General features: G+C 55.8%; 43 protein-coding genes and 2 pseudogenes (1 of these 45 running past the window's edge). 40 read left to right on the top strand and 5 right to left on the bottom strand.

Features of this window, described 5'->3' with window-relative positions:
- A pseudogene (locus tag B4113_RS00245) lies at nt 1-217 on the top strand (acetoacetate--CoA ligase) (it extends 1784 nt beyond the left edge of the window).
- 132 nt (nt 218-349) lie between these two features.
- Here the strand turns inward: B4113_RS00245 and B4113_RS00250 are convergent.
- The gene (locus B4113_RS00250; RefSeq protein ID WP_033022840.1) at nt 350-736 is read right to left on the bottom strand and encodes a DUF5798 family protein; all 387 of its coding nucleotides are present in this window, start codon (nt 734-736) and stop codon (nt 350-352) included.
- Between the two features lie 162 nt (nt 737-898).
- Here B4113_RS00250 and B4113_RS00255 point away from each other — a divergent pair, with 162 nt between their 5' ends.
- The 24 genes and pseudogenes from B4113_RS00255 (at nt 899) to thiE (ending at nt 25206) form a co-directional block, all read left to right on the top strand.
- On the top strand, nt 899-1870 hold the full coding sequence (locus B4113_RS00255; protein ID WP_033022866.1) for an ATP-binding cassette domain-containing protein: 972 nt from the start codon (nt 899-901) through the stop codon (nt 1868-1870).
- Nucleotides 1867-2640: an ABC-2 family transporter protein gene (locus B4113_RS00260; RefSeq protein WP_033022842.1), complete on the top strand. Its 774-nt coding sequence runs from the start codon at nt 1867-1869 to the stop codon at nt 2638-2640. Before B4113_RS00255 ends, B4113_RS00260 begins: the two co-directional genes overlap by 4 nt.
- A 2-nt stretch (nt 2641-2642) precedes the next feature.
- Nucleotides 2643-3431 (top strand): ABC transporter permease, encoded by a 789-nt coding sequence (locus tag B4113_RS00265; RefSeq protein WP_033022868.1) that lies wholly within the window; start codon nt 2643-2645, stop codon nt 3429-3431.
- A 145-nt stretch (nt 3432-3576) separates the two neighbouring features.
- On the top strand, nt 3577-3966 hold the full coding sequence (locus tag B4113_RS00270) for a MerR family DNA-binding transcriptional regulator (RefSeq protein WP_033022843.1): 390 nt from the start codon (nt 3577-3579) through the stop codon (nt 3964-3966).
- A pseudogene (locus B4113_RS18330) lies at nt 3963-4528 on the top strand (AMP-binding protein). Before B4113_RS00270 ends, B4113_RS18330 begins: the two are co-directional and overlap by 4 nt.
- Nucleotides 4529-4555: 27 nt before the next feature.
- Nucleotides 4556-6238, top strand: coding sequence for an acyl-CoA dehydrogenase family protein (locus B4113_RS00285; RefSeq protein WP_033022849.1), 1683 nt, complete (start codon nt 4556-4558; stop codon nt 6236-6238).
- Nucleotides 6239-6348: 110 nt separating this feature from the next.
- Nucleotides 6349-7407 (top strand): alpha/beta hydrolase, encoded by a 1059-nt coding sequence (locus B4113_RS00290; RefSeq protein WP_235207654.1) that lies wholly within the window; start codon nt 6349-6351, stop codon nt 7405-7407.
- Nucleotides 7379-8047 (top strand): SOS response-associated peptidase, encoded by a 669-nt coding sequence (locus B4113_RS00295; protein ID WP_033022851.1) that lies wholly within the window; start codon nt 7379-7381, stop codon nt 8045-8047. Before B4113_RS00290 ends, B4113_RS00295 begins: the two co-directional genes overlap by 29 nt.
- A 15-nt stretch (nt 8048-8062) precedes the next feature.
- Entirely contained in the window at nt 8063-8467 is a 405-nt protein-coding gene (locus B4113_RS00300) for a thiol-disulfide oxidoreductase DCC family protein (RefSeq protein WP_033022853.1), read from the top strand.
- Between the two features lie 59 nt (nt 8468-8526).
- A complete protein-coding gene (locus B4113_RS00305; protein WP_033022855.1) occupies nt 8527-8922 on the top strand; it encodes a ClpX C4-type zinc finger protein in 396 nt (131 codons plus the stop codon).
- A gap of 603 nt (nt 8923-9525) precedes the next feature.
- The gene (locus B4113_RS00310; protein WP_051962706.1) at nt 9526-11082 is read left to right on the top strand and encodes a bifunctional ADP-dependent NAD(P)H-hydrate dehydratase/NAD(P)H-hydrate epimerase; all 1557 of its coding nucleotides are present in this window, start codon (nt 9526-9528) and stop codon (nt 11080-11082) included.
- 102 nt (nt 11083-11184) lie between these two features.
- Nucleotides 11185-11622, top strand: a complete 438-nt coding sequence (locus tag B4113_RS00315; RefSeq protein WP_033022856.1) for a GNAT family N-acetyltransferase — start codon at nt 11185-11187, stop codon at nt 11620-11622.
- A gap of 759 nt (nt 11623-12381) precedes the next feature.
- The gene (locus tag B4113_RS00325) at nt 12382-13131 is read left to right on the top strand and encodes an IclR family transcriptional regulator (RefSeq protein ID WP_033843992.1); all 750 of its coding nucleotides are present in this window, start codon (nt 12382-12384) and stop codon (nt 13129-13131) included.
- A complete protein-coding gene (pxpB, locus tag B4113_RS00330) occupies nt 13128-13820 on the top strand; it encodes a 5-oxoprolinase subunit PxpB (protein ID WP_172418534.1) in 693 nt (230 codons plus the stop codon). The genes B4113_RS00325 and pxpB overlap by 4 nt, the downstream gene beginning before the upstream one ends.
- A complete protein-coding gene (locus B4113_RS00335) occupies nt 13817-14788 on the top strand; it encodes a biotin-dependent carboxyltransferase family protein (protein ID WP_061912051.1) in 972 nt (323 codons plus the stop codon). Before pxpB ends, B4113_RS00335 begins: the two co-directional genes overlap by 4 nt.
- Entirely contained in the window at nt 14785-15567 is a 783-nt protein-coding gene (locus B4113_RS00340; protein WP_061912052.1) for a LamB/YcsF family protein, read from the top strand. The genes B4113_RS00335 and B4113_RS00340 overlap by 4 nt, the downstream gene beginning before the upstream one ends.
- 103 nt (nt 15568-15670) lie before the next feature.
- Nucleotides 15671-16639, top strand: coding sequence for a DUF523 and DUF1722 domain-containing protein (locus B4113_RS00345; RefSeq protein ID WP_061912053.1), 969 nt, complete (start codon nt 15671-15673; stop codon nt 16637-16639).
- A 456-nt stretch (nt 16640-17095) separates the two neighbouring features.
- Nucleotides 17096-18778 carry a long-chain fatty acid--CoA ligase gene (locus B4113_RS00355; RefSeq protein ID WP_061912055.1) on the top strand — a complete coding sequence of 561 codons (1683 nt, stop codon included), beginning with the start codon at nt 17096-17098 and terminating at the stop codon, nt 18776-18778.
- Complete coding sequence (locus tag B4113_RS00360; RefSeq protein WP_061912056.1) at nt 18778-19758, top strand: phosphotriesterase; 981 nt, start codon at nt 18778-18780, stop codon at nt 19756-19758. Before B4113_RS00355 ends, B4113_RS00360 begins: the two co-directional genes overlap by 1 nt.
- Nucleotides 19759-20009: 251 nt before the next feature.
- Nucleotides 20010-21689 (top strand): DUF6044 family protein, encoded by a 1680-nt coding sequence (locus B4113_RS00365; RefSeq protein ID WP_197055026.1) that lies wholly within the window; start codon nt 20010-20012, stop codon nt 21687-21689.
- 1 nt (nt 21690) lies between these two features.
- Nucleotides 21691-22719, top strand: coding sequence for a glycosyltransferase family 2 protein (locus B4113_RS00370; RefSeq protein ID WP_033017726.1), 1029 nt, complete (start codon nt 21691-21693; stop codon nt 22717-22719).
- 181 nt (nt 22720-22900) lie between these two features.
- Complete coding sequence (gene thiM, locus B4113_RS00375) at nt 22901-23710, top strand: hydroxyethylthiazole kinase (RefSeq protein WP_033017728.1); 810 nt, start codon at nt 22901-22903, stop codon at nt 23708-23710.
- Between the two features lie 21 nt (nt 23711-23731).
- On the top strand, nt 23732-24535 hold the full coding sequence (thiD, locus tag B4113_RS00380) for a bifunctional hydroxymethylpyrimidine kinase/phosphomethylpyrimidine kinase (protein WP_033017729.1): 804 nt from the start codon (nt 23732-23734) through the stop codon (nt 24533-24535).
- 5 nt (nt 24536-24540) lie between these two features.
- A complete protein-coding gene (thiE, locus tag B4113_RS00385; protein ID WP_033017730.1) occupies nt 24541-25206 on the top strand; it encodes a thiamine phosphate synthase in 666 nt (221 codons plus the stop codon).
- Between the two features lie 210 nt (nt 25207-25416).
- On the opposite strand, the gene B4113_RS00390 is transcribed toward thiE, so the two are convergent.
- Nucleotides 25417-26412 (bottom strand): acyltransferase family protein, encoded by a 996-nt coding sequence (locus B4113_RS00390; protein WP_033017732.1) that lies wholly within the window; start codon nt 26410-26412, stop codon nt 25417-25419.
- A 69-nt stretch (nt 26413-26481) separates the two neighbouring features.
- Here B4113_RS00390 and B4113_RS19790 point away from each other — a divergent pair, with 69 nt between their 5' ends.
- The 3 genes from B4113_RS19790 (at nt 26482) to B4113_RS00400 (ending at nt 27603) form a co-directional block, all read left to right on the top strand.
- Nucleotides 26482-26631 (top strand): hypothetical protein, encoded by a 150-nt coding sequence (locus tag B4113_RS19790; RefSeq protein ID WP_156102726.1) that lies wholly within the window; start codon nt 26482-26484, stop codon nt 26629-26631.
- Between the two features lie 38 nt (nt 26632-26669).
- Nucleotides 26670-26840: a twin-arginine translocase TatA/TatE family subunit gene (locus B4113_RS00395; protein WP_033017733.1), complete on the top strand. Its 171-nt coding sequence runs from the start codon at nt 26670-26672 to the stop codon at nt 26838-26840.
- A gap of 184 nt (nt 26841-27024) precedes the next feature.
- Complete coding sequence (locus B4113_RS00400) at nt 27025-27603, top strand: YitT family protein (RefSeq protein ID WP_369802205.1); 579 nt, start codon at nt 27025-27027, stop codon at nt 27601-27603.
- A gap of 192 nt (nt 27604-27795) precedes the next feature.
- Here B4113_RS00400 and B4113_RS00405 read toward each other — a convergent pair whose 3' ends face one another.
- A complete protein-coding gene (locus B4113_RS00405; protein ID WP_033017749.1) occupies nt 27796-29169 on the bottom strand; it encodes a S8 family peptidase in 1374 nt (457 codons plus the stop codon).
- Nucleotides 29170-29375: 206 nt separating this feature from the next.
- A complete protein-coding gene (locus B4113_RS00410; RefSeq protein WP_051985032.1) occupies nt 29376-30524 on the bottom strand; it encodes a histidine kinase N-terminal domain-containing protein in 1149 nt (382 codons plus the stop codon).
- A gap of 363 nt (nt 30525-30887) precedes the next feature.
- Here B4113_RS00410 and cysK point away from each other — a divergent pair, with 363 nt between their 5' ends.
- The 3 genes from cysK to B4113_RS00425 all read left to right on the top strand — a co-directional run bounded on the left by cysK (nt 30888) and on the right by B4113_RS00425 (nt 33868).
- On the top strand, nt 30888-31811 hold the full coding sequence (gene cysK, locus B4113_RS00415) for a cysteine synthase A (RefSeq protein WP_033017751.1): 924 nt from the start codon (nt 30888-30890) through the stop codon (nt 31809-31811).
- 245 nt (nt 31812-32056) lie between these two features.
- Nucleotides 32057-33181, top strand: a complete 1125-nt coding sequence (locus tag B4113_RS00420; RefSeq protein WP_051985030.1) for an AbrB family transcriptional regulator — start codon at nt 32057-32059, stop codon at nt 33179-33181.
- Nucleotides 33182-33229: 48 nt separating this feature from the next.
- Nucleotides 33230-33868, top strand: coding sequence for a Bax inhibitor-1/YccA family protein (locus tag B4113_RS00425; protein ID WP_031409863.1), 639 nt, complete (start codon nt 33230-33232; stop codon nt 33866-33868).
- Nucleotides 33869-33923: 55 nt separating this feature from the next.
- On the opposite strand, the gene B4113_RS00430 is transcribed toward B4113_RS00425, so the two are convergent.
- Complete coding sequence (locus B4113_RS00430; RefSeq protein WP_033843985.1) at nt 33924-34118, bottom strand: hypothetical protein; 195 nt, start codon at nt 34116-34118, stop codon at nt 33924-33926.
- Between the two features lie 16 nt (nt 34119-34134).
- Between B4113_RS00430 and B4113_RS18335 the strand changes: the two genes are divergently transcribed.
- From B4113_RS18335 to B4113_RS00470, 9 genes are all read left to right on the top strand, one after another.
- On the top strand, nt 34135-34308 hold the full coding sequence (locus tag B4113_RS18335) for a hypothetical protein (protein ID WP_197055025.1): 174 nt from the start codon (nt 34135-34137) through the stop codon (nt 34306-34308).
- A gap of 66 nt (nt 34309-34374) precedes the next feature.
- The gene (locus B4113_RS00435) at nt 34375-35169 is read left to right on the top strand and encodes a hydroxypyruvate isomerase family protein (protein ID WP_033843984.1); all 795 of its coding nucleotides are present in this window, start codon (nt 34375-34377) and stop codon (nt 35167-35169) included.
- Complete coding sequence (locus B4113_RS00440; RefSeq protein WP_033843983.1) at nt 35166-36062, top strand: NAD(P)-dependent oxidoreductase; 897 nt, start codon at nt 35166-35168, stop codon at nt 36060-36062. Before B4113_RS00435 ends, B4113_RS00440 begins: the two co-directional genes overlap by 4 nt.
- A gap of 249 nt (nt 36063-36311) precedes the next feature.
- Nucleotides 36312-37634, top strand: coding sequence for an FAD-binding oxidoreductase (locus B4113_RS00445; protein ID WP_033843982.1), 1323 nt, complete (start codon nt 36312-36314; stop codon nt 37632-37634).
- Complete coding sequence (locus B4113_RS00450; RefSeq protein ID WP_153017103.1) at nt 37634-38995, top strand: (Fe-S)-binding protein; 1362 nt, start codon at nt 37634-37636, stop codon at nt 38993-38995. The genes B4113_RS00445 and B4113_RS00450 overlap by 1 nt, the downstream gene beginning before the upstream one ends.
- Complete coding sequence (locus B4113_RS00455; protein WP_061912057.1) at nt 38992-40440, top strand: FAD-binding oxidoreductase; 1449 nt, start codon at nt 38992-38994, stop codon at nt 40438-40440. Before B4113_RS00450 ends, B4113_RS00455 begins: the two co-directional genes overlap by 4 nt.
- Nucleotides 40441-40547: 107 nt before the next feature.
- Nucleotides 40548-42731, top strand: a complete 2184-nt coding sequence (locus B4113_RS00460; RefSeq protein WP_061912058.1) for a malate synthase G — start codon at nt 40548-40550, stop codon at nt 42729-42731.
- 172 nt (nt 42732-42903) lie between these two features.
- Nucleotides 42904-44121, top strand: coding sequence for an NADP-dependent malic enzyme (locus B4113_RS00465; protein WP_033017744.1), 1218 nt, complete (start codon nt 42904-42906; stop codon nt 44119-44121).
- Nucleotides 44122-44238: 117 nt separating this feature from the next.
- Complete coding sequence (locus B4113_RS00470) at nt 44239-45036, top strand: IclR family transcriptional regulator (protein WP_061912059.1); 798 nt, start codon at nt 44239-44241, stop codon at nt 45034-45036.
- Nucleotides 45037-45088: the final 52 nt, after the last annotated feature.

Genomic DNA, 45088 nt, shown 5'->3' on the forward strand with positions numbered 1-45088 from the left:
GCGCTTTGTTCCAGACGAAATTTACGAAGTGAAGCAAATTCCAAAAACGCTAAATGGAAAGAAAATGGAAATCCCAATCCGCAAGCTGCTCTTAGGCTTCCCGCTTGAAAAAGCGGTCAACTCGGGCTCGATGGCCAATCCAGAGGCGCTCGACGTTTTCCTCGAGCTGGCGAAACAATTGGCGGCGAAATGGAACATGAGTGGGCATTTTTCGTAAAGCGCGAGAAAGGTTGTTATTGAGCAGGGACGCTTAATAACAACCTTTATGCTTATAAAGAAAAGGGGAGTTGGTAGAGAAACAAATCGAGAGGAAAGCAGCGAAATGGTAAAACGGGCGAAAGGATCAGCCTTAATACAGGTTGAGCGCCGTTTTGATACGCTTGATCTCCTTTTTGTTTTCGAACAGCTCTTCCACTAAAATTTTTTGGCCGTTGGCGACGTCGGTGAGCCGCCGATCCATGTCGGACACTTGTTCGCTTAACCGGTGCACTTGCTCGTTCGTTTGTTGCACTTGTTCGGCGAGCCGTTCGACTTGTTCGTTCGTTTGTTGCACTTGTTTGGTGAGCTGTTCGACTTGTTCGTTCGTTTGTTGCACTTGTTTGGTGAGCTGTTCGACTTGCTCGTTCGTTTGTTGCACTTGTTTGGCGAGTCGCTCGACTTGTCCGTTTGTTTGTTGAAGCTGATCGGCGAGTTCTTTGATGGCTTGCCAAATCATTTCATTAGTGATCTCTCCCATTCGACAATCCCCTTTCTCGTTCGATTCTTTTCTCTATTATACATGACGAAAGAAGGGAACGATAGGGAAAAGATAACGAAATGTTTTCTTTGCTGTGCTCCCTCTGAATGTGATATAACAAAAGAATGTCAACAGCATTGCGTCTATTGGGGGATGAATGTCGTGATCCGTGTCAGCCATTTGCATAAATCGTTCCGCGTCCATCGCCGCGAAGCCGGATGGTTTGAGGCGGTGCGCCATTTATGGCGCCGTGACTACCGGATCGTCGAGGCGGTGAAAGACGTTTCGTTCACGATCGAAAAAGGGGAGATTGTCGGTTTTTTAGGCCCGAACGGGGCGGGGAAGACGACGACGATGAAAATGCTGGCCGGCCTGTTGCACCCGACGTCGGGGGAAATCACGGTCGGCGGTGTTGTGCCGTTTGAACAAAAGCCGGAGTTTAAAAAGATGATGAGCTTAGTGATGGGGCAAAAAAGCCAGCTTATTTGGGATATTCCGCCGATGGAGACGTTTTTGGTCAATAAAGCCATTTATGACATTGACGATCGGGCGTTCCGCCAGACGCTCGAGGAGCTGACCGAGCTGCTTGATTTGGCGCCCCTGTTGGACAAACCGACGCGCAGCTTGTCGCTCGGCCAGCGGATGCGCTGCGAGCTGGCGGCGGCGCTGTTGCATCGGCCGCGCGTGTTGTTTTTGGATGAGCCGACGATCGGACTGGACGTTCATACGCAAGAAAACGTGCGCCGCTTTATCGTCGATTACAATCGGGAGCACGAGACGACCATTTTGTTGACGTCGCATTACATGGGTGATGTCGCCGCGCTTTGCGACCGGGTGATGATCATTAACTACGGGAGGCTCATTTACGACGGCGAGCTTTCGGTGCTGACGGAGAAACTGGCGCCGTACAAGCGGCTTGAGGTTCGGTTTTCGCGGCTGCCGAAGATGAATTGGAGCGAGTATGGCGAAGTGGCGGAAGTCGAAGAGGGGGCGGTCGTGCTTAGAGTGGCGCGCGAGACGGCGGCGGAAACGGCGGCGCGGCTGCTTCAGCAGTTTGAAGTCCGTGATATCAATATCGAAGATCCGCCGCTGGAGGAAGTGATCGCGCGCGCGTTTCAGGAGGAGCACGTATGATTCGCAAATATATTGCCCTGCTGCGGATGAAATACATTGAAATGCTCGCGTATCGGCTCGCGACGTTCGTTTGGATGACGGGTGCCATCACCCAACCGCTCATTACGATGTTCGTTTGGATGAACATTCATCCGGAAGAGAGTGAGTCGTTTGTCTTTTATTTTATGGCGGTCATTTTTGTTGAGCGGATGACGAGCGCGTGGGATGTATGGGAGCTTGACCGTGAAATCCGCGAAGGGACGTTTTCGAACTTGTTGTTGCGGCCGCTTCATCCGATCCATTGGGCGATCGCCGAGAATATCGTCTATAAATGGTTGTTTCTCGTCATTTTAGTGCCCGTTTGGACAGTGGGAGCGGCGTTTTGGCCGGCGCTTCGCCCGCATATGACGGGAAGCCAAATCGGGTGGTTTTTGCTGGCGGTCGTGTTGGGGGCGGCGCTTCGTTTCTTGTTGAGTTACTCGTGCGGACTGCTGGCGTTTTGGGTGACCAAAGTGGCGGCTGTGTACGGCGTCATCGATGTCATTTCGCTGTTTTTGTCGGGAAGAATCGCGCCGCTTGAGCTGCTTCCGCCGCGGCTTCAGGAATGGAGCGAGTGGCTGCCGTTCCGCTATATGATCAGCTTTCCGATTGAAATCGCCACCGGAGCGGCGGATGGCGGGGAGTTGGTGCGCGGTTTTGCGATTGCTGGCGGGTGGATGGTGGTGTTGACGGCCGCTTTGCAATGGTTGTGGAGAGCGGGAATGCGAAAAAATCAGGCGGTAGGTGGATGAACGTGCGGCGGTATGGACGGGTGTTCCGCGAATTTTTCCGCGCTTGTTTGGTCGAGGAAATGGAATATCGGAGCGAGTTTTTCGGCAATGTCATCTCCAGCTTTTTCGGCATTGGCATGGCGCTGCTCACCATCCAGATCTTTTTTTACCAGACGGATCGCTTAGGCGGCTGGACGTATGGGGAAGTGCTTGTGTTGCTTGGTGTCTTCAATACGTTGCGTGGCTGTATCGATTTTGCGCTCCGCCCCAACATGCCGAGACTGCTTGAACACGTCCGACGCGGCACGCTCGATTACGTGTTGACGAAGCCGGTCGACAGCATGTTTTACGTCAGCTTCCGTCACCTTGTGTTTTGGCGGCTCATCGATGTCGTGCTCGGCTTTGGCGTCATTGGCTACGGCTTGTATGTCGAACGCTACGTGCCATCGGTGGCGGACGTATTGGTGTTTCTTGTCGTCATGGCCGCTTCGTTTTTGCTTATTTATTCCCTATGGATGATGCTCATGACGACGTCGTTTTGGGTGGTGCGCATCGACGACTTGTCGTTTATTTTCGACTCGTTTTTTGAAACGGCCCGCTTCCCCGGCAGCATGTACCGCGGCGCGGTTCGGATGGTGATCACCTACATATTGCCGGCCGTATTAATCACGAATACGCCCGCGCTGGCGCTGCTTGGCAAATGGAGCGCTCGGACAGCGTTTGCCGCTTTGGTTGTGGCTCTCCTCTTTTTATGGATTGCCCGTCGCTTTTGGCGCTTTGCCTTGCGCTTTTATACAGGAGCGGGCGGGTGAGGATTCATCCAGCTTCAAGGAAAGGGTGTCTCGTTTTTGCTGAGACATCCTTTTTTCTTTGTTCCTCAAGCAAGATGTTGATTGACTTTTACGTCAACGTAAACTAAAATAAAATTCAGAATATTAATGCTGAAAAGGGATGGCCATGCACTATTTCACCATTTCCGATTTGGCGCACGAGTTTGATGTGAGCACGCGGACGATCCGCTATTACGAAGAGCGCGGGCTGCTTGCCCCGATTCGCACGGAATCCGGGCAGCGGCTGTATACGAAAAAGGAGCGGGCGAAGCTCAAGCTCATTTTGCGCGGCAAACGGTTCGGCTTCTCGCTTGACGAAATTCATGAGATGATTGCGCTGTTTGATGAGGATCGCACGGGAAAGAAACAACTCGAAAAAACGGTCGAATACGGGCGGCGAAAACTGAAGGAGGTGAACGAGCGGATCGAGGATTTATTGCAACTGAAGGCGGAGATGGAATCCCTGCTTTCCGATTTTGAAAAGCGATTGCGAGAATGGGAGGAATCGGGCGGATGAACATTTCGGAGTTGCTTGCCCGCCAAGCGAGGAAATTTCCGGCGAAAACGGCGGTCATTGATGGGGAAACGGAGCTTTCGTATGCCGAAGTCGATCGCATGGTCAACCGCTTGGCTTCGTCATTGGCTCGACTTGGCGTCGGCCGCGGTGATAAAGTCGCGCTGTATATGCCGAATACGAAGGAGTTTGTCGTTTCGTACTTTGCTGTTTTGCGCCTTGGCGCGGTTGTCGTGCCGATCAACGCCCGTCTTACGGCGGCGTCAATATTTACCCAAAGGAAGTGGAAGATGTGCTGCGGACGCATCCAGCGATCGCCGATGTCGCCGTGATCGGCGTGCCGCATCCGGAGTGGGGGGAAACAGCGAAAGCGTTCGTTGTGCTGAGTGCGCCGCTTGCGTCGCTTGCTGACGAGTGTAAGCGTTTCCTATCCGGCAAGCTGGCTGACTATAAAATTCCCCGCTTGTATGAGGCAATCGCTGAACTGCCGCGCAATGCGACGGGAAAAGTGTTGAAACAAGCGCTGCGAGCGCGGGAGGCGGCAACACAGAAGACACAGGCATGAATAAGAAGGGAGGAAAGGGGAGGGACGATGAAACCGCTTCGTGAAGCCGATCCGAATTTGCTGGCGAATTTGAAACGGTATTTGGATGATGAGTTGTACCAATATGCAGAGGAAAAACTCTCATCGTTTTACGAGTTTTGTTTGACGGACGTCGACCGCCGCGCCGTGCATACCGATCGTGAAGGGCAGCCGCGCCTGATCAAATATGACCGCTTTGGCAACGACATTTCCGAAGTGTGGGTGAACGAAGGGTACGAGCAGACGGCGAAACAAACGTACGAAACGGGAATCGTCGGGTATGTGCACAAACCGATTCCCGAGCTTGGGAGAAAAGGAAACTACATGTATTCGTACGCCCAAGGGTACATTTTATCCCAAGCCGAGCCCGGGTTTTATTGTCCGGTGACGCTGACGATGGCAACCGCCTATGTGCTTGAACATTTCGCCGATGACGAGTTAAAAGCACGGTACTTGCCCCATGTCATTTCCACCGGCGAGGTCGAACTGTATGAAGGGGCGACGTTTTTAACGGAGCGGCAAGGCGGGTCGGACGTTGGCGCCAACGCCGTGCGCGCCGTGCCGTGCGGCGATTATTATAAACTGTACGGGGAAAAATATTTTGCCAGCAACGCCGGGCGCTGCGGCGTAGCGCTCGTGTTGGCGCGCATCGACGGGAGTGGCCCGGGGACGAAGGGGCTGAGCTTGTTTCTCGTCCCATGGCGCAACGAGGATGGAACAGTAAACGGCATCACCATCCGCCGCTTAAAGGATAAATTAGGGGTGCGCGCCGTGCCGTCGGCCGAAGTTGTGTTTGATGGCGCCAAGGCGTATGTCGTCGGCGATCCGCGCAAAGGCTTCTATTATATGATGGAAGCGCTTAATCTCTCGCGCGTCTGCAATGCGATCGCCTCGGTTGGCATCATGAAGCGGACGCTCGAGGAAGCGAAACAATACGCTGAGCAGCGCACGGCGTTTGGCCATCAACTGACCGATTACCCGATGGTGCGCGCGACGCTCGCCGACTTGACGGCGCGGCAAGAGGTGGAAACGAGCGCCTGTTTTGACATGGTCGCCTTGTTTGACCGCGTCATGCCCGCGCCGCATGAGGCAGATGAGGGAGAGAAAGCCTGGCTCCGCCTTCTGATTGCTCTTCTTAAGATGCGTACGGCCGAAGAAGCGATCGCGTTTAGCCATGAGGCGATTGAACTGCACGGCGGCAACGGATACATTGAAGATTTTGTCACCCCGCGCCTGCTTCGTGACGCCCAAGTGCTGACCGTCTGGGAAGGGACGGCCAACATTTTGGTGCTTGAAGTGCTGCGGCTCATGCGCAAATACCGCATTCACGAACGGTTTGCCGCCGAGATGAAGGCGCGGCTTGAGGGGGTGGCGGACGAGATGAAGCCGCTTGCCCGCCCGGTTGAAGAAGGGTTGAAGGAATGGATGGCGGCGCTCGCGCATCTTGGCGGCCAAACGGACGAGGTGCAGACGTTTCATGCGAAAACGGTGGCCAATCGGATGTGCGATGTGTATTTGAGCGTCATCGCCCTCGAACGCGGGCAAGAAAACGAGCGGAACAAGCGGATCACCGAGCTGTTTTTGCGCCATGTGTGGGAGCGCGGGCTTGTCGACGAGCGGATGACATCGGTGCGTGAGTTTGACTTGATCGTCAGATGGAAAGGAGCGTCTGCGCCGCTTGCTCATTCGTAAGTTGGCGGCATGGATAACAGGATGTTCGTTTTTGGCGGACATCTCTTTTTTTGATTGCCAAATGAGCCATTCAACAAGTAGGATGAAAGAAAGGAAGGGGGAAAACCGATATGGAAGTGGTGCGCACCCCGCGCCGAGCGAAACGGCGCATTTGGATTTCGGCGGCCATTGGCGTTGTCATTTTCGGGTTGCTCGTTTGCGTCGGTTTATCTGTTTACGTCGGCTGGCAGCTGACGCATAAACCGCGCGCGCCGATTACCGTGACGCCGAAAGACTACGGCATGGCGTATGAAAACGCGACATTTACAAGCAAAGATGGGAAAACGGCGCTCAAAGGCTGGATCATTCCGCCTACCGGGGCGGCGAAGATGACGGTCATTTTTGCCCACGGATACGGCAACAACCGCGTCCAAGAAAATGTACCGTTTTTGCCGATCGCCAAGCGGCTCGTTGCCGAAGGGTACCGCGTCATCTTATTTGATTTCCGCGCCAGCGGTGAATCGGAAGGCGATATGATTACGATCGGCGTCAAAGAGAAGGATGATTTGCTTGGCGTGATCGATTACGCAAAGAAACACTTCCGTGAACCGATCGCGCTGTACGGAGTTTCGATGGGGGCGGCGACATCGATCTTGGCGGCGGCAGAAGACAGTGATGTTCGCGGGGTGATTGCGGACAGCCCGTTTAGCGACCTCGAATCGTATTTGCGCGCCAACATGCCGGTATGGACGCACTTGCCGAACGTGCCGTTTACGTACTTGATTTTAGCGATCGTCCCGGCGCTTGCGGATTTGGATTTGGGGGTGTCTTCGCCCATCCATGCGGTCGATCGTGTCGCGCCGAGACCGATTTTGTTCATCCACAGCAAGGACGACCGTTCGATTCCATACAAAGAAAGTGTGAAGTTGTACAACACCCATCCGGATGTGTTTCAGCTATGGCTGACGGAAAAAGCCGATCATGTGAAAAGTTTTTCTCTCTACGGCGATGAGTATATCGAACGCGTGTTGACATTTTTGCGCTCATTGGAAAAAACGTCGTTTTCAGGTGGCCGCCATTCGTATTCGGCCACTTTTTTGATTATAATGGAAAAAATGAAGATGGCGCTCGCGTCAATGAACGAATCAGGGAGTGAATGCCATGTGTGGTCGGTTTACGTTGACAGCTGAGTTGGAAACGCTGCAAGCGTTGTTTCGGTTTCGGTATGAAGGCCCGCTCGCCCCGCGGTTTAACATCGCTCCGAGCCAGGAAGTGCTAACGGTTGTGGCGGAAAAAGGAGAGCGAGTCGGGAAAATGATGCGCTGGGGGCTAGTGCCGTTTTGGGCGAAAGACGTTCGCATCGGCACCAAAATGATCAACGCTAGGGCGGAGACGGTTGATGAGAAGGCGAGCTTCCGCCAGGCGTTCAAGCGGCGGCGCTGTTTGATTTTAGCCGATGGATTTTACGAGTGGAAAAAAGAGGGGAAGACAAAAGTGCCGTACCGGTTTACGCTCGCAACGGGCGCGCCGTTTGCGTTCGCTGGCCTGTGGGAGCGCTGGGAGGGAGCGAGCGGGCCGCTGGAGACGTGCACGATCATGACGACGAGGGCGAACGAGCTGATCGCTCCCATTCACGACCGGATGCCGGTCATCCTGCCTTCTGAGCGGCACGATGACTGGCTCGATCCAAACTTCGATGACAGCGAGTATTTGAAAACGTTCCTGCGGCCGTATCCGAGCGAACAAATGCGAATGTACGAGGTGGCGCCGCTGGTCAATTCGCCAAAAAACGATGTCAGCGCCTGCATTGAGCCGGTTAACAGCCGATAGCGGGGGGAAAGTGGGATGCAACCGATCATTTTGTTTGATGGCGATTGCTTGTTTTGCCATGCGAGTGTCCAGTGGGTGGCCGCTCGCGACCGGAAGGCGGTGTTCCGCTTTGCCTCGCAGCAAAGCGCCGTCGGCCGGGCGTTGTTGGAACGGGGAAACGGGCTAGCCGGGGGCACGGTCGTGCTCATTGAAGACGGCTGCTATTATGTCAAGTCGGATGCCGTGTTGCGCATCGGTCGGCGTTTGGCCTGGCCGTGGAACATGCTAGCGGCGGCTGGGTTTCTCGTTCCGCGGCCGCTCCGCAACTTTGTCTATGACCAAATTGCTGTTCGCCGCCACCGCCTCATTCGCCAGCACGATCGCTGTCCGCTGCCGCCCCCTGAGCTACGCGCCCGTTTTCTAGACGAATTGCCGCGGTGAAGAAGGAAAATCGGTCCGTTTGTCGTATTGGAAAGGGAAAGAAACAAAGGGGGGAAACGATGACAAGCGGAACAACAAGGTGGCTTGATGAATGCACGGTCGCGGCGTTGGAACGGTTTGCGGATGAGGTGGGGGCGATGGCTGAGCAGAGCGGGGATGAAGCCCGCCGCCGGTTTTATGAAGGAATGGCGGTGGCGGCGAAACTCATCGCGCTGCGCTGGGAAGGAAAATGCGCTTATATTGACGACCATTTGCTTCATAACGTGTATGAAGCGCTCACCGCTTTCCCGCTTGACAAGCTGGAAGAGGCTTTGGCGCTCGAAGCGCAGGAAGCTCGCAACGGCCGTTGTTCGTTTTGCCTGAAAGAGAAGCCGCGGCTTGTCAACGGCCCGATGGTGGCGATTTGCGAAGATTGCCTGCAGTTTGGGCTCGAAATCATGGCGAAACAGCCGTAAGCGAAGCGGCGGTCATCCTCGGGGCGATGGCCGCCGTTTTTCTGCGGACCGGATAGCGGGCCATGCCAATACACGGGCGATGGCGCCGCTTTGTGGAAGGTGAGCCGAGCCGCGGTTGCGGCCGCTCCGGTGGAGGCTGGTGAAAATGAGAGTTTTGCTCGCACCGACTGGATGGGCAAGGAGAGCAGATTTGACAGGCTTCCCTCATTGAACGAGAGATACAACGAGCCGTTCCGTTCGTTCATTCACCATCTTTCGAAAAGGTTGGTGAAAAACCGCGGTTTCCCTTCATCAATCGGAGAATGAGTGAAAAACAGAACCGATGCAACAAGGGTTCTCTCATTGAGAAATGACATGGTAAAGCCGTATCCACGAGTCAATCACCAGCCTCCTAAACCATACAACCGAGCGGCCCCAGCGCTAATGGACGCGCGAACGTTCATCGATTCGGGCGCTCGTTATTGAATGTCGTCGATAAAGGGAAACGTTCTCTTCCTGTTTCGCTTACAAAATTCGGATGTAACTTGGTGAATAGAAAGGTCTACACCTTGAACGTTCGTACTTTTAGGAGGAGTTACAATCGGATGGAAAGGGGAATGGACAATGATTCCGATCGTGACGACTGGTGAAATGTACGCCATTGACCAAGAAGTAGAGGAGAAAATTGGCATTCGCAGCGATTCGTTGATGGAAAACGCTGGACAGGCGCTGTTTCGGGCGTTGAAAGAGCGGATCTCGCGCGCCGCTCGGGTCGCGGTGCTCGCCGGGACGGGCAATAACGGCGGCGATGGGTTTGTCATCGCGCGCATGTTGAAAAGTTATGGCTATGAAACCGATGTCTGGCTCATTCCGCCGCGGGAAAAGGTGAAAGGGGCGGCGCTCCTAGCGCTTGAGGTGTACGAGCGGTCCGGCTATTCGTGGCTGCCTTATGAGGGCAATGAACAGGCGTTTGCGGCGCGCCTGCCGCATTATGACGCCATCGTTGACGCGCTTCTTGGCATTGGCGTCAAAGGGAAGGTGCGCTCGCCGTACAAAGAAATCATTGAACAAGTGAATCGCGCACCGGCGACAATATATGCGATCGATGTGCCGAGCGGAGTGCCGGCGGACGGCGGCGACGTCAGCACCGCCGTTTGCGCCGATGTCACGCTCACGATCCAATGCCCGAAGCTTGGGGCGTATACGTTTCCAGCCGCGGATTATTACGGAGAGCTCGCTGTTGTCGATATCGGTATTCCGCCCGCAGCGGTGCAGGCGAAGGCGGCTGCCCGGTTTTTGTGGGAAGAGGGCGATGTCGCGCGGACGATGCCAAAGCGAACGCGGTCCGCACATAAAGGAACGCACGGCAAGCTGCTTATTGTCGGCGGATCCAAGGCGATGAGCGGGGCGGTGACGATGGCGGCGAGAGCAGCGCTTCGCGGCGGGGCTGGTCTTGTGACGATGGCGGTTCCGGAAACGGTGTACGAGGTGGTGGCGAGCCGTGTGCCGGAGGCGATGTGCCGGCTATGGCCGGCGGAAGATGGCGCATTTGCCGGCGCCGCCGATTGGGACGGGCTTGACATCGATGCGATGGCGATCGGTCCGGGAATGGGTCGGACAGACGGCGTGCGCCGCTTAGTAAGCGAACTAGTGCGCCAGCCAGTGCCGCTCGTTCTTGACGCAGACGCTCTGTTTTTTTGGGATGACTACGCCGAACAAGTGCGCGGACGGAGCGCGCCGACGGTCATTACTCCGCATCCCGGGGAGATGGCGCGCATCGTCCATCGTTCCGTTCGCGACGTGGAGCATGACCGCTTTGGCGTATCGAAGCGATTGGCGATCGAATACGGAGTCTATGTCGTCTTAAAAGGGCCGTATACGATTGTTGCGACGCCGGACGGGGCGCAGTATGTGAACGCGACCGGCAACCCGGCGTTGGCAAAGGGCGGCAGCGGCGATGTGCTGACGGGCATCATGGCGGCGTTTTTGCTGCAGCATAAGGAGGTGCAGCCGGCGGTGAGCAATGCGGTGTTCGTGCATGGAAAGGCCGCTGATTGGCTTGTCCAACACGGCCATTCTCCATGGGATGTACTGGCATCGGACGTGATTGATGCGTTGCCGGCTGTGCTGGCTTCGTTGACGTATAACGAGAAGTCAATCCCGAAAAGGTTCCCCCATTAGCGAAGCCAAACGGTAAAGCGCCATGTCCCTTGCATTTCGATTTTTCTCGACAAGTGGAAATGACATCGTCTACAATTCAGTAGCAAAAAGGAGAGGAAAACCATGCCATCGTTTGTTTGGCTTGAAACCGAAGAGGAAGTACGAAGCGCTTTTCCCATCATGCGCGAACTGCGCACGCACTTGGATGAAGAAACGTATGTTTCGCTTGTGCGCGAAGCTCAAGAAAAAGAAGGGTATAAGCTGGTGGCATTGAATGATGATCAAGGCAAAATGGTGGCCGTCATCGGGTTCATGCCGATGATTACGCTTTACAACGGCCGTTTTGTTTGGGTATGCGACTTGGTCACTGCTGCAAGCGAGCGGTCGAAAGGGTACGGAAAGGCGTTGCTGTCGTACGTGCATGAATGGGCGAAGGCGAACGGCTACGGAATTGTTTCGCTGTCATCGGGATTGCAGCGGGTTGATGCTCATCGGTTTTATGAGGAAAAAATGGAATACCAAAAGGTGAGTTATGTGTTTTTGAAACGCCTCTCGGTTTGAAGCCGGCCGGCGCTGATCGATAAGGTCGCCGCCCTTCAAGATGGGCCAAATAGATATAGATCGGCATAAGCGGTAAGCGCCTGCCGATAGCGGTGAAAGAGGATGTCCCGCTCGCTGTGGGACATCCTCTTTTCATTTTGTGCTAGGAGCCCGGTGATTGGCTAACACAACCGCTTCCTTAGGAGGCTGGTGATTGACTTGCGTAACCGCTTCTCCACATCGTTTCTCAAGTAGGAAAACCTTGTTGCATCCGCCCCTGTGTTCGATCGATCAAGGAAACCACGTTTTTTCATCCGCCTTCTAGGAGGCCGGTGATTTAAGGAAACAGGCCGCTTACCAGCCTCGTTTCTCAAATAGAAAAGCCCTGTCGCATCCGGATCGCCTTTCACACGCTCCCCCATGTTCAAGAGAAACAACCGTTTTTGGGGCTGACCCAAAAGGTCGCCTTCTTTCAAGATAGGCACAACATATAGTGCGACAGAAGCAGTCAGTACGTATATATAGAGACGAAAGAGGGCGTCCCGGTCCTTTTGGGACACCCTCATTTCGTGCAAAATACTGCTGAACTCCACCCATTTCTCAATGAGAGAAACCTCGCAGCATCAGCTTTCTTTTCTGAATGAAAATGCCTCCAATTGGTGTGTGACAGCGGTTTTTCACCGGCCTTCTAGAAAATTGTTTTATTTTTCATTATAATAAGAAATAGATAATTCTTATTTTGGAATTCATATTCTGAAATTCGGAACAAGAGGGGCGACGATGAATAAAACGGTCTTAAAAACGAAAGAACTGCTCGATTTGTTTCTTGAGAGTGAACGGTTGACGCTGCCAGAGATGGTCGCGCGGCTTCAAATGCCGAAAACTTCGGTGTATCGCATGGCGCAGTCGCTTGTCGCGCTTGGTTTTCTGCAAAAACAAGGCGATGACTATGAGCTTGGGTTGTCATTGCTAACGTTTGGAACGCTCGTCGCCGAGCGGCTTGATCTTCGCCGGGTGGCATTGCCGGTCATGGAGCGGCTGAAAGAAGAAACGAAAGAAGCGGTCAATCTCGTCATCCGGGATGGTGATGAGGCGCTGTATATCGAAAAAGTCGAGACGTCTGAACCGGTGCGCGTGTACACGAAGGTTGGGCGACGCGCGCCGCTGTACGCCGGGGCGTGCCCGCGCATCTTGCTGGCGTTTATGAATGAGGCCGATCGGGAACGATATGTCGAACAAGTTGAGTTAGTGAAAATGGCGAAATGTACAGTGACGGACAAGCAAGTGTTGCGCCGATTGCTGGAGGAAGGCCGAAACCGCGGCTATACGGTCAGCTATTCCGAGCTAGAAAACTATTCGGCCGCCGTTGCCGTGCCGATTTTCAACCATGAAGGAGCGGCGGTCGCCGGGCTGAGCGTTGCCGGCCCGGAACAGCGGTTTTCGCCGGACGATATAGCGCGCATCGTTCCGCGGTTGAAACAGGCGGCGATGGCCATTTCGCGCGAGCTTGGGTTTCGGGGGCAGGGATGACGATGGAGTATACGTTGGTTCCATTATGTGAATACGCGGTGACGATTCGGTTTGCCGACCGTATTGACGAACGGGTCAACGATGTCGTTCATGAGGTGGCGGCGCGGCTCGAAGGCGCGCGCAAAGAAGGGATTATAGAAATGGTCCCGGCGTTTTCGTCGCTCACCGTTTACTACGATCCGTTCGTCGTCGGCTCTGCTGCCGATGTATGCGCTTGGTTGCGCGAGCATCTCAAGTCATCGGAACCGGTCGTTCGCCCTCCGGCGCGGACGGTCGTCATCCCGGTTTGTTACGGCGGCGAGTTGGGTCCGGATTTGGCGGAGGTCGCCCGCTTTCATGGAATGACGGAGGACGAAGTGGTGGCGCTTCATGCTGGGGGACGTTACCGCGTCTATATGATCGGCTTTTCTCCAGGGTTCGCTTATTTGGGAGGATTATCGCCGCGCTTGGCGACGCCGAGGCGACGAGTGCCGCGCATCATGGTGCCCGCCGGTTCGGTCGGCATCGCCGGGGCGCAGACCGGCGTCTATCCGCTGGCAACGCCAGGGGGCTGGCAGTTGATCGGCCGGACACCGGTCAAACTGTTCGACCCGCACGGCGAAAAGCCAAGCTTGCTTTCAGCCGGTGACATCGTCCAGTTTCGGCCGATTGGCCGCGAGGAATTTGCACGTTGGGAGAGAGAACGATGATTGATGTGCTGGAAGGCGGATTTTTTACGACTGTTCAAGATCGGGGGCGCAGCGGCTACCGGCACGTCGGCGTGCCGCCCGGCGGGGTGATGGACGTCTGGGCGTACCGTCTCGCCAATGCGCTTGTCGGCAACGCCGGCGATGAGGCGGTGCTCGAAGCGACGATGGTCGGTCCCACGCTCCGCTTTCACGTTGAGACGGTCATCGCTGTATGTGGCGGTGATTTCCCGTGCATGCTCAATGGACGGCCGCTTCCGCTTTGGAAACCGGCGATCGTTCGGCCGGGGGACGTCCTAAAGATCGGCGTGTGCCGGGCGGGGTGGCGCGCATATATCGCGGTGTCAGGCGGCATCGCTGTGCCGCCTGTCATGGGCAGCCGCTCGACATACGTCCCCGCACGGCTCGGCGGCTTATCAGGCCGCCCGCTCCAGCCGGGGGATGTGCTGCCAGTTGGCTCCGGTCGGCGGAACGATGCTGTCGGCCGGCTGCGTTGGGGACTGGCTCAAGCGGCCAGCCGCTATATCGCGGGAAAAAGAAAAACGGTGCGCGCCGTCCCCGGCCCGGAGTATGGCGAGTTTACGCCGGAAAGCCGCCGCCAGTTCTTTGCCGCTTGCTACGAGGTGACGGCGCGGTCCGATCGGATTGGCTACCGGCTTGCCGGTCCAGCGTTGGCGCTTGAGCGGGAGCGGGAGATGGTGTCGGAAGCGGTTGTGTTCGGCACGGTGCAAGTTCCGTCCTCCGGTCAGCCGATCGTGTTGATGGCCGACAGCCAGACAACGGGCGGCTATCCGCGCATCGCCCAAGTGGTGGCAGCCGATTTGCCCGTATTGGCGCAGGCGCGCCCTGGTGATCATATTCAATTTGCGCTGATTGCGCGCGAAGAAGCGTTGCGACTTTATAGCGAACAACAGCGGCGGCTCAGCCGATGGATCGCCGCCATTCGCTGCCAATGGAGGAGAGAACAGTGAAAACGATTGATTTGAACTGCGATTTCGGTGAACGTTTTGGCGTGTATCGGCTTGGACAGGAGGAGATTTTGTCGTATGTCACGTCCGTCAACATTGCTTGCGGGTTTCACGCCGGTGATCCGCTCGTCATGAGGGAAACGGTGCAGCTCGCCATCCGGCACGGCGTCGCCATCGGCGCCCATCCGGGATTCCCCGATTTGCTCGGTTTCGGCCGGCGAATGATGGCCGTTTCGCCGGAGGAAGTGTATGCGTACGTCGTCTACCAAATTGGCGCGCTATCAGCGTTCGTCAAGGCGGAAGGCGGCGTGATGACGCACGTCAAGCCGCACGGGGCGCTGTACAATATGGCGGCAACCGATGCCGCCTTAGCCAAAGCGGTCGCCAAGGCCGTGCGGGATGTCGATCCGGGGCTTGTCTTGTACGGCCTGGCAGGCAGCGAGCTCATCCGCGCTGGTCAAGCGCATGGGCTGCGGACGGCAAGCGAGGCGTTCGCCGACCGCACGTATCAGGCCGATGGCGCGCTCACGCCGCGAAACTGCCGCGAAGCCGTCATTGTTGATGAAGAGGAGGCCATCAGGCAAGTGCTCATGATCGTTCGCGAGCGGCGCGTTCGTTCCGTGCAAGGAACAGAAGTGGCGATCGACGCTGACACCATTTGCGTGCACGGCGACAACGAACAGGCGGTCCGGTTTGCCCGACGGTTGCATGCGGCATTGCAAAACGAAGGGATTGCCGTTCGCCCCATATCACCGATAGACAAAGCAGCGGGAGGAACGTAAGCGGCTGAGAGCGGCGGCGCGGCGATTTTCCCTTCCTTCATGACAGTCGATCGCTTTTTCGGGTACAATAAAGGGAGAATGGCGGGAGAAAGGAGGGGTGCTGATGTATTATGCCACTCCTGTTGTGGTGGTGAGCGAGTGTCTAGGTTTTTCCGCTTGTCGCTATAACGGGGATATCATTCATCATTCGTTGGTCGCTCGTTTAGCCGATGTCGCCCGCTTCATTCCGGTATGTCCAGAGGTAGCCATCGGACTCGGTGTTCCGCGGGAGACGGTGCGGTTGGTCAAGCGCGGCGAGGAAAAACGGTTGGTGCAGCCCGCGTCCAATCGCGATTGGACGGAGGAAATGAAGACGTTTGCTCGCGAGTTTCTTGAGATGATCGGTGAAGTGGACGGATTCATTTTCAAAGGCCGCTCACCAACTTGCGGCATAAAAGAAGTGAAAATTTATCACGAAGGAGACCGGGCCATGCCGGTCGAAAAAGGGATGGGAATGTTCGCGGAACAGGCTGTTCGCCACTTTCCCTATGCGGTTATTGAAGAAGAAGGACGTTTGATGAATGCGGCGATTCGCGAACATTTTTTGACCAAATTGTTCTCGCTCGCCTTGTTTCGGGAAGTGAAAGCGGAACGATCAATGCGTGCGCTCGTGCGCTTTCATTCCGAACATAAATACTTGTTTATGGCGTACAGCCAGACCGGCTTAAAGCAGCTTGGTCGTTTGGTGGCCAACCGTGAACGTCTCCCGATTGAGGAGGTGCTAAACGCGTACGAGCAAGGATTGCACGCGCTGTTTGCCCGCGCGCCGCAGCGGCGCTCGCATGTGAACGTTTGTCAACATCTGATGGGATATTTCAAAAAAGAAATGTCGGCAAAGGAAAAGCAATACGTGCTTGAACTCCTCGCCCAGTATCGGGCGCACCAACTTCCGCTCAGCAGCGTGACGAGCGTGTTAAAGTCGTGGGCCATTCGTGAAGAGAACGAGTATTTGTTGCAGCAGCGCTATTTTGCTCCGTATCCGCCGGCGTTGATGGACGTTCGCGACTCGGGCAAAGGAAGAGATGCGGTGTAAGGGGGAAATGAATCGGTCAAAACGCCAAGGGGTGATCCCGCCCTTTGGCGTTAGGCAACAGGCGAGCAGCAAAAGGAAGGCCCGCCGGCGATTCATCTCCCTCTTTCCCCCCGTCGGCCGCGTCACAGTGAACGCCTCATCAACCAAGAGCATCTCGTTTGCTGTCGCCTGCGTCACCTATCCCCTGTCGGCATATAGGTTGGATCCATCAAGAGCATGTCGCTGGCCCGCCCTCGTTTGCGCGGGGGCTCCGCATGGACATGTAAGCGCAGAGAAGATCTTGTTATTTTATATTCTGAATATTATTGAAAATAAAAATGAAAGCGCGTACAATAAAAGCAGCCGCCCGCATACCAACTGGTCAGAATGGGTTTGGACCTCATCGTTGATCATCGCTGTCTTTGGCCTAAGAGCGGTTCTGGCGGTGATCGTGCCAAAAATAAGGAGGGATATGAGATGAATACCCGTCATTATCCGTACTGGCCAAAACGGTTGTCGAAAACGCTGGCTGTGCCCGAGACGACGCTTGTGGACCATCTGGAAACAACGGTGAAACGTTATCCAAACAGACCGGCCCTTTACTATTACGGCGCTGCGTATTCGTATAAACAGCTGCTTGATGACGTCAACGCGCTTGCCGGCTACTTGCAGCAAACGCTGTCCGTCAAACCGGGCGACCGCGTCCTGTTGTACATGCAAAATTCTCCGCAATTTATCATCTCCTACTACGCCATTTTGCGCGCCGAAGCCATTGTCGTGCCGATCAACCCGATGAACACCTCAGAAGAGCTTTCCTTTTACGTCAACGATTGTGACACGAAAGTCGCCTTGGTAGGACAGGAGCTGCTTGATAACGTCGTTCCGCTTTTCGGCCGGACGCCGCTTGAGCACGTTATCGCCGCGGCGTACTCCGATTATGCGTCCGCTGAATCACCGGTCGCCTTGCCGGCGGAAGTGGCGGCGCCGCGTCGAGGTTGGCGCGATGAGCGAATTCGTTTGTGGACAGACTGCCTTGCCGCCCAATTGCCGCCGCTTCCATACCGCGGCCATGTCGATGACATCGCCGTTTTGCCGTACACGTCCGGGACGACCGGGGTGCCAAAAGGATGCATCCACCCACACCGGACGGTGAACGCGAACATCGTCGGCGCTTACCATTGGGGCGATGTGACGAGCGACTCGGTCGCGTTGGCGACGCTGCCGTTTTTCCACGTTACCGGCATGGTTCACAGCATGCATACGCCGATTTTCGCCGGCGCAGCGATCGTTCTCATGACGCGCTGGGATCGGGATGCGGCCGCTCGGTTGATCGAGCTGTACCGTTGCACGCATTGGGTGAACATCAGCACGATGCTGATCGACTTTTTGGCCAATCCAGCGCTTGACCGGTATGACATTTCCTCGCTCTCCAGCATTTCCGGCGGCGGGGCGGCGCTTCCGGAAGCGGTCGGGGAAAAATTGTTCGAACAGACCGGCGTTCGCTATTTTGAAGGTTACGGGTTGACGGAAACCATTTCGCAGACGCATTTCAATCCGCCGGATCGCCCGAAATTGCAATGCCTTGGCGTGCCGGCTTTCGATGTCGACGCGCGCATCATCGACCCGGCGACCGGCCGAGAGCTCGGCGTTGGCGAGATCGGGGAAATCGTTGTCCATGGCCCGCAAGTGTTCCGCGGTTATTACCGGCGTGAGAAGGAAACGGAAGAGGCGTTCATCGAATTGGATGGCAAGCGGTTTTTCCGCACCGGCGACATCGGGCGGATGGATGAGGAAGGTTACTTTTTCATCGTTGACCGCGTCAAACGGATGATCAACGCTTCCGGGTATAAAGTGTGGCCGACTGAGGTTGAATCGCTCCTTTACAAACATCCGGCCGTCCAGCAGGCGTGCGTCGTCGGCGTGCCGGATCCACGCCGCGGCGAAACGGTCAAAGCGTTTATCGTCCTTCACGACGAGTATGTGGGCAACGTGACGGAAGAGGAGATCATCGAGTGGGCGAAAACGCAAATGGCGGCGTACAAATACCCGCGCCTCGTCGAGTTCCGTCGGTCGCTGCCGATGACGTCAAGCGGCAAGCTGCTTTGGCGAAAATTGCAGGAAGAGGAATATGAAAAAGCGGGGAAAGGGGCGAACGCCTGATGGCGAAGACGGTCGAGACGGTTCTTGGTCCGGTGCCGGCGGACCAGCTTGGCAAAACGCTCATCCACGAGCATTTTCTGTTCGGTTATCCGGGGTTTCAAGGCGATGTGACGCGCGGCCCATTCCGCGAAGACGAAGCGCTGCGCGTGGCGATCGAAGCGGCCGAGAAAATGAAACGGCACGGCGTCCAAACGGTCGTGGACCCGACGCCGAACGACTGCGGGCGCAATCCGGCGTTTTTGCGGCGCGTCGCTGAAGAAACCGGACTGAACATCATTTGCGCCACCGGCTATTACTATGAAGGGGAAGGGGCGCCGCCGTATTTCAAGTTCCGTCAGCTGCTCGGTACCGCTGAGGACGATATTTATGATATGTTTATGGCCGAATTGACCGAAGGCATCGCCGGCACGGGGATCAAAGCCGGCGTCATTAAGCTCGCCTCGAGCAAAGGGCGCATCACCGAGTATGAGAAGCTGTTTTTCCGCGCTGCCGCCCGCGCGCAAAAAGAAACGGGCGCGGTCATCATCACTCACACGCAAGAAGGAACGATGGGGCCGGAGCAAGCTGCCTATTTGCTTGAGCACGGCGCCGATCCGAAAAAAATCGTCATCGGCCATATGTGCGGCAACACCGACCCCGATTACCACCGCCGCACGCTCGCTTACGGCGTCTATATCGCTTTTGACCGTTTCGGCATTCAAGGGATGGTCGGCGCACCGACGGACAAGGAGCGGGTGCAGACGTTGCTCGCCCTTCTCCGCGACGGATATGCCGATCGGATCATGCTTTCCCATGATACGGTCAACCTTTGGCTCGGCCGCCCGTTCACGCTGCCGGAACCGTTTGCGGAAATGATGATCAACTGGCATGTCGAGCATTTGTTTGTAAACATCCTTCCAGTTTTGAAAAACGAAGGAATCAGCGACAAGGAGCTGGAGCAAATATTTATCCGCAATCCGGCCGCCTTGTTCTCCGCTTAACAAGGCCGAAAGAAAAACGAGTTGGCCGATCATACGGCGGCATCGTTCCGAGTGCCGGGTCGGCCAAACAGGTTGTCTGTCTTTAACGTCATTTCCTTGAAGAGATGAATGCGAAACCCGCTGTCGCTTGGCTTAGCCGAGCCGCCAGCGGGGTTTTATTTGACCCCCGTTTTTTTCCATCATCATGAATAATTTTCCTGATATGTTGAAAAATAAGGAAAGACATGAGCCGGGCGAAAGGAGGAGAAAAGGTGCCGGCGATTGAAAAGCGACTCCTGTTCTTCTCGCTGCTTGCCATCGCCTTGTACGTGTCGCCGTATTTTGTCCTCGGTGAAGATGCCCATCTGCGCGTTCACGACAATTTGGACTCGAACATCGCTTGGTATAAAGTGCTCGCCCGCAGCGGCGAATTGTTCGGGCCGGTCGATGGGATCATTCCGCAAATCATGAACGGGCTGCCGCGCAACGCGTTCGGCACGGAATTCAGCGGCATCGTTTGGCTCCATGCGTTGTTTCCGTCCGTGTATGCCTACGGAATGAGCCAAGCGATCACTCGCATTTTTGCGTTCATCGGCATGGATTTGTTGTTGAAAACGCATGTCTTGCCAGACCGGCGTTGGCTATGGATTCGCATCGGTGCTGCGTTGACGTTTGCCTTGACCCCGTTTTGGCCGTCGGGCATGTTAAGCACGCTCGGCATGCCGCTTGCGCTTTGGGCGTTTTTCAACATCCGCAACGGCGAGCGCTCATGGGTGAACTGGGCGGTGTTGACGTTCTTGCCGCTGTATTCCAGTTTTGTTCTCGGCTTTTTCTTTTTCTTAAGCGCGCTCGGTGTTTGGTGGCTTGTGGACGTCATCCGCGGCAAAGGCTGGAACTGGCGGTTTTTCGCCGCGATCGCCTATATGACAACGCTTTATTTGGCGGTCGATTACCGGCTCGTTCATTCGCTGTTGTTTTCTGATGAACCGACGAGCCGTGACGAGTATTTCCACGCCCGTTTGCCGCTTTGGCGCGTCATCCGCTTGACGTTCAAAAACTACGTGCTCGGGCACACGCATGTGATGACCGTGCATGGGCTCGTCATCTTGCCGGTGACGTTGATCGCCTTGTATTTCGTTTGGAAACGGAAGCGTTGGCGGCAGGAAACGCCGTTTGTCGTGCTGCACGTGCTGAACGTTGCCTTGTCTACGTGGTACGCGTTTTGGTTTTACAAAGGATGGCTGCCGCTCACCGAACGATTTGATTTGCTCGATAAGTTCAATTTTGCCCGCTATCATTTCTTGCGCCCGATGGTCATTTATGTCTTGTTTGCGATGGCGCTGAAAATCGTTTGGCAGGAAGGACGAAAGTGGCGGGCGGTCGCTGCGGCGGCCATCGGTTTGCAGCTGGTGGTGCTCATCTCGTACAACGAGCAAATCGTCTACCGAAATCAACCGTCGTTCCGCGAATTTTACGCCGAAAAGCAGTTTGCGGCCATCCGCGAGTATATCGGCCGCCCTGTGCATACATACCGCGTCGCCAGCATTGGCATCCATCCGGCGATCGCGCAATACAATGGCTTTTACACACTTGATACGTACAACAATTTCTATCCGTTGGAATATAAATACCGCTTCCGCCGCATCATTGCCAAAGAACTCGAAAAAAACAAAAAACTGCGCGAGTATTTCGATGAGTGGGGCGGGCGCTGCTACGTGTTCGTCGATGAGCTCGGCAAGCGCTATATGTTTATGAAAAACTCGAAACGGACGATCCGCCATCTTGAATTGAACACGGAGGCGTTTTACGAGATGGGCGGGCGCTACATTTTTTCGGCGCTGCCGATGGAAAACGCAGCGGAAAACGCCCTTCGGCTTGAACGGGTGTTCCGCTCTGATGAATCGGCTTGGACGATCTACTTATACAAAGTGGTGCGGGAAGGAGGAAGATGACATGTCTGACCCGATCTTGGCTATTGTCGTGCCGTGCTACAATGAGGAGGAAGTGCTGCCGGAGACGATCGGCCGCTTGCGGGCGTTGCGCGAAGAGCTGATCGAAGAGCGGCTCATTTCGCCAAAAAGTGCGCTCCTGTTCGTCGATGACGGCAGCCGCGACAGCACGTGGAAGCTCATTTACAAGGCGAGCTTGCGCTATCCGGAAGTGAAGGGACTGAAACTAGCGCGCAACGCCGGTCACCAAAACGCGCTGTTGGCCGGACTGTTTGCGGCGAAAGCGCACGCCGATTGCCTCGTTTCGATCGACGCTGACTTGCAAGACGATGTGTCGGCCATTCGCGAGTTTGTACAAAAGTTTCGCGAAGGCTATGATATCGTTTACGGCGTACGTCGGCGCCGCGACACGGACACGGGGTTTAAACGCCATACCGCCCAAGGATTTTATCGGTTAATGAAGATGTTTGGCGTCGACCTCGTTTACAATCATGCCGACTACCGCCTCATGAGCCGCCGGGCGGTTGACGCGCTGGAACAGTTTGGGGAAGTGAACTTGTTTTTGCGCGGCATCGTCCCGCTTCTTGGCTTCCGGTCAACGGCCGTTTATTACGATCGGAAGGAGCGGCTGGCTGGGCAAACGAAATATCCATTGAAAAAGATGATTTCGTTTGCTCTTGATGGAGTGACCTCGTTTAGCGTCACCCCGATTCGCTTTATTTCGCTCATCGGGTTGTTCTCTTTTGTCATCAGCCTCGCCTTTGGAGCCTACTTCCTTTTTCTTAAATGGGCCGGGCATACGGCGACAGGGTGGACATCGCTCATTACCTCCATTTGGCTGTTAGGCGGCTTGCAGCTGATGGCGCTCGGGTTGATCGGTGAATATATTGGGAAAATGTATAAAGAAACAAAACGGCGGCCGCGCTATATCGTTGATCTCGATCTGTGGAACTGGCCGCTGCCGCAGCGGCTATCATCGGCGGCCGATGAGCTCGAAGCGTTGAAACCGGCGGGAGGGCCGTTGAAGAAGTAGTAAATCAGGCGGTGTTGACAGCCACCTTTTTTTCTTTTCTTGCAATTGAAAAAAAGAAAGAGTAGACTGATGGATGGGACGAATGGCTGGCTTCGTTAGCAGGAAGATTGTTGTGATGTTGGCGCTGCTAAGCCGGAGACAGCGGTAAAGAGGTCGAGTGAAAAGGGGGATGGATTCGGGAATGAGCCATCGGTATGAAGGGGCGGAGCTGCTCGAGCGCGTGCGAAAAGCGAATCCGCTCGTCCACAATATCACGAATGTCGTCGTGACGAACTTTACGGCGAACGGACTCTTAGCGCTCGGCGCTTCGCCGGTGATGGCGTATGCGAAAGAGGAAGTGGCCGAGATGGCGAAGCTCGCCGGGGCGCTCGTGTTGAATATCGGAACGTTGAACGCGGCCGAAGTCGAGGCGATGCTTATGGCTGGCCGGGCGGCCAACGAGGCTGGTGTGCCCGTCATTTTCGATCCGGTCGGTGTCGGAGCGACCGGCTACCGAACGGAGACGGCGCGCTGTATCGCCGAACAGATCAAACTCGCGGTTGTACGCGGCAATGCGGCGGAGATCGCCAATATGATCGGTGAACGATGGATGATTAAAGGGGTTGATGCCGGCCAAGGAAACGGAGATGTGGTTGCTTTGGCCAAACGGGCGGCCGTCGAGCTTGGCACCGTCGTGGCGATTACGGGAAAAGAAGATGTCGTCACCGATGGGCAAGCCGTCTATGTGGTCGGCAATGGGCACCCGCTGCTGACGAAAGTGACAGGCACCGGCTGTTTGGCGACGTCGGTCATCGGAGCGTTTGCGGCCGTTGAGCGCGATGCGGTCAAGGCGGCGGTGGCGGCGCTTACGTATTATGGCGTTGCGGCGGAACGGGCGGCTGCGGAGGCGGGAGAGCGCGGCCCGGGCAGCTTCCAAGCAGCGTTTTTGGATGCGCTCGCGCATACGACAGCCGATGATGTGAAGCGTACCGGCCGGGTCGAACAACGGTAAGGGAAAAGGAGAGGAAGAACGATGACCGTCTATAAAGCGTTGACGATTGCTGGGTCGGACAGCGGTGGTGGCGCCGGCATTCAGGCCGACTTGAAAACGTTCCAAGAGCTCGGTGTCTTCGGCATGTCGGCGATTACGGCGGTGACCGCGCAAAATACGCTCGGCGTTCAAGGAGTTTATCCGCTCTCGGCGGAAGCCGTTGCCGCCCAAATCGAATCGGTGGCGACGGATTTAGGGGCAGATGCGGTCAAAACGGGTATGCTCTTTAGCGCTGAGATCATCCGCACCGTTGCCGAACAAGTGAAAAAGCATCAATGGGAGCGGGTGGTCGTCGACCCGGTGATGATCGCCAAAGGCGGTGCGCCGCTGTTGCAGGAAGAGGCGGTGGCGGCGCTGAAAGAGGCGCTGTTGCCGTTGGCGCTTGTCATTACGCCGAACATTCCGGAAGCGGAAGCGCTAACGGGTGTTGCGATCCGGACGATGGATGACCGTCGCGAAGCCGCGCGCCTTCTCCACCGCATGGGCGCCCGCTATGTCGTCGTGAAAGGCGGCCATGACGATGAGGGCGAGGAGACGGTTGACCTTTTGTATAACGGCAGCGAATTTTCGTATTTTAAAAGTAAGCGGATTGATACGCGTCATACGCACGGAACCGGCTGCACGTTCGCCGCAGCGGTGGCGGCTGAGCTGGCAAAAGGAAGACACCCGGTCGATGCCGTCGGGACGGCGAAAGCGTTTGTGCAATCAGCGATCGCCCATCCGCTCGGCATCGGCCATGGACACGGGCCGACGAATCATTGGGCTTACCGGCAATACGGGGAGTGAGGTCGATGGCGCGCATCGCGAGGGAGGAGATGAAAAAGCGGCTGGCCGTTTACTTCATTATGGGAAGCCAAAACAGCGAGCGGCCGGCTGTCGACGTGTTGAAAGAAGCGCTTGACGGCGGCGTGACGCTGTTTCAATTTCGCGAAAAGGGAGCGGGAGCTTTACAGGGGGCAGAAAAGGAAGCGCTGGCTCGGCAGCTGCAGCGGCTTTGCCGCGCGCATGGCGTGCCGCTGATCGTCAACGATGATGTCGAGCTGGCCATCGCCATTGATGCCGACGGCGTTCATGTCGGCCAAGACGATGAAGACGCCCGGCGCGTGCGGGAGAAGATCGGCGACAAAATTCTTGGCGTTTCCGCTCATAATGTCGAGGAGGCGAGAGCGGCCATTGAGGCGGGCGCCGACTACATCGGCGTCGGTCCGATTTATCCGACCCGCTCGAAAGAAGATGCGAACGAGGCGCAAGGACCGGAGATTCTCCGATCCTTGCGCGAACAAGGAATCGCGATTCCGATTGTCGCCATCGGCGGCATCACGGTTGACAATGCGCAAGCGGTCATTGAAGCCGGAGCGGACGGTGTGTCCGTCATTAGCGCCATCGCTTCCGCTTCGGAGCCAAAAGCGGTGGCGGCCGCGCTGGCCGCGGCGGTGCAAGCCGCCCGCTCGCGCTAAACCGGCGGCGAGACTGTTACAAGCGAGGGCGAGCTGAAAAATCGTCCGCCTTCACGAGCGACTCGTTCGAAGGAGTCAGCACGTATAGATGGCATGGAAAAAAGAGCGTCTCGATCCGTTGGGGGCGCTTTCAGTTCCTCGACCAACATGTTCGCCAAGAAGGCATGGAAAAGGGTGTCCCGATCTGTTGCGGGACACCCTTTTTGCACGCTATGACGCGGTCTGCCGCCACTTCGGCAGCCGCCATTCCAACAGCGGCCGCACGAGCCGGATGACCGGCTGGCTGCCGAGGATGAGCATCACGGCGATCGACAAGCCGAGCAGTAGCGGATAGCCGTGCACATCCATAATAAAATCCGGGAACGGCGTTTCGTGCAAATATTTTAAAATAAACCCGTGCAAGATATAGATGTAAAACGTGCGCGCCCCGAGCACGGAAAAGGAGAAGCGCCGGCTCGGGATGAGCGCCAGAAAGCTGAACATCATTACCAAGCTGGCCGCATAAATGACGAGGCGGTTCATGATGCCCGTCGGTTCGGAAACGCCGAGCGTATCGTACGATTTCGAACCATACAGCCAATCTTGCGGGAGGTCCGGAAAGCCGAAGTGAATCAGAAGGAACATTCCGACCAGCACCGCAAGGGAGACGAGACGCACAGGAACAGCGAACAAGCGCTCGATCAACGACTTTTGCGTGAAAAACCCGAGCAGAAAGAACGGAAAAAACGTGAGCGTTCGCGACAAGCTTAACCATTTTTCCGCTTCCATCATGCCGCCGGCAAGCCCAAGCAAAAGCGCGGCTGGCAGCGCCGCCCATTTTGGCAGCCGTCCGAACCAGAGCAACAAAACGTTCCAACTGAACAGGCTAAGCAAAAACCATAAGCTCCAATGCGGAGTCAATACGTCGAGTTCGAGCGACGATTGATCGTACAGGAAGAAATAGTAGATAGAGTAAAGAAACTGGAACAACAAGTACGGAAACAGCAGCTTTTTCATGATTTTCGGCAAGTAGCCTTGCTCATAGAATCGCTTAGCAAAGTAGCCGGAAATGAAGATGAATGCCGGCATATGGAAGAAGAAGATCCACGTATACAAGCTGTGCACCCATAAGACGCCGTCAATGTACGGGCGCAGAAAGTGGCCAAACACGACGAGGAGCATTAACGCGCATTTGGCGTTGTCAAAATAGTAATCCCGCTCCTTCATAGTGTTTCTCCTCCTTTCTGTATTACACGAATTCGAATGATCCTCTTTTTTTTGAGGGGAGTCAACGACATGGCCACTGTCCATGACATGAGTTTGCCACAGAAAGGTGATGATTGGGTGAAAAACGGTCGGCATGAAACCGAGGGTATGACGCAGCTGTTACAAATCATTAACGCCAAAGGGAAAGACGATGACATGCCTGACCTTGGTATGCTATAATATCTTGAGAAACGATGTTGGACATTGGAGTGACCAATATGAGTATCGGCTTTGGAGAAATTGCGCTCATCGTCTTTTTCGCTTTGTTGATGTTTGGTCCGCAAAAGCTGCCGGAATTAGGTCGGGCAGCCGGGAAGACGTTGCGTGAATTTAAAAACGCAACCAAAGGCATCATCGATGACGACGAGGAGACAAAAGCGCAAAAATAAGAGGCTAGGCCTTGACGCCTAGCCTCTTATTTTTCGTTCGCAAGCCGCTAAACGATCCGCCGTTTCTTCGCGCCGGCGCAGCAAAAAAGAGACAAACGTGGCCGGCAAAAGCCATATACATACTACTGGGACACGTTGTTCGTTTTGGGCTGGCCGAATGGCCAATGGGGCGGAGGGATCGACCATGGTGATGCGAAAACTGGCGGCAATCGTTGGGGGAAGCGTGCTGCTCGGCATCGGGATCAACGTTTTTTTCGTTCCCCATCATTTGCTTGACGGGGGGATGATCGGCCTTGGGCTGATCGTCAAATACGTCTGGCACGTTCAAGCGGGCTTGACGATGATCGTCTTAAGCGTTCCTCTTTATTTGGCGGCTTGGTTTTATTACCGTCCGTTTTTTTACAACAGTTTGCACGGCCTTCTTTTCTCCTCGTGGATGATCGATGTATTGTCGGGGTTGCGCGGCATTGTGACCGTAGACCCGCTCTTAGCCGCAGTCATCGGCGGGACGTTCGTCGGTATGGGCATCGGTGTGATGCTGCGCGAAGAGACGAGCACGGGCGGCACCGACTTGCTTGCCCAGTTTATTTCCAGATTGACGAACTGGAATGTGGGAGTCATTATCTTTGTTATTGATGCTTGCATTATTTCGGTCGGAAGCTTGCTCATCGATGCTGTGCCATTTGTTCACTCGCTTGTCGTTGTCACCGTTGTCGGCATTGTCACGACGATATTGACACATCAAAAAACGATGGGGAGGTAACAACGCCCCATCGTTTTTTGCGCCATTCAATGGTTGGCCGCACAGCGCAGGATGGCGGTGCTTAGAAGGCTGGTGATTTAACGGAGCACGCTGCTTTTCAACCCCGTTTCTCAAATAGAAAAGCTCTGCCGCATCAGGATCGTCTTTCACACGCTCCCCCTTGCTCAAGACAAACACCCGTTTTCCAGCTTCTTAGGAAGCGGAGGCTTTTGCCAGCTGAAGCGCACGGTAAACGTTAATCAACCCATAACCATAATACGGGTCTTTTCCGCGGTCGCCTAAATCGACGGCGCTCTGAATGATCACGCGGCGCACCTCGTCGTTGGTGAGGCGCGGGTTGATAGAGCGGATCAAAGCGGCGAGCGCGGCGACGTGTGGCGCGGCCATCGACGTGCCGGAAAGGGCGGCGTACCGGTGTCCGGCAAACGTGCTGGCAATGTTCGTCCCGGGCGCGACGACATCGACATAATCGCCATAGTTGGAGTACAACGCGTACGAAAGATCCGGGTCTACCGCCCCGACGCTGATCACTTCCGGGTAAGCGGCCGGAAAGCTCGGCTGGGACGTGCTGTCATTGCCGGAAGCGGCCACAAGGACGACATCGTGTTGATCGGCGTAACGAATCGCTTCCTCCAGCACCGAAGAAGGTTGGTAATTGCCAAGGCTCAAATTAATGACTTTGGCGCCGTGATCGACCGCCCAACGGATTCCTTTCGCCACGTCAATGCTTGTTCCATAGCCATCGGCGTTCAATGCCTTAACGGGCAGAATCGGGTTCAGCCAAGTCATGCCAGCAATCCCCTCGCCGTTGTTTGGCTGTGAGGCGATGATGCCAGCAACATGGGTGCCATGACCGTTTTCGTCTGCCGGCAAACGATCGTTGGCCAACACGTTGTACCCGGGACCGAGGCGGCGGGCCAAATCGGGATGAGTCAAATCGACGCCGCTGTCAATCACGGCGACAGGTACGGTTCGTCTGCCGCGCGACAACGTCCAACCCGCTTCCGTAGCAATGGCGGGCAAATTCCATTGATAGCGGGCGTAAAACGAATCGTTTGGCCTTTCCACTGCTTCTCGAAGGTCATTTTGCATGTAAATGTAGTTCGGTTCGCAATAGTCGACCGCTGGAATCGTGCGGAAATAGCGGCGCATCTCTTCATATGTCCGCTCGCGCGAACGGAAGACAAACACGTGATCAAACTGTTGAACAAGCCGTCCGGCAACGGCGGCCTCGATTTGCGCAAGCTCGCGATCGGTCGGCATCGTCCGGAAACGGACGATGATGTCGTTTGCAAAATAGTGGCTTCGGTCGCCGCGGCGGTTGTGGCGGATTTCCCGAATGCGCGGGTGCCCGTTCAATCGCTGTTTCAGCTGTTCGCCTGCGCTGAGACTGTCCAAGGTGACGACGGTCGGGTGAGTGCGCCTGTCTTTGGTGTCAAACGGCTCAAGCCGCGGTGGGGCCGGGGCGTTCTGTTCGGTCGCCGGCCGGTGGAAACTAATGGCGGCGATGACGACCAAAGCTGCGGCTGCACTCAAGACTGCCTCTCTCTTCCATCGGCGATGCATGGTGTTCACCTCCTCGTTTGTTTCCATCTTGAGCGCCAGCGAGTAAAATCGGTACGTCAAGCCGAGCCATGTCCGTTCAGACTGAACGGTATCAGGATGATGGCGGATCAGCTCAGCCAGCTCGGCGAATGAATGGGTTTCCTGACCAACCCATTCGCGAACGGCGCCTGCTGCCTGTTCCAACCAGCGCTTCCATTGCGATTTCATCAGCATCCCCTTTTTTCATCCATCATGCCCAATCGGAAGGGGGATGATGCAGGAAGACGAATCGAAAACGTTGTCCTATTGGCGTTGGAAAAGCAGCAAATATCCCCGCCATGGTCCGCGATGATGTTTTTGCAAATGTAAAGGCCGATGCCCGTTCCTAATTTTTTGGTCGTAAAAAACGGCTCAAAAATAGTCTCGACGATATCGGCGGGGATGGCCGGGCCGTTGTTGGCGATGTCAATGATGATATCCGCATCTTGACGGCGGGCGACAATTTCGATACGGCGCGGTTTTTCCTTTTCTTTTACCGCTTCGATCGAATTGAGCAAAATGTTGACTACGACTTGGCGAATCTGATCTTTATAGGCGAAAATATGTATCGATTCATCGATCGCCAACGAAATGTTTACATCGCAGTCGACGATCGTCGCGTATAAAAAGTCGATGATTTCCTCTAACAGTCGGCGCAGTGAAAACGTTTCCTTTTCACTTTCGACAATTTCTTTGCGTGAGGCATGCAGAAACTGTGAAATGCGAAATTTCAGCTGCTGCAATTCATGGTCGATAATGTCTAAGTAGGGAAGATCGGGATGTTCAAACTTTAGCAGCTGAATGAACCCGATAACAGCGGTCAATGGGTTGCGAAATTCATGGACAAAGCTCGATGACATTTGCCCGAGCAAGGTCAGTCGGTCTTGATGCGACCGGGCAATGAGCATGTTTTTTTCGCGCAGCTCCTTCTCTTTTAGTTCGCTGTATTTCGTGACGGCATGAAACAAAAATTGGTCAAACAGTTCGTTTAAATGGCCGATGAGCGGTGCGAGCGCGCTGATGGATAGCGGCGCGGTCAACGCATGATGGATGACGAGCCGCCGACCTAGATTGACATTGTAGACGAGCGCGCCGATGCCGGCGTTCATTTCTGCCCGTTCCTTGGCGATTTTGTTGGCTAGGCACTCCACTGCCTCGCTGGACGGCGAACGGAGCAGCGCCTCTTTGACAAGTTCAAATACGGCTAGTCCGTTTTGCTCGGCAAGATCGATATATTTATCATCTTTGGCAATTTTCATCTGTTGCCGCCATTCGACCAGAAAGCAGGGCAACTGGGCTTCCAAATGGGTGACGAGCTGCTGTGCGATCGTTGCCAAAAAGGCCACCTCACTTTCGATCACGTGCTGTTACTTTCATTATAAGAGGGAACATCGGCCGAGAACAGGGGGAAAATCGTCTGTGCGCTGCGCACGGCACTTTGGCGACAAAGCAGGGGGAAGGTGGTGATATAAGGAAGCAGGCCGCTTACCAACCTCGTTTCTCAAATCGAAAAACCCTGTCGCATCAGAATGGCCTTTCACACCTTCCCCCATCGTTTAAAAGAAACATCCGTTTTTCACGAGCCATAGGGGAATGTCTATGTCCGCTGCCATGAAACAGCGCCGATGGTTTGAATAAACAAGGACGCATCATGTATAATGAAACAGTCAGAAATCTCTTTCAAAAGGTTGGGGAATGCTGTGAAACTGTATGAGTCCATTTTGGATTTGATCGGCGGCACGCCGATGGTCAGGCTGCGCCGCCTTCCGGACCCGAACGGGGCGGATGTATACATAAAGCTTGAATCGTTTAACCCAGGTGGCAGTGTCAAAGATCGGCCGGCTTGGGAAATGATCCGCCGCGCCGAGGCGGAAGGGAAAATTGCGCCGGGAAAAAGCACGATCATTGAACCGACATCTGGCAACACCGGCATCGGCTTGGCGATGGTGTGCGCCGCCCGCGGGTATCGCTGCATCATCACGATGCCGGAGAACGCGACGGTCGAGCGGGTGAAAATTTTAAAGGCGTACGGGGCCGAAGTCTATTTGACGCCGGCGGAGAAACGGATGCAAGGAGCGATCGATGAGGCGAACCGGCTCGCCCGCGAAATTCCGGACAGCTTCATCCCGATGCAGTTTGAAAATCCGGCCAATCCGGACGCGCATCGGCATACGACGGCGGTGGAAATTTACGAAGCGTTCGCTGGGCGGCTCGATGCGTTCGTGCTCACCGCCGGCACCGGGGGAACGGTGACGGGAACAGGAGAAGAATTGAAAAAGCGGATCCCGAATTTGCGCATTTATGTCGTTGAACCGTACGGCTCGCCCGTCTTGTCGGGCGGCAAGCCGGGGCCGCACAAAATTCCCGGCACGGGTCCGGGGTTTATCCCGAAAATTTTAAACCGCTCGATTTATGATGACATTTTTTTGATCAAAGATGAGGATGCCCAGCAGATGGCGCGCAAACTGGCGGCGAAGGAAGGCGTGTTGGTCGGCGCTTCGGCCGCGGCGAGCGCCTATTACGCCATCAAAGTGGCCGAGCAGCTCCCGAAAGGCGCCCGCGTCCTTTGCATGGCGCCGGACTCCGGCGAGCGGTATTTGTCATCTGATTTATTTGCCGATTAAGCGAAGGGCGCAAAAGATGACGGCACGTTTCCTTGCCGTTCGTGGGCAAGCGAAGAATTCCTCTCCGCCAAACAGGAGAGGAATGTTTTTGTTTGCCGTTTCTTCGTTTATCAATCGTAAAGCGGCTGTTGCTGTCCCTTTTTGCCCAAGCGCCGCCCTCAAATCGTTCGGTAACGGTCGCTCACTAAAGGCGGAGGGAAGTGTTCCATTTGGCTTCGGGAGGACAACAAGGGAAGAACAACCTGATGCGCATCGCCTTGACGTTTGTGATCGCAGCGTCAGGCGGCATCGGATTTGCACTTTTGCGCGTCCCGCTTCACTGGGTGCTTGGTCCGGCGGCGGTGTTGCTGATAGCGGAGCATTTTTTGAAAGGCAAGCTGTATTGGCCGATGGCGATTCGCAACGCCGGGCTCATCCCGATCGGCTATACGCTCGGCACATCGATGACGGCGGCGACGCTCGCTGAGATGGGCCGACAGCTGCCGTCAATGTTGTTGGCGACAGTGTTGATTTTATTGTTTAGCTTTCTGCTCTCTTGTGCGGCGGCGCGCATAACCGGCATTCCGCTCCGCTCGATCGTCACCGGCAGCATCCCTGGCGGGTTGTCGCAAATGCTCGTTCTCGGCGAAGAGCTAAAAGGAGTCGACATAACGGTCGTGACGCTCTTTCAAGTGACGCGCCTTATGGGCGTTGTCTTTCTTGTTCCGCTTATCGCTTTAGGCCCGATGTTTTCCGGCAGCTCCGGAGCGGCTGCGGATGCTGGAACCGAGCAAGGGCCGGATTGGACGGTGGGCCTTGCTTTATTGTATTTCATCGTTACCGTTGCCGGCGCACTCGTTGGCAAGCGCCTAAAACTGCCGACCGCGTATTTGCTTGGCCCGATCATCGGGACGGCGGCGCTGGTGATCGCTGGGGTGCCGGCGCCGGACTTGCCGGCGCCGATATTGGACATCGCGCAAATGACGATGGGGGCGTATCTCGGTTTCACGCTTAAGCCGGCTGGTATGAAGGAGAAACGGAACATGATGCTTGCGGCGGCTTCCACCGGTTTTTTCCTTATTTTGTTTTCTATGGCTTCCGCGTTTGTGCTGACAAGCTGGCACGGTGTCCCTTATTTGACCGCCTTCATCGCTTTGGCGCCAGGCGGCATGGATCAGATGGGGATTTTGGCGCAGGAAGCGCGCGCGAGCCTTGCGATCGTGACGAGCTACCAAATGTTCCGCATTTTCTTCATCCTGTTCGTCGTCCCGCCAGTGCTGAAAAAACTGTTCGCGACCCGCTGGTTTCAACGGATCGAACGTTGGCCAATGCGGGGCGGCGGAGAAGGATGGCGCGATGGCTATGGCGGCGGAAAAAAGAGGGGACTGTGACAAGAAACAAACATATGTTAAACTAGAAAGAAAAAGGAGGGGGTTGCCATGAATCATTCGACCGTTTATCGTCCGCACAGCCCGGTGGCGAAGTTGGCGGTTTCATTTCTCGCGGCGTTGGCCGTCGCGACCGCAGGGCTGTACGCCGGGCAATGGGTGCCGGCCGGCCTTTATTTGCCGCTTTATGCGCTTGAACTCATTTTGCTTTTGGTGATGATCTTCGCCCGCAGCAAAAAAGCGGTCGGCTATCCGCTCATGTTTGCCTTTATGTTTGTCTCGGGGGCGACGCTTTATCCGCTCATCGGCTATTACATTTCCATCATCGGCGCGGCGGCGGTGTTCAAAGCGTTTGCCCTAGCGGTGGTCTCGTTTACGGGCGTTGCCATTTACGCGGCGCGAACGAAAGAAGATTTTTCGTTCCTCGGCGGATTTTTGATGCTTGGCGCGTTTGCGCTCCTTGGCTTGTTGATCATTCAATGGTTCATCCCGTTCTCGAGCGTCGGGCAAATGGGAGTGGCGGCGCTAGGGATTTTGATTTTCCTTGGCTTTACGATTTACGACATCAACCGTTTGGCTCGCTACGGTTTTACGGAAGCGGACATTCCGATGATTGTCGTCAATATTTACCTTGATTTCATCAACTTGTTTGTCTATATTTTGCGTTTTTTCGCCAGCGATGACGATTGAGCATCCAAAAGGGCTGCCAAAAGGAGCAGCCCTTTTTCTATGACGAGGGCACGGATCAAAGCGGCAAGTCGCGCTTGGCAAACAGGCCAATTCCTGCCGTGTAGCCGAGGGCGCCGAGCGCGAATAACAACAGGGAGACAGGGAGCCATTCGGCTTGGCCTTGGGCGATGTTTCCAGGCTCGAAAGCGGCAAAGATCGACCCATATCGGAGCCATTCGGCTTTTTCAGTCAGCTTGCCGATGAGATCCAAGCTGTAAAACAGAACGGTGGCTCCGCCGGATAACGACAGCGCCCGTTTTTCGTCATTCGAGGCGCTGTTGCTTTACTTGAACGGATGGCGGGAGCTGTCGGAAAAAATTCCCCCTTCCTTGTATAACGAGCGATTGGTCGAAGACATGGTGCGGCTCTTTTTTTACGGTGTGAAAGGGGGGACGGGGTGAAGCAGGAATCGGCGGGGGGTGAGGAGAATAACAAAAAAGTACAAAAGGGGGGGAAGGAGTCACAGGATGAAGTTTGCCGTCAATGTATCGACCGTGTTTACGGAGACGCCGTTTCTCGCCCGGTTTGCCAAGGCAAGGCAGCACGGGTTTTCATTGGTAGAGTGCCAGTTTCCGTATGCGGCGGCGCCGGAGGCGATTGCTTGTGAGTTGGAAGCACACGAACTGTCGCTTCTTTTGATCAATTTGCCAGCGGGCGATTGGGAAAAGGGGGAGCGTGGACTCGCGATTTTTCCCGATCGTCATGAAGCGTTTCAGCGGGCGCTGGAAGAGGGGCTGCGCTATGCGGTTGAGCTTGGTGTGCCGCATCTTCATTGCATGGCTGGAGTCGTGCCGAAGGAGATGGCGCGCGAGCAGGCGAAGGAAACGTATATGCGCCGCATCGACGAAGCGGCGGCAGCGCTTGCGGTTCATGGGTTGACGCTGATGATTGAACCGATCAATCCGTTCGATATGCCCGGCTACTTTTTAACGGACATTGCCGAAGCAGCGGCGATCATCCGCGATCTCGGCCGGCCGAACATCAAGCTGCAGTATGACATCTATCATATGGCGCGGCTTGGCTTCGATGTGGCGGCTATGTTTGCTGCTTACGAGCCGCTCATTGCCCATGTCCAATTCGCCGATGCCCCCGGGCGGCATGAGCCGGGGACGGGGGCGCTGCCGTATCGCGAGATGTTCGCCTTTTTGCAAAAGCGCGGCTACAATGGAGCGATTGGCCTTGAGTACATTCCATCGCGGGAAAGCAGCGAAAGTTTGGGCTGGTATGAGGAATATCGTCGGCAGGAAGGAGGAGGACGATGACACGAGTCGGCTTTATCGGCTTGGGCGTGATGGGCTCGCGCATGGCCAGACGCCTGCTGGAAGCGGGATTCAATGTCACGGTGTATAACCGTACGCCAGAAAAAGCGGTTCCGCTTGTCAACCTTGGCGCCCAACAGGCGGCGACAGTGGCAGAACTGGCCGGCGGGGCGGATGTCATTTGCACATGCTTATCGATGCCGGATGATGTCATCAATATGTACACAGGGGAAGGCGGCATTCTCGAGGCGGCCCGTCCGGGAACGGTTTGCCTCGATTTTACAACCGTCGGCCCAAAGACGAGCCGGCTTGTGGCCGAACGGGCCCGTCAGCGCGGCGTCGCCTATTTGGATGCGCCGGTCAGCGGCGGGCCGGAAGGGGCGGAACAAGGAACGCTCACGATGATGGTCGGCGGCGATCAAGCGGCGTGGGAGCAGGCGCGCCCGCTGCTTGGTGCGTTGGGAAAAACGGTCGAATATTTAGGAGAAAGCGGCGCCGGCAGCGCAGCCAAAGCGATCAACCAGTACTTGGTCGCCGTCCATTCGGTCGCCGCGGCGGAAGCGATGGTCGCCGGCGTCGCTTACGGGCTCGACGCCGGGAAGCTGTATCGGCTGCTAAAAGAAAGCTACGGAGACAGCCGGATGCTGCGCCGCCATATGGAGCAGTTCGTGCTGCCGCGTCGATTCACTCCCGGTGGGGCGATGAAATACGTACATAAAGACGTGCGCTTGGCGAACGAGTTGATGGATGAAATCGGCCTCGGCCGCCGGCTCGGCATTCCAGCAGAAAAAGCGTTTGCCGAAGCCATCGCCGCCGGACTGGCCGATTTGGATATGTCAGCCGTCATCCAGCTGCTCGAGCAGCGGGTTGGCGTGATGGTGAAAGAGACAGAATGAACAAAATGATATCTAAATTCAAAAAATTCATTGAAAAAATGGAGGCGCGATGATTTAATAGAAGTAGAGGGGGCCGGCCCCAAAAGGTTGTTTGGGGCGAAACCGCCTGTCGATATGACGGGGGATCAGAAAAGGTGTCCAATCCTCTCGGAACGCTCTTCCTGATGAAGACAACGGTTCAAGCGGCTTGCTTTTTTTTACAGATAAAAAGAAACAGTGTTTCCTATTACGAAACAAAGGAGGGCGCTCATGCTTTCATTGGCATGGCTTGAGGAGCTGCAGGCGTTTTTGCATTCGGAACAAATCAAACGGAATGAAACGTTCCATCCCCTTGGCAATGATGGGGCGGTGACGGTCTATCCGCAAACAGAGGAAGAAATCGCTGCGGTGCTCCGCTATGCCGACCGCCATGGCAAAAAAGTCGCCATCGCCGGACGCGGCACAAAACGGGGGTTTGGTGGGCAGCGGGCGCAGGTGGACATCTTGCTGTCGTTGGAACGCTATGCCGGCATTGTCGAACACGCGGCCGCCGATATGACGGTCACGGTCAAAGCGGGAACGGTGTTTGGCGAGTTGCAGCGCGCGCTCGCTCCGTATCGGCAAAAAGTCGCCTTGGACCCGTTTTGGCCGGAGGAAGCGACGATCGGCGGGGTCATTGCCGCGAACGACAGCGGGCCGAAGCGGCTCAGCTATGGGGCAGCGCGCGATTCGGTCATCGGGCTGCGCGTCGTCTATCCGGACGGCACGGTCATCCGTTCTGGCGGCAAAGTGGTGAAAAACGTCGCCGGTTATGACATGAACAAACTGTTTATCGGGGCGATGGGGACGCTCGGCGTGCTGAGCGAGATTACGTTCAAGCTCCGGCCGCTGGCGAAATATGAAAGCATTGTGCTGTTGTCGTTCCCAAGCGGCGATCTTCATGACGTTCGCTCGTTCGCCGTTTCGTTCCTTGATACGATGATGGAGCCGATTTGTTTTGAACTGCTCAACCCGGCGCTGGCCGAGCGGCTGACAGGACGACCGGTTTATACGCTTGTGATCGGGTTTGAGGATGTGGAAAGCGCCGTTCATTATCAAGAGCAGTCGGTCGAACGCCTGCGGCCGCAAACAGCGGAAATGGCCGTTTTCGCCGGCGCGGAGGCTTCCGCCTTTTGGCGGACATTTTATACCGTGGCGCCAAACGGGCGTCTGGCGCCGGCAGAAAACGGTGTGGAAGCGGCAGTGAAAATCGGGGTTGTCAACTTGGATGTGCTCTCTGTCTTGCGAGAAAGCGCTTTAATTGCGGACCGCTGCCATGTCCGCCTCGAAGCGCACGGCGGTTTGGGCCATGGGCTTTGTCAGGCGTACGTGCGCGGCGGCGAAAAGGACGTGTTGACGGCGATCGAGGAGCTGCGTCAAACGGCAGTTCGCCTCGGCGGCTACGCGGTGGTGAAACATTTGCCGTTTTCGCTGCGCCAGCGCATCGATGTCTGGGGCGGAAAGCCATCGTACGTTTTCTTGCTTGAGGGCATCAAACGGAAAGTCGATCCAAACAAAACGGTCAACGATCAGCGCTTTATTGGGGGGATTTAATGATGAACGCCATGACAAGTGAGCGGACGGGCAGTCCGGCGTGTGCGACCGCGAGCCTTGGCAACTACCGGTTCGCCGATTTGCCCGACCCAAGCAAGTGGGCCGATTGCGTCCATTGCGGCATGTGTTTAGAGTCGTGCCCGACGTACGAACAAACCGGCCAAGAGCAGCACTCCCCGCGCGGCCGCGTTCATTTGATGAAGTCAGTCGGGGAAGGGAAGCTTGATTTAACGCTGGATTTGCTTGACCCGATTTTTACGTGCTTGGATTGCCGCGCCTGTACGACGGCTTGCCCGGCCGATGTCGACGTCGGCGGTCTGATTGAACAAGTGCGCGGCCAGCTTCGCCAGGCGGTGCCGCTTACAGGCTGGAAGGCGTTTGTCAGCGACTTTTTCCTAAAAGGGGTGTTCCCGCACCCGTCGCGCCTTGATTGGCTGGGCCGCTTGTTGAAGCTGTACCAAAAAAGCGGGCTGCAGACGGTGGCGCGCAAAACCGGATTGCTGCGGGTGATGCCGGACCATTTGGCGGAGATGGAGGCCGTTTTGCCCGAGGTCGGCACGCCGGTGCGGAAAAAGTATAAGCGCGCGCCGCTCATCAAGGCGAAGGGGGAAACAAAGCGGACGGTCGCGATCTTGACCGGTTGCGTGATGGACGTGATGTTTAGCGACATTAACGAGGCGACGATCCGCGTATTGGCGCGAAACGGCAATGACGTCGTCATCGTGCCGAACCAGACGTGCTGCGGGGCGCTTCATGTGCATGCCGGCGACCGCGAAACGGGCCGGAAGCTCGCTAGGCAAAACATCGAGGCGTTTCAGCATGTCGACCATGTCATTGTCAACGCCGCCGGCTGCGGCTGCATGTTGAAAGAATATCCGGAACTGTTCCGCGATGATCCGAAATGGCATGAAAAAGCAGAGCAATTTGCCGCCAAAGTCGAGGATGTGTCAAAGTTTCTGCATGATACCGGTTTTGAGCGGCCGCGAGCCGAACTGAACGTGCGCCTCACGTACCATGATGCGTGCCACCTTGCCCACGGCCAAGGCATCCGCCAAGAGCCGCGCGCCTTGCTCGAAAGCATTCCGGGTGTGGAAATGGTCGCCATGCCGAACGCCGACCGCTGCTGCGGCAGTGCGGGCATTTACAACATCACCCATCCGGAGATGGCGCAAGCGGTGCTGGAGAGCAAAATGCAACACGTGCCGCAAGAGGTGGAACTCATCTCGATGGGCAACCCGGGCTGCATGCTGCAAATGGCGCTTGGCGTCATGAAACATGGCCGAAACCAAAAAATCGTCCATACGGTGCAGCTGCTCGATTGGGCGTATCAAAAAGAAGAAGGGAAGGACGTGCGCATATGAGAAAGCGGCCGATTGCAACGAACGACCCGCACATTCAGGCGCTCGCCGGCATCGTCGGCGAAACGGCGATTTTGTACCGCAAGGAAGACTTGATCGCCTATGACTGCGACGGGTTCACCGTCCACCGCCATTTGCCAAGGGCCGTTGTCTTTCCAAACAGCACTGAGGAAGTGGCGGCAATCGTCAACTATTGTCATAAGCATGACCTTCCGTTTCTCGCCCGCGGCGCCGGCACGGGGCTAAGCGGCGGAGCGATTCCGTTAAACGGCGAAGTCGTCATCAGCTTAACGCGGATGAAGCGGCTGTTGCATGTGGACTTGGAAAATCGCCGCGCCGTTGTTGAACCGGGGTTTGTCAATTTGAAGCTGACGAACTCAGTCGCCCACCGCGGCTATTACTACGCGCCCGACCCGTCAAGCCAATATTGCTGCACGATCGGCGGCAACGTCGCGGAAAACGCAGGCGGCGCCCATTGCTTGAAATATGGGGTGACGACGAGCCATATTTTAGGGCTTGAAGTCGTCTTGCCAACCGGCGAAGTGATTGAAATCGGCGGAAACGGCGTCCCCGATCCGCCCGGCTACGATTTGCTCGGGCTGCTGACCGGGTCGGAAGGGACGCTTGGCATCGTGACGAAAATTACCGTCCGCCTGCTGAAAAATCCCGAGGCGAAACAGACGGTGCTCGCTTATTTTGATGAAGTCGAAGACGCGAGCCAAACCGTTTCCGACATCATCTCCGCCGGGATCGTGCCGGCAGCGCTCGAGATGATGGATCAAACCGCCATCGAGGCGGTCGAAGCGGCCGCGTTTCCGGTCGGGCATCCGAAAGACATCGCCGCGCTGTTGCTCATTGAAGTGGATGGCATTTCCGCTGGAATCGACGAACAAATCAACGATATTTTAACGATTTGCCGCCGCCATCGTGTGCGCGAAGTGAAAGTCGCTCAGTCAGAGGAAGAACGAGCCCGCTGGTGGGCGAACCGGAAAACCGGCTTTGGCGCCATGGGGGCGATTTCGCCTGACTATTTAGTGCAGGATGGCGTCATTCCGCGCAGCCGGCTGCCGGAAGTGCTGCGGGAAATCGCCGCGATCAGCCGCAGGTATGGGTTGAGAATCGCTAACATTTTCCACGCCGGCGACGGCAATTTGCACCCGCTTGTGCTGTTTGACGCGAGCAAGCCTGGGGAGACGGAGCGGGCGCTTGCCGCCGGAAGCGAATGCCTCAAGGCGTGCGCGGCGGTCGGCGGATCGATTACCGGGGAACATGGCGTTGGCATTGAGAAAAAAGAAGAGATGCGCTTCATTTTCACGGACGAGGAAATTTTGGCGCAAACGGCGATCCGCGATGTGTTCAATCCGAAAAACTTGCTCAATGCCGGCAAGCTGTTTCCGACCCCGGGGCGGTGCGTCGAGACGAAACAAGCGCCATTGCCAGTCAAATGAAAATGTTGCAAAAATGATTGCCCGTTGTTTGCTTTCATGGTATCATTTTTTTAGGTTAATTAAGAAACAATGTTTCGTAATAAGAAACAAGAAAGGGGACTGGAACGATGGCCGAGTACGTACAAACAGGGACGATCCAAGTGGCCAAAGTGCTGTACGACTTCGTCAACGAGGAGCTTCTGCCGAACAGCGGGGTGAATCAAGACAAGTTTTGGCGCGATTTCGGCGCGCTCATTGCCGATCTGACGCCGCGCAACAAAGCATTGCTCGCCCGCCGCGACGAAATTCAAACCCAATTGAATGAGTGGCATAAAGCGCATCGCGGCCGCTTTGATTTCAATGAATACAAATCGTTTTTGACAGACATCGGCTATTTGGAGCCGGAAGTGGAAGATTTCGAGATTACAACGGACAACGTGGACGACGAAATCGCCGTGCAAGCCGGGCCGCAGCTCGTCGTGCCGCTGACGAACGCCCGCTATGCGTTAAACGCCGCCAACGCCCGCTGGGGCAGCTTGTATGATGCGCTTTACGGGACGGATGCCATCAGTGAAGAAGACGGCGCTGAACGCGGTTCGTCGTACAACCCGGTGCGCGGGGCGAAAGTGATCGCCTACGGGCGGCAGTTTTTAGATGAAGCGGTGCCGCTGGCGCAATATTCCCATAAAGACGCTGTCCAGTACGCCATTGTGGATGGGCAGCTCGTCGTGACCATCGAAGGAGGGGCAACGACAGGGCTCAAAGAGCCGGAAAAATTCGTCGGTTTCCAAGGTGAGCCGCAACGCCCGACGGCGGTATTGCTCAAAAACAACGGCCTTCATATTGAAATTCAAATCGACCGCGAACATCCGGTCGGCAAAACGGATCAAGCCGGCGTGAAAGACATCGTCTTAGAAGCAGCGGTGACGACGATCATGGACGGCGAAGATTCGGTCGCAGCTGTCGATGCCGACGATAAAGTGGTCGTGTATCGCAACTTGTTTGGTTTGATAAAAGGTGATTTGACCGCGACGTTTGAGAAAAACGGAAAACTGTTGACGCGCACCTTGAATCCGGACCGCGTCTACAAAACGCCGGATGGCGGGGAGCTTGTGCTGCCGGGCCGCTCGCTCATGTTCGTGCGCAACGTCGGGCACTTAATGACAAACAACGCCATTTTGGATGCCAACGGTGAAGAAGTGCACGAAGGGATTATCGACGCGGTGATTACCAGCTTGATCATGAAACATTCGCTGATCGGCAACACCCGCTACTTGAACTCGCGCAAAAGCTCGATTTACATCGTCAAGCCGAAAATGCACGGGTCGGCGGAAGTGGCGTTTGCCAACGAGCTGTTTGACCGCGTCGAAGATTTGCTCGGCCTTGAGCGGAATACGATCAAAATCGGCGTGATGGATGAAGAGCGCCGCACGTCGCTCAACTTGAAAAACTGCATCTACCAAGTGCGCGACCGCATCGTGTTCATCAACACGGGCTTCCTTGACCGGACAGGCGATGAAATTCACACGTCGATGGAAGCGGGGCCGATGCGCAGGAAAAACGAGATGAAATCATCGACTTGGCTGCAGGCGTACGAAAAATCGAACGTCGCCGTTGGGCTTGCCGCCGGCTTCCGCGGCCGGGCGCAAATCGGCAAAGGAATGTGGGCGATGCCGGATTTGATGGCGGAAATGCTGAAGCAAAAAGGAGCGCAATTAAAAGCCGGCGCCAATACAGCATGGGTGCCGTCGCCGACAGCGGCCACGCTTCATGCGCTTCATTACCATCAAGTGAACGTCGCCGCTGTGCAAAGCGAGCTGGCAAACGAACGGCGCGATTACCGCGACGACATTTTGCAAATTCCGGTCGTCGACAACCCGCAATGGACGGCGGAAGACATTCAAGAGGAGCTTGACAACAACTGCCAAAGCATTTTAGGCTATGTCGTCCGTTGGATCGACCAAGGGATCGGCTGCTCGAAAGTGCCGGATATCCACAACATCGGGCTGATGGAAGACCGGGCGACGCTTCGCATCTCGAGCCAAATTCTCGCCAACTGGCTCCATCACGGCATTTGCACGAAAGAGCAAGTGCTCAAGACGCTGAAGCGCATGGCGAAAGTCGTCGACGAACAAAACGCCGGCGATCCGAACTACCGTCCGATGGCGCCGAACTACGACGATTCGGTGGCGTTCCAAGCGGCATGCGATCTCATTTTCCTCGGCTACGAACAGCCAAACGGCTATACGGAACCGATTTTGCACCGCCGCCGTCAAGAAGCGAAAGCGAAATTTGCGGCAGTGGAACAATAAACAACCACTTGAACAAGGGCTGCGCGCCCTTGTTCCTTCCTTATCGAATTTGTTCTGAAAATTTTGTAAATAGAAAGGGGGCAGTTCCTCGTTGCTACTGGCCGGTTTCAGAACGAAACGGACAACAAAACGGCGCAAACGATGTAGCGAGGTTGGTAGCCGGGAATGAGCGATGGAGAATTTGCGGGAACGTGCGTTGCTTGTCCATCGGCAGGCGAAAGGGAAATTAACCGTGGAATTGAAAGTGCCGGTCACGGATGCGAACGATTTAAGCGTCATTTATTCGCCGGGAGTGGCCGAGCCGTGCAAACAAATTCGTGCCGATGGAGAGGAAATTTACAACTATACCGTGAAAGGCAATTTCGTTGCGGTAGTTTCCAACGGCACAGCGGTGCTTGGGCTTGGCAACATTGGCGCGCGGGCGGCGCTTCCGGTCATGGAAGGGAAAGCCGCTTTGTTTAAAGCGTTTGCCGGCATCGATGCCGTGCCGCTTTGTTTGGACACGGAAGACCCGGAGCAGATCATCCAAACGGTCAAACTGCTTGAGCCGACGTTTGGCGGCATCAACTTGGAGGACATTGCCGCTCCGGCCTGCTTTGTCATTGAAGAGCGGCTCCGCCAGGAAATGGGGATTCCGGTGTTTCATGACGATCAGCATGGCACGGCGATTGTCGTCGCCGCTGGGCTAGCGAACGCCTTAAAAGTGGTCGGCAAATCGCTCGCCGATTGCCGGGTGGTCATCAACGGCGCCGGCGCCGCCGGGGTGGCGATCGCCAAATTGCTGCTGTCGATGGGGGTCGGTGACCTGATCGTTTGCGACACAAAAGGAGCGATTTATGCAGGGCGCCCGCATGGGATGAACGTCATTAAGGAAGAGATTGCCCGGCACACGAACCACCGCCGTATCTCCGGGACACTGGCGGACGTCATTCAAGGCGCGGATGTGTTTATCGGCGTTTCCGTTGCCGGCGCGTTGACGCCAAGGATGGTGCAGACGATGAACCGCAACGCCATTGTCTTCGCTTTGGCCAATCCGGTGCCGGAGATCATGCCGGATGAGGCGAAAGCCGCTGGAGCTGCTGTTGTCGCGACCGGCCGCTCCGATTTGCCGAATCAAGTGAACAACGTGTTAGCGTTTCCGGGGGTATTCCGCGGCGCGCTTGACGTGCGGGCGACAGAGATTAATGAGGCGATGAAAATCGCTGCGGCCGAAGCCATCGCTGGGCTGATCCAGCCAAAAGAGCTGGCGGAAGACTATGTCATCCCGAACCCGTTTGACCGGCGCGTTGTCGAAGCGGTCGCTTCCGCCGTCGCCCGCGTCGCCGTGGAGACCGGGGTGGCGCGAGTCACGGAAAAAACTGCGGAACGAATTCGTGTCAGAGAGGGGTAGGATTTGTCCGTTTTCTCGCTGACGGCGCCATGCGCGCCGGTGGCCCTCTTTTTGCCTGCAAACGCCCGGCTGTTCGTGTATAATGACGAGCAGAGAGAACAAATCGAGGTGAATGAAATGGAAAAAGAACATACGGTCAAGTCCGTGCGCCGGGCGCTGCAAATTATCGAGATTGTCAGCGCGAAAAAGGATGGGCTGGGTGTGACGGAAATCGCCAAGCAAATGGACATCAACAAAAGTTCGGTCTATCGTATTTTAACGACGCTCGCCCAATACGGCTATATCGAACAGCATCCGGAAACGGAGCGGTATAAGCTCGGTTACAAATTTTTGGAACTCAGCTCGAAGCTGCTTGATTCGATCGATTTGCGCCAAGAGGCAAAGCCGTATTTGCGCCAGCTCGAAAAGGAAACGAATGAGGTGATCCACCTCGTCGTCTATGACCAAGGGGAAGTCATTTATATTGAAAAATTGGAAGGAACAGAGACGCTGCGCATGCATTCGAAAGTCGGCAAGCGCGCGCCGATGCACTGCACGGCGGTCGGAAAGGCAATTTTGGCGCATTTGCCGCCGGCGGTGGCCGCCGAGATCATTGAGCGAAAAGGGCTGCCGAAGCATACCGATCGAACGATCACCAACCGCGAGGCATTTTTCCGTGAGCTTGAGACCGTTCGGCAAAACGGATATGCGCTCGATTTGGAAGAAAACGAGTATGGCATCCGCTGTGTGGCGGTGCCCATTTTTGACTATACCGGCAGTGTCGTAGCGGCGATCAGCGTCTCCGGCCCAACGATTCGCATGACCGACGACCGGATCAGCGATTTGGCCGTGCGCATGCGCCAGCTCGGCAGCGAGCTGTCAGCTCGGCTTGGGTGCCGGCAGCCTCACTCCGAGGCTGTCCCAAAAGGTCGGTAAAACGACCTTTTGAGGACAGCCTCCTGCTTTTGTTTTTACATTATTTGTCTAT

The sequence above is a fragment of the Geobacillus sp. B4113_201601 genome, from assembly GCF_001587475.1.
GTDB lineage: Bacteria > Bacillota > Bacilli > Bacillales > Anoxybacillaceae > Geobacillus > Geobacillus icigianus.

What these genes read in the sequence shown, in the direction of transcription:
- B4113_RS00345 (WP_061912053.1), top strand. Translation starts at nt 15,671, where the DNA reads ATGTATTATGCCACTCCTGTTGTGGTGGTGAGCGAGTGTCTAGGTTTT.
- B4113_RS00305 (WP_033022855.1), top strand. Translation starts at nt 8,527, where the DNA reads ATGACAAGCGGAACAACAAGGTGGCTTGATGAATGCACGGTCGCGGCG.
- B4113_RS00270 (WP_033022843.1), top strand. Translation starts at nt 3,577, where the DNA reads ATGCACTATTTCACCATTTCCGATTTGGCGCACGAGTTTGATGTGAGC.
- thiM (WP_033017728.1), top strand. Translation starts at nt 22,901, where the DNA reads ATGAGCCATCGGTATGAAGGGGCGGAGCTGCTCGAGCGCGTGCGAAAA.
- B4113_RS00400 (WP_369802205.1), top strand. Translation starts at nt 27,025, where the DNA reads ATGGTGATGCGAAAACTGGCGGCAATCGTTGGGGGAAGCGTGCTGCTC.
- B4113_RS00335 (WP_061912051.1), top strand. Translation starts at nt 13,817, where the DNA reads ATGATTGATGTGCTGGAAGGCGGATTTTTTACGACTGTTCAAGATCGG.
- B4113_RS00440 (WP_033843983.1), top strand. Translation starts at nt 35,166, where the DNA reads ATGACACGAGTCGGCTTTATCGGCTTGGGCGTGATGGGCTCGCGCATG.
- B4113_RS00425 (WP_031409863.1), top strand. Translation starts at nt 33,230, where the DNA reads ATGAATCATTCGACCGTTTATCGTCCGCACAGCCCGGTGGCGAAGTTG.
- B4113_RS00325 (WP_033843992.1), top strand. Translation starts at nt 12,382, where the DNA reads ATGAATAAAACGGTCTTAAAAACGAAAGAACTGCTCGATTTGTTTCTT.
- B4113_RS00370 (WP_033017726.1), top strand. Translation starts at nt 21,691, where the DNA reads ATGTCTGACCCGATCTTGGCTATTGTCGTGCCGTGCTACAATGAGGAG.
- B4113_RS00460 (WP_061912058.1), top strand. Translation starts at nt 40,548, where the DNA reads ATGGCCGAGTACGTACAAACAGGGACGATCCAAGTGGCCAAAGTGCTG.
- B4113_RS00395 (WP_033017733.1), top strand. Translation starts at nt 26,670, where the DNA reads ATGAGTATCGGCTTTGGAGAAATTGCGCTCATCGTCTTTTTCGCTTTG.
- B4113_RS00290 (WP_235207654.1), top strand. Translation starts at nt 6,349, where the DNA reads ATGGAAGTGGTGCGCACCCCGCGCCGAGCGAAACGGCGCATTTGGATT.
- B4113_RS00360 (WP_061912056.1), top strand. Translation starts at nt 18,778, where the DNA reads ATGGCGAAGACGGTCGAGACGGTTCTTGGTCCGGTGCCGGCGGACCAG.
- B4113_RS00310 (WP_051962706.1), top strand. Translation starts at nt 9,526, where the DNA reads ATGATTCCGATCGTGACGACTGGTGAAATGTACGCCATTGACCAAGAA.
- B4113_RS00470 (WP_061912059.1), top strand. Translation starts at nt 44,239, where the DNA reads ATGGAAAAAGAACATACGGTCAAGTCCGTGCGCCGGGCGCTGCAAATT.
- B4113_RS00250 (WP_033022840.1), bottom strand. Translation starts at nt 736, where the DNA reads ATGGGAGAGATCACTAATGAAATGATTTGGCAAGCCATCAAAGAACTC.
- B4113_RS00405 (WP_033017749.1), bottom strand. Translation starts at nt 29,169, where the DNA reads ATGCATCGCCGATGGAAGAGAGAGGCAGTCTTGAGTGCAGCCGCAGCT.
- thiE (WP_033017730.1), top strand. Translation starts at nt 24,541, where the DNA reads ATGGCGCGCATCGCGAGGGAGGAGATGAAAAAGCGGCTGGCCGTTTAC.
- B4113_RS00300 (WP_033022853.1), top strand. Translation starts at nt 8,063, where the DNA reads ATGCAACCGATCATTTTGTTTGATGGCGATTGCTTGTTTTGCCATGCG.
- B4113_RS00260 (WP_033022842.1), top strand. Translation starts at nt 1,867, where the DNA reads ATGATTCGCAAATATATTGCCCTGCTGCGGATGAAATACATTGAAATG.
- B4113_RS00450 (WP_153017103.1), top strand. Translation starts at nt 37,634, where the DNA reads ATGATGAACGCCATGACAAGTGAGCGGACGGGCAGTCCGGCGTGTGCG.
- B4113_RS00295 (WP_033022851.1), top strand. Translation starts at nt 7,379, where the DNA reads ATGTGTGGTCGGTTTACGTTGACAGCTGAGTTGGAAACGCTGCAAGCG.
- B4113_RS19790 (WP_156102726.1), top strand. Translation starts at nt 26,482, where the DNA reads ATGGCCACTGTCCATGACATGAGTTTGCCACAGAAAGGTGATGATTGG.
- B4113_RS00420 (WP_051985030.1), top strand. Translation starts at nt 32,057, where the DNA reads ATGCGCATCGCCTTGACGTTTGTGATCGCAGCGTCAGGCGGCATCGGA.
- B4113_RS00455 (WP_061912057.1), top strand. Translation starts at nt 38,992, where the DNA reads ATGAGAAAGCGGCCGATTGCAACGAACGACCCGCACATTCAGGCGCTC.
- B4113_RS00445 (WP_033843982.1), top strand. Translation starts at nt 36,312, where the DNA reads ATGCTTTCATTGGCATGGCTTGAGGAGCTGCAGGCGTTTTTGCATTCG.
- B4113_RS00390 (WP_033017732.1), bottom strand. Translation starts at nt 26,412, where the DNA reads ATGAAGGAGCGGGATTACTATTTTGACAACGCCAAATGCGCGTTAATG.
- B4113_RS00435 (WP_033843984.1), top strand. Translation starts at nt 34,375, where the DNA reads ATGAAGTTTGCCGTCAATGTATCGACCGTGTTTACGGAGACGCCGTTT.
- pxpB (WP_172418534.1), top strand. Translation starts at nt 13,128, where the DNA reads ATGACGATGGAGTATACGTTGGTTCCATTATGTGAATACGCGGTGACG.
- B4113_RS00465 (WP_033017744.1), top strand. Translation starts at nt 42,904, where the DNA reads ATGGAGAATTTGCGGGAACGTGCGTTGCTTGTCCATCGGCAGGCGAAA.
- thiD (WP_033017729.1), top strand. Translation starts at nt 23,732, where the DNA reads ATGACCGTCTATAAAGCGTTGACGATTGCTGGGTCGGACAGCGGTGGT.
- B4113_RS00355 (WP_061912055.1), top strand. Translation starts at nt 17,096, where the DNA reads ATGAATACCCGTCATTATCCGTACTGGCCAAAACGGTTGTCGAAAACG.
- B4113_RS00285 (WP_033022849.1), top strand. Translation starts at nt 4,556, where the DNA reads ATGAAACCGCTTCGTGAAGCCGATCCGAATTTGCTGGCGAATTTGAAA.
- B4113_RS00315 (WP_033022856.1), top strand. Translation starts at nt 11,185, where the DNA reads ATGCCATCGTTTGTTTGGCTTGAAACCGAAGAGGAAGTACGAAGCGCT.